The sequence below is a fragment of the Legionella sp. km535 genome, from assembly GCF_003990085.1.
Taxonomy (GTDB): domain Bacteria; phylum Pseudomonadota; class Gammaproteobacteria; order Legionellales; family Legionellaceae; genus Legionella; species Legionella moravica.
The window spans coordinates 1-57,671 of the sequence record NZ_RZGU01000013.1; the positions used below are offsets into that span (position 1 = coordinate 1).

The window sequence follows — 57,671 nt, forward strand, 5'->3', positions numbered from 1 at the left end:
GTTATGCCAGCTTAAGTTCACCACTCATTTACTCTCCAAACTCACTTAGACCAATCTCTTTCACTAATTTTATGGCAATAATCCATTTTCAACTTAAAAGAAACCCTGGGATACGGCCCTTGGGGCCTGCTCCCAGGCTACGCCAGCTGATTTTCAAGCTCATTCTGCCAAAGTTACGAATGCTTTATCTATCGTGTTTCTTGGAAGGCGGGCTTTAAAGAAAAAAGTAACCTTGCAACAACATGAATTTGAGCAGATGCTCGAAATGCTTTATCTAACTTCTTTGCAGGCTCAACTGGAGATCCATCACTATGGTTAAATTTTGTGAGGTTCTCTCAGGAACAAATCGCGGAAAGTAGGCTTGAATATAATGAAATGTCAACAGCCCCTAAAATTATAATAAATAATTATTGATAAACGATAATTATTTATTATAATACAGATCAAATAATCCCGTTTGAGGTGTCATCATGCATAAAATAAAAAGAACCAGTCACATTCTGTCTCTTTTTTTTCAAACACTCGGTTGGGCACTCCCACTTGGAGTAACTTATCTTATCCTGTTTCATTTGGAAACCATGCTGCAATGGGGAGCATGGCACTCTATATTTTCCGGAGATCTGGTTGAGAACCCCTCTCAAATATCATTAACTCATCGCTTCATTATTCTCGCTATAGAACTTGTGCCTATAACCATTACAGTGCTTATCTGCCGCCAACTTGCCAGACTCTTTCGATTATATGAACAAGGCGCTTTATTTGAGAAAGAAAATATTAAACTAATTAAAAATATTAGTATCTTCATGATCCTTGGAGAGTTCATTCAATTAATCTATCAACCGCTGATTACTGCAGCATTAACGTTCAATAATCCAGTAGGCAAACGCCTGATAAGCATCACTCTGGGCTCAACCAATGCAACAACCCTGATTACTGCATTTATTATTTTACTGGCCTCCTGGATTGTCAAAGAAGCAAATCGATTAAAAACAGATGCCCAACTGACCATTTAAGGATAATGCCATGACGATAATCATTAATTTGGATGTGATGATGGCAAAAAGAAAATGTCGGCTAAAAGATCTGGCTGAAGCAATCGATATTACCGAAGCCAATTTATCCATCTTAAAAAATGGCAAAGCCAAAGCAATTCGCTTCACGACCCTTGAAGCAATTTGTCATTATTTACAATGCCAGCCGGGTGATCTCATAGAATTTCAAAATGACGAATAAGACAAATTTACAAATACTCCATCCCAGAACCGCACGCCCCCGCCACAGTATCGCAAATACAGTCTATACTTTAATCAATCGACAAAAAATTAATCCATAAACACATTCCGATATCTTCTGAGGATTATTCCTATGCTTGAAAAAACTGACAACACTTTAGTTCCCAAAAAGCTTCATGCCATTTGGTTGGGAGGGATTTTAAAAGAGGAGGGAAAACAAAATATCGCGAAATGGAAAGCCACAAACCCTGACTACGAAGCCAATGTCTGGATTGACTCATCGACCTATCTTGTTGGAGATTCACCTGAGGCGATACAACAAAAAGAAGAATATGAACAGTTTAAAGAATGGGCTAAAAGCAACCAGATAAACATCATTGACATTAATCTCAATGCAACTGATCCTGACCCAGATATTATAAAAAGGCCTGAGTTATTTACGGGGATGAACAGCGCCAAGTATTATACAGATGAGCTAAAAGATCCTGGCTCCAATTATGCTGCTGCATCAGATATTTTAAGGGCTGAAATACTCTATCATGAGGGGGGCATATATTTTGATGCGGAAGATGTCTTTCCCCGAAATCCCCTAGGTCAACTGAATGCTGAGAAAGGTATACTGGTCCATAGTTATGGTCGTGATCTTCTAAATAATGATCTCATTGCAAGTGTTCCAAAGAGTGAGTTCATTAGTTCATTGCGCGATCTAATCAAAAAAAATTATGAAGAGCTGTATAGTCAGGATAAACGCTATTTAACTGCTCATCGGTTTGCGAATCTATCAAGTTTTCGCACTCAAGATGGCGATAGAAAAACATCCACAATCAGGACCTCAGGCCCTGGTGCACTAAGAAAAATAATCGGTTACATGACCAGAGAAAATTTAATATTTCCCAAAACGTATTGGAAAACACCTGATCGACAAGCTTTATCCTGGTTAAACAATGACTTTAATTCCTATGAACAGGTTGCTCCGTATTTCAGAGTTAATTTAACGGAGTACTTTAACGTATTAATCACACATTATACCTATAACAGCATTTCAGATGCTCAAACCAGACGGCTATTACACCGATTTCAGGATGCAATCAATTCTAAATCGCCATCGAATACTATGATAGAATTACTCAATCATGTAAAACCTTTATTCACCGAGCAAGAAATTGCACTGATCAACAATTCAACCGATAACTTATTTTCTAAATTTGAACATCACGCGAATCAAGCAGAAGAGTTTCTGCTGTACTGCAAATACGCACATGTCAGTCCAAAGGATTTACATGCGTTTATTAAAGCCAGAGGTGATTATTATGATGATACAGATCCCATGTACGACCATCCATTAAATATTATTAAATTTTTCCATGAAGAATTTTCGCAGGGATTTTTTGGAATACTCAATCTACCTCAAACCCCCCTGAGAAATAATTATTCAACATGGACCGACTCATTTACAGAGGAAGAACAGAAACAATTAACGAAACAAGTTGAAAAGGATATGATGCAATTGAGAGGGGAGAAATCATCATTTTCTACGCAACAAAATAAGGAAAAAAGTAGCGATACAATAAAGGATGCCGCAAACACAGCAGCCCAATCCGCATCGTTAAAACATGAAAATCCACTTAAGAATCAACATAAGGAAACTAAAGCACCAACGCCCCCAAATTTAGAAAAAGAGAATGCATCAAACCATGATCAGAAAAAGACGGTATCAAAACACCACATACACCAATCTGAACTTAAAATCAGCCTTATGAATACTTATCCATATGGTAAAAATGATTCAGGAAGATCGCACCTGGTACCAGCGCAATATAATGGGAAATTCAGAAAGTATACTGGCGATGCACTCAAAAGAAAAATACTGGACCATTTTAAAGACAAAATAGAACAGTGCAGCACAATCAAAGAGCTTAATGCTTTAATTAAATCAATAATAGTCACTGAGGAATTTGAAGTACTTAAAACCCCTCAGCGTATGACTTCGGCAATTTTAGGATTAAAAACATCCGCAATTGAAGCTCTTGAAGACATGGTAAATGATGCTGTAACTCAAATTAAAGAAAAAAATAATACCCAGCAGCTCAAGGATGAAGATCTCATCAGTCTTGAAGACGATCTTGAAATAACCGATAAAGAAAATAGAGATACAAATATTCCAAGTCCTTGATTTATGCTTGTTGCTTCAACCAGATGCTCTCATGGAATTTTAAAACGATCCATTACAATCATAAGGAGATAATATTTGTCAGATCTGAATGGATACGCTCTAACAACAAAAAAACCGTCTATAATTTAATCAATAAACAATAAATTTTTCCCCAAACACTGTGCGTTATATTTTGGAGTCATCCTTATGATTGAAAAAACAGACGATACTATAATTCCCAAAAAGCTCCATGCCATTTGGTTAGGAGGGATTTTAAAGGAAGCAGGGAAAAAAAATATCGCCGAGTGGAAAACCAAAAACCCTGACTACGAAGCCAATATCTGGATTGACTCATCAACTTATCTTGTTGGTGATTCACCTGAAGCGATGAAACAAAGAGAAGAATATGAACAATTTAAAGAATGGGCTAACGCCAATCAGATAAACATCATTGATATTAACCCCAATGCCACCGATGCCGACCCTGCCGTTATAAAAAGACCTGAGTTATTTACAGGGATGAACAGCGCCAAGTATTATTTAGATGAACTAAAAGACCCGGGCTCCAATTATGCCGCTGCATCAGATATCTTAAGAACTGAAATACTCTATCATGAGGGTGGTGTGTATTTTGACGCGGAAGATGTCTTTCCCCGAAAACCCCTTGGTCAACTGAATGCGCTACAGGGCATGCTGTGCCGTATATGGGGAGGCAACGATACTGTAAATAACGATGCTATGGCAAGTATCCCCCAAGGCAAACTGATTAATCAATTACGTGACGTCATCCAAAAAAATTATGAGGAACTTTACAGTAAAGACAAACGTTATTTAACTGCTCATCGGTTCGCTAATCTTTTTAGTTTTCGCACGAATAATGCGGACCGAAAAAACTCGACAATCATGACTTCAGGCCCTGGCGCTCTAAGGCAAATAATAGGTTATGAACCCGCATCACAATTGAAACTTCACTTTTCACTTATTGACGCGGATGAACAGGCTTTATCCTGGCTCGATAACAATTTCAACACAATTGAAAAGCTTACCCCGTATTTTAGGCTTAATTTAATTGAGTACTTTAACCTATTAATTGAACATTATGCCAACAACAGCAAATTAGCTGTTGAAACCAAGCAATTATTAACTCAATTTAAAAATACAATCAATTCGCAATCACCACCACCGAATATGATTGAATTGCTTCATCATGTAAAATCTTTATTCAATGAAGACCAAATTGCACAGATCAACAGTTCTACCGATAATTTATTTTCCGAATTTGAAAATCACGCAAACCAGGCTGAAGAGTTCCTGCTTTACTGTAAACATGGGAATGTCGATCCAAAAGATTTATATCGATTTATAAAAGGAAGAAGTTCTTATTATACTCCTCAAGAAACCCTACAGCAAAGTTTTGCGCATCCATACAATATTCTTCATTTTTTTCATGAAGAATTTTCAAAAGGATTTTTTGAAATTATCAAACTACCCCCAGTAGGTAAGATAGAGTACCGTAGACCATGGAGCTGCTCGTTCTCGGCTGAACAACAAAAGCAATTAACGGAGCTCGTTGAAACGGAAATGAAACAATTGAGAGGTGACACACCAACAGTTTCTACGTTAAGCGAGCCCCAAAGCATAAAGAAAACAGATAATGCAGCCATTTCAACTGTCCAATCAGTAGCCTTAGAACAAGAAAAACCACTCAAGGAGCAACAAAAAGCCCCCCCTCAAGAGCCCCATGGACCGCACAGCTTAACTGCATCACCAAAACCAATAAGCCTGGAAAAAGAAAATCAATCAAATAATCAACAGAAAAAAACCACATCAGAATCCAGCATAAAAGACTCTGAATCTAAAATAAGGCTTACAAATACTTATCCTTATGGCAAAAATGGCACAGGAAGATCGCACTTGGTACCAGCGCAATATAATGGGAAATACAAGGAAGATACTGGCGATGTACTTAAAAGAAAAATACTGGAGGATTTCAAACACCAAATAGAACAGTGCAGCACCATCAACGATCTTAATACATTAATTATATCAATAAGAGCAACTAAGGAATTTGAAGTGCTTAAAACCCCGCAACGTATGGTTTCGGCAATTCTAGGATTAAAAACTTCCGCAATTGAGTCTCTTGAAGACATGTTAAGTGATGCAGCAACTCAAATTAAGGAAAAAAATAATACCCAGAAGCTCCAGGATGAAGATCTTATCAGTCTTGAAAGCGATCGTGGAGAAAATGATAAAGAAAATAGTGACACAAATACTCTAAGTCTTTGAGTTTTCCTTGTCGCCTGAACCTGTTGCTGCCTTTGTACTCTCGAAATATAAGGGAATTCAAGGAGTAGTAATAGGTTTCCGGGTTATCCCCGCGGCTGTCCCATTAAAAATATGACGTCTTTCCGAGCGTAGCGAGGAATCTCCTGCAAATTGGCACAATCTGAATTAATGCATTAATTATCATTACCTTTTAAACTTTTTTTACAAGGAATTTAATGATGTCATCAGAAGATGTACCTGGATTTTTATATCATTTCGACACGCTAAACAAATTTAAGGATATGAGCATTAGGCGCCTGCAGAAAAAGGCTGGCTCGGGAGACTCAACTCTTGATATGATTTTAATGGCCGCATTTTAATGGGATCGTGCAACCTTGCAGGAGATTCCTCGCTACGCTCGGAACGACGTCATATTTTTAATGGGACAGCCGTGGGGTTATCTCCGAAAGAAAATTCTTAGTAACCTCATGAATTATTCATGAGTTAGATTCAATCCTATAGTCGGACGATTTCATTTCCTGTACTATGTCGACCTTGTTTTTTAACATGTCCTTCAGGAGATTATATTGAAACGGATCTTTTTTTTAATGATTTTTGTAGCATCCCAAGCCCTAGGCTCTGTATTCAATCATGAAGAGGTTCAGCATTTAAAGAACCATTTTTTTGCCAATATTCACCCCAATGGCGCTATAGTCGCCTCCCCCTCACAACATGAACCTAATTATTATTATGACTGGGTAAGAGACTCTGCCATCGCAATGAGCCTGATTGAATCCTGGTATGAATCAACGAATGCGGCTGAATATAAAAACAGGATTTTCAATTATGTTTCCTGGACGCAAACCATTCAACATCAGCACAATCCCCACCCTGGATACGATATTTTAGGTGAACCCAAATTTTATATTGATGGTTATCCCTTTGATGGACCATGGGGTAGACCACAAAATGATGGTCCCGCATTACGTGCCTCCGTTCTGATCCGTTTTGCTCAAAAGTTGCTGGATCAAAATGAAACGGATTACGTACAAACCAATTTGTATAACAAAAGCCTGGATCCCCAAACTATGGGTGTAATCAAAATGGATTTGGAATACACGGCCCACCATTGGCAAGATGCCAATTTTGACTTATGGGAAGAAGTACTCGGAGATCACTTTTTTACGGCCATGGCTCAAAAGAAAGCAATGATGGATGGAGCGGAACTGGCCCACAGACTCAATGATGAAGAAGCCGCGGTTTTTTATGAAATTCAAGCCAATTTGATTGATAATCGCTTGAAAAAACATCTGGATCATAAAAATAAATTAATTCAGGCAACACTCGCACCTCATGCGGGCCCACAAAAAACATTGGAACTCGATGCCTCAGTTATTTTAGGGATTCTGATTAATCCCCAAAGCAACGGTGTGTTTTCACCCGATCATCACTTTGTTAAAAATACCGTCAAGGCATTACATCAACAATTTAATTTAATGTTTCCCATTAATAAAAATCATTCTGGAGCAATTTTGTTTGGGCGGTATCCTGGGGATACTTACGATGGATACCATACCGACAGCACAGGAAATCCATGGTTTATTCTTACTGCGACTATGGCAGAGTATTACTTTACATTAGCTGATAATTTGGCCATAACCCCCACAAATAAACCATTAATAATTAAATATGTTAAAACAGGGGACGATTATTTAAAACTCATTAAAAAATATGCTCCAGAAATGAAATTAAGTGAACAAATTAATTTAAATACGGGAAAACAACAAGGGGCTGCTTCGCTTACCTGGAGTTATGTTTCAGTGCTTCGGGCGCTTCACTTAAGAGAACGATTGGAACAGAAAATTGATGCGTCAATCTTCATTTAATGATCGTTCCTATTGTTTAATCAGAGCGTCATCCTCAACAGGATGATGCTCTATTCAATAATTAATGCCTTGCTCTTAAACTAAATTGCCTACTTCAAAGCATCAACAACACCTGCTCTGTTTTATTATTAAAATCAAATACTCATAAAGAACCAAAGCTGTATTTAAAATTGAACTATAATTTGGTAATAGGATTATAAATTTTAAACGCGTTGCGTTTAAAAACCCAATAAGAACATGGAGAATGATACATGAGCGTTTTCCAACCCATAAAAACCGGTCATTCATTCGCGAAAGATCCTCGAATCGCTGCACAAGAATTCCATGCTGCTGTGTTTCAGCCCAATATGGAACTCATTATATTTTTTTGTTCCAGCCATTATGACCTTGATGAGCTAGCGAATGCTTTAAACTCACTTTTTCCAAACGAGCAGATTATAGGCTGTACCACAGCAGGTGAAATAGGCCCTGGTGGTTATTCAGAATATACTCTTTCCGGAGTAAGCTTCTCCAGCAATGGCTTTAAAGCAGCGACTGGATGTACCAATAACTTACAAAATATGAATACAGAGAAAAGCCTGGAGTTTGTTAATACATTACTTCAACAACTTGAGGTTAAAGCGCCTCATACGACACCTCAAAATAGTTTTGCTTTTTTGATGATTGATGGCATGTCCCTTCGAGAAGAGCCCGTTGCACGCATGTTTCAAAATGCACTGGGTGAAGTCACTCTTTTTGGAGGATCCGCAGGAGATGATCTTAAGTTTAAACAGACTTGGGTATTTTCCGATCATGCCTTTCATACTGACAGTGCAATTCTTACCTTAATCCACACAACCTATCCTTTTAAAGTATTCAAAGCACAGCATTTTGTGGGTTGTAATGAAAAATTAGTAGTAACTCAAGCAGACCCTTTGCAGCGCGTTGTTTATGAAATTAATGGCTACCCAGCTGCTGAAGAATACGCCCGAAATGTTGGTGCTAAAATGGATAAACTTGATCCCATGCAATTTTCAACTACGCCCGTAGTAATTCGCATTAACGGTGTAGATTATGTTCGTTCTATTCAAAAAGTTAACCCCGATGGTAGCTTAACTTTTTATTGCGCAATTGATAATGGCCTGGTGTTTATGGCTGCTCATGGAGTTGATCTTGTAAACAACATCAAACAAACACTCAACGAAATTCAGCACGATATTGGTAAGCCACAATTAATTTTGGCTTGTGACTGCGTATTACGAAATTTAGAAATGCAACACAAAGGCTTGAAAAAGGAAATTGAACATCTGTTCAAAAATAATAACGTCGTTGGTTTTAGCACCTATGGAGAACAATTCCGAGGTGTTCATATCAATCAGACACTGACAGGACTTGCTATCGGTGAATTCCGGAACAATAAAAATGACTGAGAAGCCCATTACAACTAAAAATGAACAAGAGCTTCGCGATGAAATTGAGCGGCTCAATAAAATTATTAAGGCGTTGATTGATAAAGCGGAGCAAGATATGAATGCTCCTAGAACAGAGTTTGGTGTATTCCAGGATACAATTATATTAGAAGAAAAAATACGAAAACGCACCAAAGAGTTAGAGATGGCACTGCAAACAAATGCCAAGATAACGCGCGCTTTGCAAGAAGCCAAAAAACAGGTCGAAGCAAGCGAACATTATTTACATGACATTACCTCAGCGCTAGGGGAAGGAATAATCGTCATGAATAACGACGCCTTAATTGAGTTTGTCAATGAAGCAGCGTGTACTATGTTAGGTTATACTGAAGCTGAAATGCTAGGTAAAAATTCCCACGATTTATTTCATCACTCTTATCATAATAAAACACCTCATCCAATAGAACTGTGCAGTAACCTGAAGGTCATAAGAACCGAACAACCTTATTTGAGCGATGATGATTATTATTGGCGTAAAGACGGAACCTGTTTTCCCGTTTCAATTATAACAACACCTATTCGATTAAAAGAAAACACCACGGGTGCAGTTGTCGCATTTCATGATATCAGTCAATCGATACAAGAACGCAATCGATTACGTGAAATGCAATCTGCAATTGAGCAAAGCCCCACATCAGTACTGATTTTCGATAAAAACAGAACCATTGTTTATGTTAATCCCCAGGTCACACAAGCCACTGGTTATACCAAAGAAGAACTGTATGGTAAAAAAACAAGTATTTTTCATGGCGATCTAACACCTGAAAACGTCTATACAGAATTATGGCAAACCATCCAATCAGGAACACCCTGGAATGGAGAACTTCTCTATTATCGAAAAGATGGCAGCCCTTTCTGGCAATCATGGAATATTGCCCCCGTATTTGATGAGCATGGCTCCATTCAACATTTTGTGAGTGTCGGGGAAGATATTACTGAGAAAAAGAAATTACACGCTTTGCTTCAAGAAATGTCGTATATGGATGGATTAACAGGTATTGCCAATCGCCGTCGACTCGATGACTTTCTTCATGATGAATGGAATCGTGCATGCCGGAATAAAAAACCTTTAGCCATTATTATGACCGATATCGATTTCTTTAAACGCTATAATGATAGCCTTGGTCACTTGGCAGGCGACGATGCTCTAAAGCGCGTTGCTCAGGCATTAAAAAACACCATACGCCGTTCTACTGATTTGATAGCACGTTATGGTGGTGAAGAATTTGCATTTATTTTACCCGATACAGACATGGAAGGTGCAAAATTGATGGCTGAAGCACTTCAAAACGCTGTTTGTGAATTAAGACTACCGCACCCTGATTCAGACATTTCCGAATATGTCACCATTAGCCTGGGCCTTGTATCCTGCATCCCGGAACAAGGTGCTCCGATGAATCTGTTAGATTTGGCAGATAAAGCCCTTTATCATGCAAAAATCTTAGGGCGTAATCGGGTTGAAGTGATTGATCCAACGGAACTCAAGTAATACCTTTTGTATGCAATTTTCTGAGCAAAACCAGTTAACTCGAAAACAAATCAACCGCTCCTGCTCTTTACATTAATTGGTTAAAGGAACAAATGTATTATTCGATTCAGTAGTGAGATCGTCTGATTGCTCGTTCTCTCGTCCTAAAAATCGTAAAGGCTTACCAGCCATCACATGGTTTTCAATGTGTTCCAAACTGATATTTTTGGTTTCAGGCATATAAAAATAAGTATATATCAGTCCGATGAAACAAATGACCGCATATAAAGCAAAAGTATAATCAATACCCAGCATCTTTTGCAGGATAGGAAAACTGAAAATAACTACCGTATTAAACGTCCAATTGCTCATGGCAGATAATCCCATCCCTGCGCCACGGACATGCAGTGGAAAAATTTCTGCCATTGCAATATGTGGAATAGGGCCTACACTAATTGCAAACGAAAAGATATAAACCGTCAAGCACATAACGGATAAGTAGGGAAGCCAAGCCACCTGGTTGACTGAGCACAGGCATAAGGCAATCAAACTGATGCACGTACCCGCAAAACCAACTAGCAAAAGTTTACGACGGCCTACTTTATCGACACAAAGAATAGCGAGAACAGTCACTAAGAGATTCACCAATCCAATACCCATAGTCGCTAATATTTGACCAGTTGTGCTGTCTATACCTAAATTTTTAAAAATTTCAGGAGCAAAGTAAATGACCACGTTTATGCCGCTAAGTTGCTGCAAACAAAATAAAATCGTTCCTAGCATTAATACCGGTAACAGGGGTTTTTTAAATAACAACAGCCAGTTTCCTTGTTTTGGTTCATTGGCTAAAGTAACTTCAATGTCCATGAGTTCGTGTTCAATATCTCGACTCTGACGCAATTTTTTTAGTGATTTCGCTGCCGCATTGCGTCGTCCTATACTGTACAACCATCTTGGTGATTCAGGCATAAATAAGATGCCTATACTTAACAACAATGCTGGCAGGGCACTTGAAGCAAACATGGCTCGCCAGGCCTGATGTTCAATGAGCAGATAATTCACAGAATAGGAGCATACGATGCCCAGGGTCATCGCTAACTGATAAATCGCTACCACCGCCCCTCGCGCTTCAATCGCGGCGGTTTCAGCCAAATATAAAGGAGTCAGGACTGAAGCCATGCCAATTGCAAGTCCGAGAACTAATCGTGACAGGATCAGAATGGTAATTGAATCGGCAAAGCCGGCTCCTAAAGCACCAAAGAAAAAGAGAAACCCTGCAAAAGACAGTAATGAGCGTCGACCATAGCGCTTAATGCCCTTTGATGCCATAAACATACCGATTAACATGGAGCCAAACAGAGCACCAAAAGGTAAGGCCGAAGCCATTATACCAATGTGTGTGGCGGTCAGATCAAAATGATTTTTTACCAGATCCACTGAACCTGCAATAATGCCTTCATCATAACCAAACAAAAATCCAGCTAAAGACCCAATAATTGCAACAATCCAAGCCATATCCTACTCCTTTAATATACACAGCTAAAACCCGGTTCTTCTCATTAACGTCCATCTACACATGAAACTACCCTGCCAAATTACGAAAAAAAGATAATTCAGTCTCATGGAACGTGATGTAAATCTTTGCCCATCGAAAGACACAGTTCCGTAATTAATGACCATTCATTATTCTTTATTGCCTGCTCAGGAACGATCCACGAACCGCCAACACAAGAAACATTAGGCAAGGCAAGATAATCACGATAATTTTCTTCAGTAATACCCCCGGTGGGACAAAATCGAACATCCGGGAATGGGCCAGATAGGGCACGCAACAACTGAATCCCCCCTACTGCAGCCGCAGGAAACAATTTGAAATGACTGTAACCAAACTCCAAACCAGCCATTAATTCAGAAACACTGGCTATTCCGGGTATCAGAGGAATTCTGGACTTCTGTCCGGCCAATAATAATGAATTGGTTTGTCCCGGGCTGATTGCAAATTGTGCGCCTGCTTGAGCCACCCTATCCAAGTGTTCTGGACTTATAACTGTCCCTGCACCAATTAAGGCATCAGGAAAGGTTTGAGTCAGTAATTGAATAGCATCTAAAGCGACTGGAGTTCTTAAAGTCACCTCCAACACCTTTACCCCTCCGGCAAATAATGCAGAAGCCAAAGGAATAGCCTTATTCAAATCCCTAATTACAATCACCGGAATCACTGGTGACGCAGAAAATACGTATTCCGCGGTAAGACCATCAGGAAACGACATCACATGCTCCTTTTATTGAGTGTCTCAAAGACGTTGCAGCTCCTAATATTCCCGGCTGTTCTGCCTTAATCATATAAGTAGGTATTAGCGCATTAAAATCAGAGAAACGTCCTTTATCTTCAAAACAGGCCCTAAATTGACTTTGCTTTATCAGAGAGGCCAGTCGAGGTACAATTCCGCCAGCAATATAAACACCACCGAACGCACCATAAGTTAACGCCATATCTCCAGCGTAAGCTCCCAAACAGATAAAAAATTGTTCTACTGTCGCCTGAGCGATAGGACACTCCTGAGTCAACGCTAACGAAATAATATCCGCGGCTTTTAAAGGCGCTTTATCCAGCCCACGATATGCGGCTATCGCTTTATACAAATTCTCCAAACCATGCCCAGACAAGATTCGTTCAAGCGATACATGCGGATAGTAATTTTTTAAATAAGTGTATATAAACCATTCCTGTTCCGATTTAGCTCCCCAATCCGCATGGCCACCTTCACCGGCATAAGCGGTATAAGACTGTTCATTGGGAACCAAATAAGCGACACCCAAGCCAGTTCCAGCACCCAGAACTACTCGTACCTTATTAGGATCCGAGTAACCAGTTCCAATCTGGAGCAAATCATGATCCGACAAAGCGGGTAAGCTCATCGCTATGGCTGTAAAATCATTCATCACCCTCAGCTCGGTTAAATTCAATCGGCTTTTTAACTCCTTGATCGAGAATTGCCAATGACAATTGGTCATACAAATCAAATCATCCATCACAGGGCAGGCAATAGCGATTGCTACTCGCTTAAGTTCCTGCAAGGAATGGTGGGTCTGATAAGCAATAAATGCGGAGTCAATACTGCTGAATGAGGCACAAGGATACACTTCAATTTTATCCATCTGCAAATTCACTAAATTCACACGGCTGAATCGCGCAAAAGTGCCGCCAATGTCAGCAACTATGGCATAATCCGTTAAATCATAAACTGTCATAACAATTCTGTTGTCCTTTAAACAAACTGCAGGCACCCTGTTCTGCCCCAGTAAACTGAGCTCTTAAACTTCCAAAAAGCTCACGGCCCATTCCTTGCGTCGGCTCATCAGATGATGCTGCATTAATTCGTGTTGTTAAAACCTCGTCATCGACCAAAAGCTGCAAAACTCCACGTTCACCATCAATTAAAATCATATCCCCTGTTTCTATTTTGGCGATTAATCCTCCATCCATAGCTTCAGGAGTTACATGGATGGCGGCAGGTACTTTACCCGATGCACCGGACATTCGTCCGTCCGTAATCAATGCCACTTGATATCCCCTATCCATAAGAACGCCCATCTTCGGAGTCAATTGATGCAGTTCAGGCATACCGCAGGCTTTGGGACCTTGAAATCGGACCACAACCACACAATCTTTACTTAATAATCCCTGATTAAAAAGCTGTTCAAATTCAGCCTGGCTGGAACATACAACCGCAGGTGCTTTAATGATGCTCTTCCCTTCAGCAAGCCCTGAAGTTTTGAATACGGCTCGTCCTATATTCCCGCTTAAAACCTGTAATCCCCCCTGAGGTTTAAATGGTCTGGAAACTGAAGTCAATACATCCATATTGGTTGAGTTGGATGGCCCGTCAACCCACACCAATCGGTCATTATCCAAAGCTGGTTGTCTCGTATAGTGTTCCAGACCAAAGCCAACAACCGTATTCACGTCCTGGTGAATCAAGCCAGAATCTAGCAAGGTTCGAATAAAATAGGCCATTCCCCCTGCTCTTTGGAAGTGATTGATATCCGCCTGACCATTAGGATAAATACGGGTGATTAACGGAGTAACTTGTGATAACTGTGCAAAATCATCCCAATTAACCGTGTAGCCGGCCATTGAGGCAATAGCAATGAGATGCATGGTGTGATTTGTTGATCCCCCGGAGGCCAATAACCCGACTATCCCATTAACGATACTTTTAGCATCAATCATCTGTCCGATTGGCATGTATTGGTTCGTTAAATCAGTTAAACCCAAAACCTGTACTGCCGCAGCCCTGGTTAACTCATTTCTTAATGGGGTATTGGGATTTACAAAAGAAGAACCCGGGAGTTGCAACCCCATCAACTCAATAATGAGTTGATTTGAATTAGCCGTTCCATAAAAGGTACACGTGCCTGGAGAATGATACGATTCAGCTTCAACTTCCAATAATGCGTTCTTATCCACTTTGCCTTCGGCATATAACTGACGAATTCTGGCTTTCTCCTGATTTGAAATTCCAGATGGCATGGGACCAGCGGGCACAAAGACAAAAGGTAAATGTCCAAAGCTCAAAGCAGCCATAAGTAATCCAGGGACTATTTTATCGCATATTCCCAATAACAACCCACCATCAAACATATTGTGAGATAAGGCAATTGCGGTCGACAGAGCAATGACATCACGGCTTAACAGGCTTAACTCCATACCAGGTTGTCCCTGAGTAATACCATCGCACATCGCAGGTACACCACCAGCAAATTGAGCAACGCCACCTGACGCGGCAATCGCTTCCTTAATCACTTCAGGGAACGAGACATAGGGCTGATGCGCGGACAACATGTCATTGTATGCGGAGATAATAGCAATATTCGCTTTGGCTTCACCTTTTAAGTGGACTTTATCCTGTCTGGAACAAGCTGCAAACCCATGTGCCAGATTACCACAATGCAGAACACTTCTTTGTGGGCCTTTAACCCGGGCCTTGGAAATCTGCTCCAGATACATAGTTCTGCTTTTAGCGCTGCGCTTACTGATATGTTCAGTTACCTGATCTACAACGGGGTGCATAATCATTCCTTATTGGGGTGCATACATGACCTGAATGTTGGCATTCTGATTCTTTATAAAAGCACTGATCGGCATCACTTTGGGATTATCTATCTCTAGTGCCTGACTCAATACAGTACGTTTTTTTTGACCAACCAAATGGATAAAAATCTTTCGGCTATTCAGTAAGCGCCTTTTAGATAATGAAATTCGCGGATAAGGTGCACTTTTGGGGTGCACCAAAAGCAGTGCTTGTGCCTCATCATCCAATCCAGCTTCCAGCTCATCGCTGCATGGAAATAAGGATGCAGTGTGCCCATCCTCACCCATACCGAGAATAACCACATCAAAGGCAGGCAAAGAATCAAAACGTGGTTCAAACGATTCCAAATTCTCTTTAATTGAAATGTGTTCATTATACAAACTGATAAACTGTGCTTGATGCGCTTTATGTTGCAATAAAAAATCATTGACCAAGCGTTCATTTCGGTCGGGATCATGAATACTGACACAGCGCTCATCAGCCAAAGTAATAATAACTTTATCCCAGGACACCTCTTTTTGTGCCAACAATTTAAAAAGCTCTATGGGAGTTTTTCCACCTGAAACAACAAGATAAGCCCGCCCTCTTAAGGTGATGGCTTCATCCAAAAGGGTGCTAATCTGTTCGGCCAAGTCGCTATTTAACCGATTCGCATCGCTAAAATTATAAAGTTGCATTTCGATCATTCCAAATATGCGCCTGGCCATTAAATAACGTTCTTACTTCGTCAGGTCCCCAGGTTCCTGATGCATAGGTATGAAGCGGTACTCCCCCTGCATCCCAGGAGTTCTTTATCGCATCGATCCATTTCCAGGATTGTTCAATTTCCTCACGGCTTACAAATAAATATTGGTTACCTAACATCACTTCCAAAAGCAATCGCTCATAAGCATCAGCAATTCGTGGTGTAGTGATCAATTGATTAAAATTCAGATCCAGTTTACTTTCAGCGAGCACCAAATGCTCACCAAGACCAGGAACCTTGTTCATAATGCGCAACTCAAGACCTTCATCCGGTTGTAACCGTATAATCAATTGATTAGGTGGTAGTTCCTTATTGAATTTATTGAAAATATTGTGCGGTTGCTGTTTAAAATAAATAACAACTTCACTTTGTTTTTTGGCCAGACGTTTGCCAGTAAGTAAATAAAAAGGCACTCCAGACCAACGCCAACTGTCAATATACGCTTTAATTGCGACAAAAGTTTCAGTAACTGAATGTTGATCCGCCCCATGCTCCTCTAAATATCCGGGAATGACTTTATTATCAATTCTATTGCCAGCATATTGAGCTCGAACCGTGTGGTCTCGGACATTACTCTCATTGATGAGACGCAGGGATTTTAATACTTTTAATTTTTCACTGCGAATATCTTCTGAGGAAAGACTCAAGGGAGGTTCCATAGCAACCAGGGATAAAATCTGTACGACATGATTTTGCAGCATATCGCGCACTTGCCCTGATTTATCGTAATATTCCCAGCGCCCTTCAACGCCTATTTCTTCAGCTACCGTGATTTCAACCTTATCGATCACCCGATGATCCCAATTAGACGAAAACATGGAGTTGGCAAAACGAAGCACCAAAAGGTTTAATACGGTTTCCTTACCCAGATAATGATCAATACGATAAATTTGATTTTCTGCGAAAAACTGGGCAACTTCATTGTTAATTTCTTTGGATGATTGAAGATTATGACCAATTGGTTTTTCCAATACGACTCGAGAAGGCTGCTCAGTTAAACCAATGCGAGCCAGTCCATGACAAACCTGAGCATACAGAAAAGGAGGAATGGCAAAATAGGAAACTACCGTTCGTAATGATGGATTGATGTAATCCGTCAATCGCTGATAATCATCCATTACCGTCAAATCCAGGGAACAATAGCTGAGTTTGGAAATAAAACGAGTCCACACGGCCTCGTCTATGGTTTCAGTTAACAGCCGTTGCACTCGGGCTCGAATCAACTCCAAAAATTCTGCTGAAGTTAGATTGTCACGCCCACATCCAATTATTCGAGAATCAACATGAAGCAAACCAGCACCTTCCAGGTGATATAAAGCCGGCACTAATTTACGACAGGAAAGATCACCCAAAACACCAAATAAGATTAAGTCACAAGGGTAATTTGAAACTGCATTTTCGAGCATGTGTTATCCTAAACATTATATTGATTCATTCTACCAAGAAGATGAAACAGGCAGCTCATGCGTCGATAAAACACCCGATCTCATGCTGTAAAACAAACCAGTCCTTACTCAAACAGGACTTAGGGAAAACGCCAAAGTCGAAGCGAAAGATACTTTTAATAAGCGCGATTAATTATCCTGAACACCTGATTAAAAAATTTCTCTTATCGAATAAATTGAGCGCTTTTCTTAAGCCCTGTGAAACTGCCTCGATTTTACATCACTGCAACCAAGCGTCAACCAAAATTAAAAATTTTCAAGAAAGTAGGGGCTGTTGACAATTCATGTTTCGACGTCCCGCGACTTGTTCCTGAGAGATGGTCACTATTTGTGACCATCTCTCAGGACTTGTTCGAGGGATCCAATGAGCTAGCGCAGTTATTCTGAATCCTGGGATCAAAGCCTCAGAAATCCGAAGTGTAGCATTAGCTCCCATCTCAACCGAATTCCCGCGGCTATGACCGCGGGATCCATGATGGTGCCATCGAAATATAAGATCCCGCGGTCATAGCCGCGGGAATTCGGCTGGGATTTATTCAGTTAGAGCAACTGCTTGATGGTGAGACCTAGTTGATCCAATTCAATCTTTATAAGCGCAATATATACTTGTTTTGCGCAAGATCTATCGATACCACGAACAATTGGCGGAAAGTAGGTTTGAAAATGCTGAAATGTCAACAGCCTCGAATGTTCGTTCCACCTTCTCTGATCTCATAAATAATAGCCACATTGCAAAACGCCAATTTTATGCTATATCAAATAAAGATACTTTATTTATTGAGATCCCGACTTGTTTAAGCCACCACCTTTATAAGGTCATAATCAGGAGCAAATAATGCTTAATAAACGATTTTCAGAACGACTTAATAAGGAGCTTGACAGTATAGGTGTCCCCGAATCAACACCTGAACGTATAGAGGTTCTTTCCAAACTGATTAAAATACCCAAATTTAAAGCCGAGGCATTACTCAATGGCATCACAAGCCCTGATGAACCGGTATTACAAACTCTTGCACAGGAGCTTGAGGTCAACGCGGATTGGTTGCTTGGTAAAAGCGATTCAAAATCAGGAGCTCACTAAAATCCTATCCATGGAAACGATGGCTTAAACTAATGGGTTTTGCGTGTTTCTCAATGTATTCAATAATTTTTCCCGCAATGTTGACGGCTGTCGTTTTCTCGATCCCTTCAAGGCCAGGAGATGAATTAATCTCCAATACTAATGGTCCATGATTGGATCGAATCAAATCAACGCCCGCTACTTTCAAACCCATAGTTTTTGCAGCGCTTACTGCAATTGCCCGCTCTTGTGGCGACAATTTCACTTTAACTCCTTTTCCACCCTGGTGCACATTAGCGCGGAATTCGCCTTCTTTTGCCTGGCGCTTCATGGCAGCAACTACTTTTTCTCCAATCACAAAGCAGCGTATATCAGTACCTCGAGATTCTTCAATAAATTCCTGAACCAGAATATTGGCATGCATTTCTTTAAACGCATTAATAATGCTAACTGCAGATTGATGGCTGTCAGCCAGAATTACCCCTTTACCTTGAGTGCCTTCTAGCAATTTGATTACGAGAGGAGCACCACCAACCATATGGATTAAATCTTCCGTATCATCAGGCGATTGAGCAAAACTGGTCAAAGGCATAGGAATACCTTTTCGAGCCAGAAGTTGTAAAGACCGAAATTTATCTCTGGAACGCGAAATAGCTATTGATTCATTAAGGGTGTACATGCCCATAGTTTCCATATGACGAAGCACGGCAGTTCCATAATAAGTCGTTGAAGCGCCAATTCGTGGGATCACTGCATCGAATTGAGGCAGAGAAGAACCGCCTCTATAGTGAACTTTGGGATTTGAAGCGGCAACGTTCATATAACAATACAGGGGATTAATGATTTTAACTTCATGACCAGCCGCTTCCCCTTCCGCTTTCAAGCGCTTGTGCGAATACAAATGTGGGTTAGTGGCTAAAATTGCAATTTTCATGAATCAATAGTTCCTCAATTTTTTTTATAATGGTTCTAATAAAGCCTAGTTTAAAATTTATGAATTCTCATCCCGATGTACCGAAATGAGAACACTAAATTTTATAGGCGATGAATTTAAAATTGGAACTTATCCTGTTCCTGATAGCATCAAGCGATTTTGGTGAATTCAGCTATGAGACTAATAACATATAATCCTTGGCCAACAAGTCTGCATGATGCGGAGTGGTAAAAAATGCGTTTAACTCTCCTTGGGGATTAAATAGCATTACTGCTCCACTGTGCTGAACGTCATAGTTTTTAGGATCGTCACTCTCTTTGTTGATTACTTTTGCATAAGCAATGCCCATTTCTCGAGTCATGAGTTTGATAATGGCTTCATCCCCTCGTGCGCCATAAAATGAACTATTAAAGGATTTAACATATCCGTTCAATTTTTCCAGGCTATCACGCTCAGGATCTATAGAGATCATCACGATCCTGGGTAGATTTTTCACCTTTTTTTCCTCAAGAATACGATACATTTTAGCAAGTTCTGCCATAGTAGTCGGGCAGAGGTAACCACAATTAGTAAACCCAAAAAAGACTAATGTCCATTGCCCCTGTAAGCTGCTGTTTTCAAAGGGCTGTTGATCAGTCCCTGTCAGACTGAATTGATTGACCGTTCTTGGATTTTCAAGATAGGTGCCATGAAATTGAGCCGCATCAATTTTTTTCTTAAAATGAAGATGTTGTGATACAAAAATTCCAGCGAATAAACTGGCCAGGGCCAATAAAATGGTAACAGTTAAAGTAACACCTTTTATTTTTATACTCATTTTAACCCCTTACAGATAGTGATCTATCAATAAAAAAACAAATAATACCATCAAATACACAATAGAGAATCTAAAGGTTTGCATTGCCACAACAGGTTTTTCAGTACTGTATAATTTGTGAGCCCAGAATAAAAACCGCACGCCCAGAAGCATTGCACCTATCAAATAGACAATGCCACTCATTCCTACAACAAAAGGCAATAGACTGACCACCAACAATAAAATTGTATACAAATAAATATTCAGTTTGGTGAATTGTATACCATGAGTTACCGGTAGCATAGGAATTTGAGCATGTTGATATTCTTCATAACGATAAATTGCCAAAGCCCAAAAATGAGGAGGAGTCCAGGTAAAAATGATTAATACCAATAATAAAGCGTGAGGGTCCAATTGATTCGTTACAGCCGTCCATCCTAATAATGGAGGTGCTGCTCCAGCCAATCCGCCGATGACAATATTCTGTGAAGTCGCTCTTTTCAAATATCCAGTATAAACGCCAGCATAACCAATCAAAGTAACAAAAGTAAGCAAAGCTGTTAATTGATTTACAAAAGCACAAAGAACAGATAAACCCAGTACACCGATAACAACAGCAAATCCCAGTGCTTGATATACTGAAACCCGACCATGAGCTACAGGCCTTTTTTTTGTCCTGGCCATGATGGAATCAATATGCCTGTCCACCAAATGATTAATTGCGGCCGCACTACCGGCACACAAACCAACGCCAATTAAAGTAAAACCAATTAATGACAAATCTATCCAGCCAGGAGCGGCCAGATACATGCCAACAACAACCGTTAACAGCATAAGCAAAACCACTCGAGGCTTACACAGCTCAATATAATCACGCCAATCTGCCGTTGGCTGTGTCGCTAGCTCAGCAGTCATAATCCAACCCCTTTCGTGTAAAATGCAACATACTAAACACTGTTGCCAATAATAATGCTGCAACCCCATTATGAGCAACGGCCACAGATATGGGCAGCAAATAAACTACGTTCAAAATACCCAGGCAAAATTGAAGCACCACAAATAACAGAAGTAATAAAGCACCTTTTTTTAAATATCGGGAACTTGACTTACCCAGAATCAACAATGAGAGCAGAACAATGTAACACGCAGTCAAAACAGCCCCAATCCGGTGAATTAATTGAATGCTCACCCGAACCTCATTATCGAGTACTCCACCCTGGTAATTAGCACCGACGGGAGAAAATAAATTAAATCCCTTGGTAAAGTGCAGTTCTGGTAACCACAATCCATTACACTGTGGAAATCCAATGCAGGAAATCCCTGCATAATTTGAACTAACCCAACCACCAAGAGCAATTTGGCAAAAAACAATAAGCACCCCCAATCGGATCCAAAATCGCCACTGAGGCAAATCCTGCCCGTTTAAAGAACTAATTTGCAGGCGAAACCGACATAAGCAGGAAAAAATGAGCATCCCACCCAAAAGATGTCCCATGACGACTACAGGAAGAAGTTTCAGCGTTACCGTCCACATGCCCAACGCGGCTTGAAAAACCACCAGAATCATTAAAGCCAAAGGGATGTGCCATGGTATCACCTTGCCTTGTATTCGCTTACGCAGCACACTGATTCCTATAAAAAGGATCAGCAGAGCAAGAGTTCCTGCGGCATAACGATGAGCCATTTCGGTCCAGGCTTTTCTGGTTTCAATAGGAAGGTGAGGAAACTGGGTTTGTGCTTCCTGCAAGCCTGTCTGAGCAGAAGGCAACACCATCCGCCCATAACAACCAGGCCAGTCAGGACACCCAAGTCCTGCGTCTGTTAACCGTGTATAGGCTCCCAGCATCACTACAAATAAAGCGAAGATAATACTGAAAGTAGCCGCGATTCGTATAGAATTATTCTGCATCAATTTAGGTACTCTTCTGTTCTGTTGTACTAAGGAGAAGTTTCAGATCTTTATAGATGTCATCAGGATTAGCCCCTGTGCGGTAACTTAGAATCAAGAAGTTATCCGGATTGGCGATAAACACCTTGGCGTCAGCAGGCAAAGCAGACAGTTTAGCCATATCTGCAGATGTTAAGGTAGTCACATGAATATCCTGCTCTTTTAAGAGAGGTTTTATTTCATCGGCCAATGCTGATGATTTATCATCCAGAACCAACCACTCATCCACCTGATATAATTTTCGCCCTAAAGCCAAACGGACTCGAGCGAGCATATTGAGTTGTTCGAGGCATTCCTTTTTACATCCATCAGGACTAATAAGAAGGAGCCGCCATTTGGATTTACTTCCAAAATGACTAAAAGAAATCGGGGGGGTCAATAATGTACCTTTATTTACTGTCGATGAACCTAGCCAGTCTGGGTGTTGAAAAAATAGATAAGCAGTTACCCCTGGTGCAGCAAACATAATGGCTAATAAGAACAAAACATAATATTTAGTGACTTGTTTCTTCATTTCTCTTCTTCAGATTCAATGCTACGAATATAATAAAGATAACCAATGCCATGGCAAACCATTGCAGAGCATACGCTAAATGCCGCTGCGGAGGCATGGATACTATCGCCCATTCACGCACAAATCCATATGCGTCTTGCTTGTCGAGGCGAATAATAAACGGATAGACCTTTTTTTGCAAAAGGTGACTCACTAATTTTGCATCCAAAAGCTCAAGAATAATAATTCCTCGCTCTTTTTTCTCGATTCCAGGCCCTAAAACCCATTGGTTTTTGCCTGGAAAATAAGCACTGCCCTGCAGCTTAACCCTACCCTGTGGAATCAAAGTTTCAGGAAAAGTACGCCTGGTACTGTCCCCCACAACCCATCCCCGGTCCACCAGAACAACCGTTCCGTCTGAAAGCTCTAACGGAGAAATAACATCATATCCAAACTGGTGCTGGTGATGCTGATTATCCAATAAAAAGATATTGGGTAAATAAGTACCACTCACCCTGATGCGTTGATATTGTTTGGGTAGCGGTTGCTCTCCACTCCAAACTATGGGTTCTTGTTTTGCCAATGATTCTTCTGCCGCAATCATCGTTGCTTTCTCATCCGCCCGTTGTATTTGCCAAAAGCCGAGACGAATAAAAATAAAGATAAAAAACAGAGTCAGAACAATCATTAGCCAATTTGGGGTGAAACGAAAGCGAAAACAGGTTAAACTAGGCATACTTTATTAATTGCTCAAAAAGTTGGCTAACTTCCGACTGAAGATAGCAATTTCGGGAGTATAACAAATGTTCACCAAAATCTTCATCATCTTTGTCATGATTATTATTGCCGGCTCTCTGGCAAGCGGCTTGTTTTTTCTGATAAGAGATACTGGAAATTCAAAACGTACAGTGAAAGCACTAACAATTAGAATAGGTATCTCATTGACCTTATTTATTTTTTTATTTGTTGCATTCAAATTAGGTCTTATTGCACCACATGGGATTTAAACAATTGAGTTAAATCCCCCATTCGAAAAAATTTATAGTATCGACTATACTTTTATCAGAGTTGATCATAAGGGACGATAGCAATCATGATGATAGTGCTGTTTGTGTTCTTTTTTCTTATTGGGCTGCAAATACTATTCAAACCCACAACAACAATTCCCCTGCAATTTATTTTATGTCTGTTATTAATCTCCATTTGTTTTAATTTTCACAGCCATCTGGTGCCCTTATGAACATACAAAAAAAAATACACCTTTGGGGTAACAGCTTTGGGCTATTGATTATTTGCGTTATATTACTCTTCGCATTTGCGGATCAATTGTTCAAACATTCATTACCCTGTCCTTTATGTTTATTACAAAGAATTTGTTTTGCAGGTATAGGATTGTGCTTAATGATGAATTTGCGTCTGGGCATCAGGATGTCTCATTATGGTTTTATGTTATTGCAAGCGTTATTAGGCCTTGCTATAGCGACGCGCCAAATCTACCTCCATCTGGATCCCGGCACACCCGGTTATGGAGATCCGTTTCTTGGTTTGTATTTTTACACTTGGTCAGCAATTATTTTTCTGTTCATCATTGGCTTCATTGCAATCGCGCTTCTCTTTGAACAAGGTTTTGACGCTCAATTCAAAACATCCAACAAAGGGATGATTGCTTTAATGTATTTATTTCTTATCTTGATTCTTGCCAATGGAATCAGTACATTCATAGAATGTGGTCCGTATGTTTGCCCGGATAACCCAACTGTCTACTATTTTTTCAAGTAATCGTGCACGAGTTAAGGAAGTATTATGCGTTTTTTATTAATCAGTTTCATTATGTGTTGCAGCAAAGTATATGCCGACACCATCAACAATTACATGAGTATTGCGAATAACATACCACAAATGGAAATAAAGGCCGATCCACAAGCACAAGCTTGGGCCAGATCAGCGCGTCATGTTCTTAATATTACATGTGAGAGCATTGCGGAAACCTTAATTCAGGCAAATGAAACAGCAAAAACTCAGGGTAAACCCATTTTTTGTTTACCACCAGGAAAACAACTCAATTCGATCACCATGAATGAGTTAATCCAACAAACCTATAAAGAAATATCAAGCCAGCGCAGTGATAAAGACACGATGACGGTATCTCAAATTGCCTTATTAGGCGTCAGCAAACAATTTCCATGCCAACAAAACCCGGCAGAAAAACAAATGGCTCACGTAGCCACATTATTATCGCACTAAATATAGGGCGTATGTTGGGTCTTCACCCAACATGACCCGAAACGATTATTACCCGTTACTGACTAAACTCTTCAAAGGCTTCTAAAGCTTCAGCAGCATACATCAAAGAGGGGCCACCGCCCATATAAACAGCCATACCTAATGTTTCTAATAACTCGGCTCTGGTAGTTTGTAATTTTATTAAGGTTTGCGCATGAAAACCAATACACCCTGGGCATTGTTTGGCAACAGCAAGAGCCATGGCAATCAACTCCTTTGTTTTTTTATCCAGTACACCATCTTGATTAGCCGCTTGCGACAAAGCAGCAAATCCAGCCATAACTTCAGGCATTTCTTTGCGCATTTTTGCTAATTGAGTACCAATATCCTTGGTGATATGAGAAAATTTATCTGACATTTAAGGCGCTCCTTCTTTGTTTTAGTAATTGTGCGACAATAATGTACCGCAATACCACACCAAGCAAAAGACTATTTAAGCAAAGCCTCTCAAATTCACTACAGAACAATAAATCGTTCACAGCAACAAAGCGATGTCGGCCTAAGCAATACAGACAAGATAGGCTAGAGTTTATAAGAGGGCCTGATTTAATGTTTCTTTGGCTAAAGTCATACGCCGCTCAACTTCACCCAACTCTGCCTGCAAGGTCAGAATTGCCTCTGTCTTTCCGCTTTGCGACAACTGTTGAAGCGATTTTGTCATTGCCTTCTGCTGTTGAGTCAGTGTATTAATATCCTGCTCCAGACTCTCTATCCATTGTTGTCGGGTACTTAACATTTTTACACCAAAAGAGACCCGATTTTCAGGTTTCTTTTTACGACTGCTTATATGGCATAAAGCAACCAGAACATTAATTTTCTGTTTGATTCGTTCGGCCAAAAATATAGCACTGCGATCATTTTTTTGCTGAGATAAGGCTTGAATATCTGCTTTAATTTCTTTAACACATGCGGAGCCGGAAAACTCTAAACCGGTACGAAACAAACCTTTGGGTAGATTATGACTGGAAATAACCGAACTTAATTCACTGACTTTCCACTCCAACTCAGGAAGACGAGAACTTAATTCGGTTAATAGTTCATCAAGAGGATTCATGGCATTATTGTTTGTTAAGCTGTAGCTTCCACATTCACAGTCCTGCTTTGCAACCAGGAACTGACAAATGGTGGTGCACACATCAATATCAAGCCGATGATTAAAGTTAATTCATAACGAGCAGTGCTGCCGACGTCAATACCCTCAGGTGGAATAAAACTCACACCCAAAGTTGTGAGAACGCCAATAATGCCAATTCCCGAGACCAGCAACATCCCCATCATCCCGCCAGGAATTTTAAACGGGCGATGGTGATTAGGCTCACTGATACGCAGCTTGATTGCAGCGAGGAACATAATGAAATACATTAACATATACAGCTGTGCAGCTAACGCAGTTAATAGCCAATAGGAACCATTGACGCTAGGCATGAACAAAAACAAAGCAGACAAGACTGTAACAATCACTGCTTGAGTAATTAACATGACCACTGGTGCTCCTTTGGTATTTGTGCGCTGAAACAACTCAGGCAAATTACCGTCTTCAGCAGCAACCAATAATCCTTTGGTCGGTGCGATGATCCAGTTACTCACCCCGCCAAGACCACCAAGAACGAGCATGACAGCAACAACGGGCATCATCCAATTCATATTATATCTTGAGAAAAATGCTTCAAATGCCTGCATTATTCCTGCAACAAGATTTATGTCTTTGCCAGGCAACACCACGGCTATCGCAAGCGAGCCAAGGATCAGAGTACTTAAAATGATACCTACTGAATAGATTAACGCTTTAGGAAAAGCATGCTGAGGATTATTTACATCATTGGCATGGACCGTAGCGATCTCTATTCCGCAGAACGACATCATAATCGCCGTTAAAGACACCCACATGGATTTATCTGCAAGATGAGGGACAATACTAGGGACATCAAAGTTAATCTGTAAGGGGTTACCCTGAGTTATCCACGCTACGCCAAGGCCAATGATTAGAGACATGGGCAACAACAATCCGGCAAGGGAGCAAAAGCTGCTGAACATGGCAGAGGACTTCATGCCCCGTAAATTAAGCAGAGTAGCGCCCCAAAAACAACTGACTATAACCGCCCAGAGGAAATAAGGATTACTGGTTAAAGCGGGATTAATCAAATAGCCTATTGTTCCTGCAACAAAAGATAATATGGTCGGATACCAGATCACATTTTCTATCCATTGCAACCAAATGGCTAAAAAGCCGGATTTTTTACCAAAGGCTTCCTTGACCCATACATAAATTCCACCTTGCTTTGCCCAACCAGAAGCCAATTCAGCAGAGACCAGCGCTGTGGGAATGAGAAAAAATACAGCACCCAATATAAAGTAAAATATTAACTGGCTTCCAAATAAAGCGGTAGCGGGTAAATTCCGTATACTGTCTACTGAGCCAACGGTAATCATAGTCAAACTAAAAATAGTAAGTGAGTGCTTTTTATTACTCATCGCATTCCTTCATTGCAGCCTATTCAGAATCAAAAAACTTATTATATAAAAATAAGCTTAAGGAAACCTTAATAATCGCGTAAAAAATAAACAAAAATCAATCTGATATTTAGAGGATTAATACACTGTTGTGCAATATGAATCAGATATACAGCGCCTGAATCAATCAGTTTCCCATGTCCTGACACTTGATTTGAAAATCATCATAGCAGTTTTTCTGGTGAAACAGAATGTACCAAACGCGCAAATAATGAATAAAATTCATGGAGAATATGGAACAACCATCCTTTGATGATTCCATCGCCAACCAATTCATGCAAAATTGCTCACTGGTGCAGGACATACAAAAAAAAACAAAATCGCGGCTAAAAACACATTTGATTGCTTCCCTTCTGAGCCATACCCACTCCAGCTACTTTACCAACAGACGTCTTGTCAAAAAATCTCAAGACGGATTGAACACCCGTTCGTTGCATTTTATTGTGAATCACTTCGATGGCCAATTCATGCTCATTTTTAACCGCATGCTCCAAAGCAGTTAATCCATTTTTATCTTTAATGGCCAGAGAGGCCCCTCTATTCAATAATAATTGAAATAATTTTCTATCCTGGGTAGTCGAGTTCAGCTTACAGGCGTACATTAGCGGTGTCTTACCCTCGTTATCCAAAGGATTAATTTTAATCCCTTTAATGCGCAACAAATCCTCAACGATCCCTGGACCTCCATATTTACACGCAATATGAAGCAAGGTTGCCAAATCTTTTTTTCGCTGGCTGTTAACAAGATGAGGTATTCCTGAAAGAATGGCCCTTACTACTTCTCGCCTGCCTAAATACACTGCCTTTAAAATAGGGGAATCATCACTCAAATTTTGACGAGAAAAAACAGACCATCTCGCTCTAAGGCATTGTTTTACAGTTGGTAAATCACCTTGCAGAGCAGCCATGGAAAAAAAATAAAGTCGTTCAGGATAAGGAGTTTTCCTAGGCACTGGAAATACTGGATAGCGGTTTCCCAATTTAGAAATTATGTCTGCTGAAAGGTTCACTGCGATGAAGTCTGTATTGACTGTTAACCTGCGTATTAATGGCCCCGAAGTACTTACTCGATACAGCTCATCAACAAGCCCATGAGAATCAAATTCAAAATAGGGTTTATTCGTATCTTGTATATATAAATCATTAATGTTGATGAATCGCCAAAGATTCCCAGCTCGCTTAAACCCCATGGCATGATCTGAAGTGCTGATAATAACCGCTACATTTTCAGCTAAACCTGATTTAGCCAACAAGGTAAAATATCCCAGTGCTTCTTGCCTGGAACCAAAAGTATGTGTCTTATAAAAAATCTGTTGTACTCCCGAGTGGTGATGTTGAATGCACTTCAGGATGGCAGTAACATCGGATTGCCAAATCAGTTTCCCATAGTGATTTTTGTAAGCAAGCGGTTCCTGAGCTATACACAATTTTTCACACAATTGAGGTAGAGAAAGAGTCTGTAACTCGCTTTCAGAAAGAGGAATTAATCGGTCCTTTTTTTGGTTGATATGCTCTAGAACATCAGGTAAATCAGACTTATGAGCACGAAGAAGATGGAGTTGGCGATAAAACACATCCTCTTTGCCCTCAGCAACTGCCAACGCCCAGTTAAGACTAAAACCATAGCAAACCCCCTCAAATTCCGGGTGTGAGAGCCTGGTTAAAAGAGCGATAATTTCATCATGGGTTAACGAGTCAGGATTATATAAGCTTCTGAAATGACGTGCCGCATAATCGATGGATTTAACAGCCAGGAGATAGAATACCCATCCCCAAATAAGCAAAAGCATATAGAAAAGAACATTCATACCTAATATTTCATACTATCCCGGGTAAAAAAAGTATACGGTTAATTAATCCGTTACGTCGATAGGTTCGATATCCCATTACAATTCGAACGCACCCTTGTGACTTGTTGATAAGCCGCATGTGCTTGATGACGCATCAGAACCGCTCTCTTCCGTGTCAATCGTGTCAGGTGAAAATAATGAGCATCCAGATGCAGCTAATGGAGTAGCTGATTTTTTCTTTAACTTATTATACAGATACAACATTAATAATGTTTCAGTCTTTCCAAAGCTCGCCACAGAACTGCTGAATCGAACAGCATTCAGATTGAGCTTATCGGCAACGGTTTGGGGGGTATGATCTGCGGTAATGTATACGTGTTCCGGTCTATCCATCACCAGATCGGTGTGGATGGCCAATGCGGGATTCAATGATTGAATGTTATCCAAAACCTGGTTTGAATTTGATCGCTGGCCCTCAGAGCGTAAATAGGCAACAACATTGGAGGGGTAGGCGTAAACGACATCAATTCCAATAAATTTCAAGATATTCTTTATTTTAATCATTACGTCTCGATCAACCCACGACTGAGCTAGCACAGTAGTTTTGCCAATAATGCTCTGCAGTTTATCAAAGCCATACTGATCAAATAACTGCTCCAGATATGCGAATTCCCTTGATTGTAAACCTGATTTGCTGCATTGGCTTGACTCTAAAAAACGCGCCAATTGAACAAGAAAATCGTCTGTTGAATCAGTTTTATTAATCAAAAATCGAGCCATTCGCCAAAAATCAACTACATATTGACTGTTATCGATAATAATCAATTTGGGGGTGCCGCTGCTGAGTTGGCATGCAATTTCAACTGAACGCATACCCGATATGGCGACCAATGCAATATGCTCTTCCCTGGAATGATGAGGCAATCCTGTGATCTCAGGATCATTCCCCTTGATCAGGACCTTGAATGGCTTCAAACAATTGGGAGGTAATTGGCTAATAGCAAAAGATTTTCTGGAAAAGAATCCTCTATAGGCTGACTGTATCCTGACTGCAGCCTCGTTTTTAAGTTGAGTCCCATCAGTTTTTGACACGCCCATATTGATCCCGAATAAGTTAAAATGGATAAAATTTAACGAACAATAATTAAGGATTTATTAGATTCTTAATCAAAAAACTAATAGCAACTATATGAAATACTAATAACACTATAATCCAGCATCTTGTCAATACATACTTTAATAATTATTGTCCAATCACTCACTAAAGAATAAGTACCGTCGGAGTCCCTCTCACGGCTGTCCCATTAAAAATGTGACGTCTTTCCGAGCGTAGTGAGGAATCTCCTGCAAATTGACACAATCTGAATTAATGCATTAATTATCATTACCTTATCAGCAGCTTGGCTGCAAATGCTAAACAAATTGCTCAGACTACCCGTAGTCACTGGGCTGTCGAGAACAGTCTACATTCGGTCTTGAACGTTACATTACGTGAAGATGATTCTCGCGTACGCAACGATCATGCTCCTGAATATATGGCGATGGTTCGGCATATTATTTTGAACAGTTTACAAAATACCAAAAAGAAATTTAAGGATATGAGCATTAGGCGCCTGCAGAAAATGGCTGGCTGGGCAGACTCAACTCTTGATATGATTTTAATGGGATCGTGCAACCTTGCAGGAGATTCCTCGCTACGCTCGGAAAGACGTCATTTTTTTAATGGGACAACCGTGGTCCCTCTGCTGATAAGTAGCATTGCTTCACGTCTCTATGCTATAGTTCCTATTTTTTTCCGAGTACTCAATTATTATGTTTGATAACTTAACCGAACGGTTGACCCGCACCTTTAAAAACCTGCGTGGACAGGGTCGATTAACTGAAGACAATATTCAACAAGCCTTGCGCGAAGTCAGACTCTCCCTGATCGAGGCAGATGTGGCTCTGCCGGTTATTAAAGACTTTATTGAACAGGTAAAAGAGAAAGCTCTTGGGCAGGAAGTGTTAACCAGTTTAAATCCTGACCAGGCATTTATTAAAACCGTGCATGATGAATTAATTCATGTCATGGGTGACGAACGCGTTGAGCTGGACTTTAAAACGCAACCCCCTGCAATATTCCTGATGGCCGGTTTACAAGGCTCTGGTAAAACAACAAGCACCGCAAAACTCGCCCGCTATTTAAAAGACACCGAAAATAAAAAAGTCATGCTGGTCAGTGTGGACGTTTACAGACCTGCCGCCATTCAACAGCTGAAGGTTTTGGCAGAACAAATTGGTGTCGCATTTTTTCCTGCAGAAACCAACGAACAACCCATTTCTATAGCTCAAAAAGCTCTTGAAAGTGCTAAAAAGCAATACATGGATGTTTTGATTATCGATACTGCAGGTCGCATGCATATCGATGCAGAAATGATGGATGAAATTAAAGCATTACACCAATCTGTAAAACCCATAGAAACCTTGTTTGTTGTCGACAGTATGACTGGCCAGGACGCAGCCAATACCGCCAAGGCATTCCATGAAGCCCTGCCCTTAACCGGGGTCATCCTTACCAAAACAGATGGTGATGCCCGAGGTGGTGCTGCTTTGTCAGTAAGACAAATTACCGGCCAACCCATTAAATTTATCGGTAGCGGTGAAAAAGTAGAGGCTCTTGAGCCATTTCACCCCGAGCGTATCGCGTCACGAATATTAGGAATGGGCGATATTCTGACTCTGATCGAAGAGGTAGAGCGCAAAGCAGACAAACAGGCCAGCGAAAAACTGGCTAAAAAATTAAAGAAAGGCAAAGGCTTTGATTTAGAAGACTTCAAGCAACAGCTCTTGCAAATGAACAACATGGGTGGCATCGCAGGAATGATGAGCAAGCTGCCTGGTATGGGTCAAATGCCTCAACAGGCGATGAAACAGGTCAATGACAAAGCAATGGCCCAGACAGTTGCCATTATTAATTCAATGACCCCCAAAGAACGTCGACTTCCCAAAATCATTGTCGGGTCACGGAAAAAGCGCATTGCAATGGGCTCTGGAACCCAGATTCAGGATGTCAATCGATTGTTGAAACAATTTGAACAAATGCAAAAGATGATGAAAAAATTTTCCAAACCTGGCGGAATGCAAAAAATGATGCGAGGTTTAGGGGGAATGGCTGGAATGAAAGACATGTTTCCAGATGATTTAAAGTAATTGTTTTTATTACACTATCCACACAGAGAGAGCGATATTCGCTATGAATAACCATAGTTCACTAAGTGGGGATAGTGCGTTAGAAAATAAATTAAAAGAATTACTTCACATGTTGAGTTAATTTTCGTACAATACTCGGCATTTTTATGTAACCACTCTAAAGTAGAGGAAAACAATGGTCGTTATACGTTTATCACGAGGCGGCGCCAAAAAGCGTCCTTTTTATCACATGGTAGTAACTGACAGCCGCAAACGTCGCGATGGTAATTACATTGAGCGTATTGGTTATTTTAACCCCGTTGCGCGAGGACAAGAAGTTCGTCTGCACGTTGAAATGGAAAAATTAGCTCATTGGCAAAGTGTTGGTGCACAATTATCTGACCGAGTCAGTTCATTGGTAAAAGAATTTAACAAAAAATCTGAAACAGCTGCTTAATAACGTGAATAATCAGGCAAACTGGGTAGTATTAGGCCGTTTTGGCCGACCTCATGGTATTAAAGGCTTTGTTACGGTTCACTCCTTCACAGATCCTCGAGATAATATTCTGAGATATACAGACTGGCATGCCTTTTTAAACAATCAGTGGCAACCTGTTAAGCTATTATGTATCGAAGTACATAACAAGGCCATAATAGCTCAAATAGAGGGCTATCCTGATCGTGAGCTTGTTTCTCGACTTACCAATGTAGAAATTGCTGTTCAAAAAGAACAGCTCGCTGAATTAGAACCAGGTGAGTATTACTGGCACCAGCTGATAGGCATGAAAGTGATTAACCAACAAGGAGTGTCCTTTGGGTTAGTTACTGAAGTGATGCCAACAGGCTCTAATGATGTATTGGTAGTTCAAGGTGAAAAAAGGCATTTAATACCTTATTTGCCGGGACAATTTGTAATGGATATCAATGACACCGAACAGGTCATTACTGTCGACTGGGATGCGGATTTTTAAGTGGTTCTGCATCTGGGCGTAATCAGTTTGATTCCAGAAATAATGGATGGATTGAAGTACGGAGTGACCGGTAGGGCAATTGAACAGAACCTGGTACAAATTGCACACTGGAATCCACGTGATTGGTCATCCAGACCCTATAGGCAGATAGATGATAAGCCTTATGGTGGTGGACCAGGAATGGTCATGATGTATGAACCACTCCATGGGGCAATTGTGCATGCACGCAGTCAAATGCCAGAAAACTGCAAAACGGTTTACTTAAGCCCACAAGGTAAAGTAATCCGTCAAGCCGACTTAAACCAGGTGGCAAATGACAGGCAACCCCTGCTGTTTATAGCAGGACGCTATGAAGGAATTGATGAGCGCATCATTAGTCATCATGTAGATGAAGAGTGGTCGCTTGGGGATTTTGTATTAAGTGGCGGTGAATTAGCTGCCATGGTGTTTATTGACGCCATAATTCGTTTGATACCCGGTAGTCTTGGGCATCTTGGTTCAGCAGAGCAGGATTCATTTATGAATGGATTGCTCGACTGTCCTCATTATACCCGGCCTGCATCCATTGATGGTATGGATGTACCTCCTGTTTTATTAGGTGGGAACCATAGGGACATAGAACGATGGCGTAGAAAACAGTCCCTGGGTAAAACCTGGCTTAAACGTCCGGATTTACTAGAACAGATGCAATTGAACGAAACTGACAGGCAGTTGCTTGCAGAGTTTCAGGAAGAGCACGGTTTATTACCGAATTCAAGGTAGCAAACCAGCAGGTTTCAAAGCATCCATGAATCGGTGCTGAATAGTTATAAATGCGAACACGGTGATTCCTGTTGAGGATAAACCAATTTTAGGAGTAGTCCATGACTAATATTATTGACCAATTGAATGCTGAGCAAATGCAAGGCAAGGAAATTCCTGAGTTTAATCCAGGTGACACTGTTCTTGTTCAAGTTAAAGTAATTGAAGGTACTCGTGAACGTTTACAGGCTTTTGAAGGGATTGTTATTGCTAAAAGAAATCGTGGTTTAAATTCCGCGTTTACTGTTCGCAAAATTTCTCATAACGTAGGTGTTGAGCGTGTGTTCCAGACTTACAGCCCAATCGTGGACAGTATCACTGTCAAGCGTCGTGGTGATGTACGTCGTGCAAAACTGTATTACTTACGCAACCTGGCTGGCCGCGCTGCTCGTATTAAAGAAAAATTGTCAGGTAAAAAAGGCGATTAATTCTTGAACTCAATGCTCGTCATGTCTATTTTTCCTACCCCTTGGGGTAGGCTTGAAGTACATCATGATGAGCATTTTGTTTATAGTGCCTCGTTTACTCAAAAATCAGGTGTACCTGCCAATAACAGCCTGGCTCAAACAATAGGCAAAGAACTTGAAGCCTATAATGCTGATCCTCATCATCGGTTTCAATTACAATTAAAACCTAAAGGCAGTCTATATCAACTAAACGTATGGAACGCGCTCCTGGTCATTCCCGTTGGTCGAACGTTGACTTATGGGGAATTGGCACTCAAACTGCAAAGCAGTCCCCGAGCTATTGGACAGGCGTGTAAACGTAACCCTCTGGCGTTGTTTATCCCTTGTCATCGTGTCGTTGGAAAAAATAGCCTTGGCGGATATATGGGGAATCCCGAATCCATTTCATATAAAGAAAGCCTGCTCGCTCATGAGGCTCGTCTATAAAATATTCTTGAACTAACTCTGTTTTGGAGTATTCGATGTCTCATCCGTAATAGCCAGTGAAGTGCTCGGTTGCAGAATACTAAAAAATCTTAATCCATAACTTACGGCCATCTTCCATAAATTAGCGACAAAAGAGTAAGTGGAAATATTGTTGAGATACAGTTCCTCAAATTCGGCAGGATTCATTTCCCACAATCGAGTGACATATAATCCAAGCTCTTCTTTAACCTCCTCGGTATATTCCATTTGTTCATTTAAATATTGTGCCAGGTTTTTCAGCATACTGACTCGAGTCGTTTGTAGCTGATCTCCCTCAATTTGCGTATTCTCCAGGGTAGTAATGTATTCTTCAGCTATATATCTGAATTGAGTGATTGAACTAATTTGTTCAAAGGCACGATTCACAGCCTTGATGTCAGCGGTCTCTATATAATGGAGAAATCGGGCATTTTCTCTCTGTTCCTGCTCAGAAAAGCGTAATCCATCCAAAAGTGCACTTTGATTTTTCATCAATTGGCACACTTGCTTGCCGCTCAATTGTTCTTGTTTTATAAAATTGTTTTGAAGATTCATACTCTGATAAACCATACAACTAATTAACCCAACTGATAAGGAAATAAAAGCATAAGATAATTCCGCTCTAATTGGTCTCGAATCCAAATCATGAACTGCAGCCAAAATGGCCATGTGTCTGACATCTTCCTCACAAAAACCATGATTCAACCATTCAAAAACAATTAAATTCACAGTTTCATCTGCACCAATAGCATCTTTTGAGTCTGCATAATGCTGTGCGATGAATTGAGGCCATTCCAAAAACCGTAGATAATTTCCTTTACGAAGAGCCTGGAGATATTCAATACTGGATGAGAGCATAGCTATCGACCTTAGATCATATCTCCATCAATCCGGAAAGTTCATCCACTTGAATCCGGTAAAGAAACTCCAGATGCAGGACCCTTTCTGGCTTCAGGAGCTCTCAATTCGTTCAAAATGACGTATCCCGGTTTTATTGAGAAGTTACGATTTTTGAGTTAACTGTATTGAATATATATCATTAAATTCAATAAAAATCTTGTGAAACATAATTTCACTTCCTCAACCTCTTGTCTTCGAGAATTAACCTATACTTAAAATAAAATACGATGCCAGTGGAGATAAAAAATGAATAATAAATGGTTTATCCTCATCATGTTGCTGGTAGTACCAACCAGTGTAGCACTAGCCAACTGTGACTTAACGAAATTTCGCTGGGATTGTGATCTGCCTGTACAGGTTAAGCCAAAACCAGGAGCAAGCTCGTTAGTGTATTGCGGTAATTCCTACGGTTACATTACAAAGCAACAATACGATATCCTGGCCCGGTATCAACGCGCCAGTGTCAACATGGTTTTAGACATCAATGGAGAATACATTGATAGCCCTTGTGAAGGGGCTGAGCGCTAATCCTCAGTTTAGGGGAATATCAATACCTTACTTGTTCCTCTTTGCGAACTCAGTTGCTCTAAAGATCTTCGCTTGGGTGTTTCAAGAATAATCCACTAAAATCGAGCCAAAGTTATTTGGGTATAATTCCTTTTCTTCGATATAATGGCAGTATCTCATACTATCCAAGCCATTGATGATCATTGAAATTGACGGCATTTCTATCGAAATATTAAAAAAGCCAATTAAAAACTTGAATCTTAGAATTTATCCTCCAGATGGCTTGGTTAAAGTAAGCGCCCCATTAAGGTTCAGTGATCGGTTAATCAGACAACATCTTCAAGAAAAAAGTGAATGGATTCGTATGCAGCGTGATCGAATTCGTCAACGATCTTCGTATATGGAAGAAAACCTGCAGACCGGGTCAACCATTCCCTTTCAGGGAAAAAATTATCTATTAATCATTGAAGAACATCATGGCCCTAAGACTATCCAAGTTAATGGAGAGCTGATTTATCTATATACCCAACCGCAACCAACGCTAACTCAAATCAAGTTAATGCTTGATAGTTGGTACAGAAAAGAAATGGAGGCCATCGTACCTGGGTTAATAAAACATTGGGAAGCGATTATTCAAGTACAATCAAACGAATGGGGTATAAAAAAAATGAAAACTCGCTGGGGATCATGCAATACCCGGGCACGTAGAATTTGGTTGAATCTCAATTTAATGAAAAAGCCTTTGGTGTGCCTTGAGTATGTGCTGGTGCACGAACTGGTTCATCTTCTCGAAGCCAGCCATAACAAACGATTTTATGCCCTGATGACTCAATTTATGCCCCAGTGGCGTGAATATCAATACCTTCTGGAAGGTAAGGCATCTAGAAAATAAACCTGTTCGTACGCTCAGACTCTGTACGTGACAAAAACTTGCAAGAATTGTATCTTGGCGTACAATTCGCATCACAGACTGCTCACAAGGTTAACACTTGCTTGATCCTGAAATAATAAGTCATAACATCTGTACCCAGGGATATCACCTTATTGATCAATTCATTGCTCCAGAACACTTTCGAGCGTTAATTCTTTATTGCCAAAACCTGCATCAACAAGGTGAATTTCGCAATGCTCGAATCGGGCATAAATTGCAAGCTCATAATAATCAAGCCATCAGAACGGATGAAATATGTTGGTTGGAGGAACAAACAACAGAACCGTCTGTTCAAGCCTATTTGAAACAAACCAATGAGCTGGCATGTTTACTAAATCGCACCTTATTTCTCGGACTGGCTGAATTTGAAACCCATTTTGCAGTCTACCAGCCCGGTACATACTATAAAAAACACGTTGACCAGTTTGCTACGCAAAAAACTCGGAAAATCTCTTGTGTGTATTATTTAAATGAGCACTGGCAGGAGGATTTTGGCGGAGAGTTAATACTTTATTCCAAAGAAGATCAGTTCCTTCAAAAAATAATGCCAAGGGGCAATCGTTTCATTTGTTTCAACAGTGAATTACCCCATGAGGTCTGTCTTACCCACCGAACTCGCTACAGCCTTACCGGATGGATGAAGACAGCTCCAACACCTATGCCTTTCGTTGCCCATATGAATCCTGTTCTAATTCAGGAAACCTAACGATACTCAGGCCAATCAGTATAGCCTTTAGCTCCATTGCCATACCATGTCTCTCTTGGGGCTACCACCAATTCAGCGCCAATTTTCAAGCGCTCAACCAAGTCCGGGTTTCCAATAAAAGGCCGACCAAAGCAAATGAGATCAGCCAAATGTTCTGCACGGGCCTTTAAAGCCAACTCCATATCATATCCGTTATTGGCAATATAAATCCCCTTATAAAGAGATCTTAATTTAGCAAAACTGAAATTATCAGGAATGGTACGCGGTCCAATCGTTTCCCCCTCAACACAATGTATATAGGCCACGCTGAAATGATTTAATTGCTTCACTACATAAGAAAATGTTTCCATTGGTGTGCTGTCATCAATATCATTCGCATGACTGACCGGGGACAGTCGGATCCCAACACGTTCTGATGGCCATACAGCAGTCAATGCTTCCACTACCTCCAATAATAAACGTGCTCTGTTTTCAATGCTGCCGCCATAACTATCGGTGCGTTTATTTGTTTTATCGCTTAAAAATTGCTCCAATAAATATCCATTAGCAGCGTGTATTTCTATTCCATCAAAACCGGCTTTTTGGGCACACCGGGCGGCATGAACGTATTGGTCAACTATTCCTGGTAATTCGTTGAGCTCTAATGCTCGAGGGGTAACAAAATCTTTAAAACCTGTTTCAGTATAGGCCTTACCAACCGGTTGTATCGCAGACGGAGCCACAGGCAACTGATTATCGGGTTGTAAATCAGGATGAGAAATTCGCCCCACATGCCATAACTGGGCAAAGAGAACGCCCCCTTTTTGATGAACCGCTTCAGTGACTAACTTCCAACCGGCCGTTTGTTGCTCTGTATATATACCCGGAGTAAAGGCATACCCCTTCCCCTGTTGGGAAATTTGTGTTGCTTCAGAAATAATTAGACCCGCTGAAGCCCTCTGGGCATAATACTCAGCATTCATGAGGCCTTGAACGTCGCCCTTTCCCGCGCGACTGCGGGTCAAAGGAGCCATCACAATCCGATTTGCCAGAGTGAGGGAGCCTAATTGCATGGGTAAAAATAAATCAGTATCGCGCTTGTCCATTGAGTTCACTAAAATCTCCATTATCAGGTATACACCCTGTACGAAAATACCGCCTTATCGATGCAAACACTGTGTTATATCGCTTAAATTTACAAAAGCCTGCATGAAACAAATGTGTGCACAATAAAAAAATAGTCTTATCTTTGCCCTGTTTTTTAATCAATATACCATCGAACAAACCCTCGTAGCAGTCATTTTGTTACTTTTTTCCCACCAAAGCGATTTATTTCGCTCAAGGTGAAAATTTTAATTCAAACTTATTGAGTTTTAAGATCAATTGATATTAAATGAATCACATCAGATTCCAAGGATTAGGAGTTCAGGATGCCATTGAGTAAGGAATTTTTGCAATCATTTAATAAATTTGTAACCCACTATAAAAAAACGGGTGCATCTTCAATGCTTGGCTCGCTGGGATGGCAAAAGGAACAAAACCATAGTGGTATATGTGGCTATTTTGAAGAGATTTTAATGCTTGTCACTTCGAACCAAGAAGCAATTCATGACGCCAGTGTCATTGAATACATTACCATTCCGATAAACCTCTCTGCAAAAACGAATCCTTATTTGCTGACCTGTTGGAACGATTGTTTAATTGAATATAACTCTGCCGTAAAAGTTTATACTCCAATCAGCGCAATGAAAGGAGACACCCCCTTACACATTAAGATTGCACCGGAAGGAATCGCCTCAGAACGATTGATAAGCGATCTCAGCATGGCATTGGATTCAAGACAAAAAGCTCAGGAATATTCCAGAATAGCCCATGTTTCTGAACTTGAATTAGTCAAGAAACAATATGAAGAGTTAAAAATCAAATACGACCACATTGCTGCCGAGAATCGACGCTTAAAAGAACAAGTTCGCAATGACCAGTTATTTCTATCTCTCCAACCTCAAATTTCTTCAGCCCAAAGCCAATTAGCCTCATTTGCTGATTTACTCAATACACTTCGTGAAATTGTAGGAGGAAGACCAAGTAGTTCTCATGCAATGACAGTTGCACCAGATTCAATAAGTCCGAAAGAACCACCGATAGAAGAGTCAGAAATTAAAGGGCGTTTTAGCCCTCCGTCTCAAATTCCGACAGATATCAGCGCACCTCCCTCAGCGGAGTCAGTTCAGGACACACCATCCACGCCTCTTGTTGCAGAAGAGCACAATTCAGTATCTACCCCGTTGGTACCGCCTAAAGCGCCCCCCAAAGCACCACCACCGCCCCCATCAGCATCGAATAAACCAGCAGAACCAGGCAAAGTGTTTAACGGCGAGGGATTTTTTAAAGAATTAAAAGATGAATTGGCCAAAAGAAATGGGCAAAGCAGCAAAGCATCCAGTTCGACCCCGCCCTCAGTGTATTTGGAAAAAAAAAGCACATAAACACCCCATTAATGGAGGCTTTATTGGAATCATTCGATAGCCGAAGACGACAACTGAATGAATCGGATTCAGATTCTGATTCTGATTCCGATTCATGGGCAGAGACTTTCAAATAGCTCAAGGAACAAAAAACCTGCTCACATTACTCGTTCACAAAATGAAATAAAAGACAGCTGTGGAATCATTATAATCATGTATAATGAACATTTTATTTCATCGAACTCATTATGCTTGCCTTAGACATCAAACAACTATCCAAAACCTATACCAATGGTGTTCAAGCGGTAAAAGGCATTGATTTATCCGTCAATACCGGTGATTTTTTCGCACTCTTGGGAGCGAATGGCGCAGGCAAATCGACAACCATTGGCATGATTACAACTTTAGTCAATAAAACATCGGGAACCATCAAGATTCACGGCTATGATTTGGATGCAGATCCAGAGCAAGCAAAATCATGTCTGGGCCTGGTCCCCCAGGAAGTCAATCTCAATATATTCGAAAACCCAATCCAGATTTTATTAAGCCAGGCAGGCTATTATGGAATTACGCGTCAAGAAGCCTTACCCAGAGCAGAGTCATTATTGGAACAACTGGGACTCTGGGATAAAAGAAAATCCATAGTTCGCCAACTGTCTGGTGGTATGAAACGACGTTTGATGATAGCACGGGCATTAATTCACCAACCTAAGGTACTCATACTTGATGAACCCACAGCCGGCGTGGATATCGAAATCAGAAGAAGTATGTGGGAGTTCTTAACTCGTACCAATGAAGAAGGAACAACAATAATTCTCACCACCCACTATCTGGAGGAGGCTGAGCAATTATGTAAAAACATTGCCATCATAGACAAAGGCGTCATTATAAAAAATTCGTCGATGAAGGCATTATTACAAACCCTGCGCCATCAGACCTTTATTTTTAATACTGAAACACCGATCAGTGCTTTGCCAGATATCCCCTCATTTAAGACAACAGTAATTGATGCGAATACCTTCGAATTACGCGTTGATAATAATATTAACTTGAATGAAGTATTTAATGTGCTTACCCAACATGGTATAACAGTCCATAGTTTGCGCAATAAAACAAACCGCTTGGAAGAGCTTTTTATGGATCTCATTAAAAATGGCCATTAGACAACAACTTATTGCCCTCTATACTCTGTTACGACGTGAACTGGTGCGTATGTTTCGCATTGCCAGCCAGGTTTTTTTACCTCCAGTAATTACTACTACTCTTTATTTTCTCATATTCGGTAGTTTGATAGGACCTCGAATTGGTACGATACAGGGAATAAGCTATCCCATGTTTATTGCCCCCGGACTGATTATGATGTCCGTAATTGTCAATGCATACGGAAACGTTTCTTCTTCGTTATTTAGTGTGCGATTTCAAAAAAGCATTGAAGAAATGCTAATCAGCCCCATGCATAACAGCCTGTTATTATTAGGCTATGTTTTAGGTGGGGTGTTCAGAGGACTCATCGTTGCCATTCTGGTTTTTCTTATTGCCAGCTTTTTCCTGACTATAGAAATGAATCACTTGCCTATGACTCTGTTTGTTGTTTTGTTAGTATCTGCAGTGTTTTCACTAGCCGGTTTCACCAACGCGATGGTAGCTCGAAATTTTGATGATATTATGCTGGTACCCACCTTTATTCTGACCCCTCTCACCTATTTGGGCGGTGTATTTTACAGCATCGATATGCTACCTCCATTCTGGCAACATATTTCCTATCTCAACCCCATTTTATATATGGTCAATGCTCTGCGACATGCCATGATTGGCCAGGAAGAAGTGAGTATGAGTCTGGCCATGATCATCATTATCGGCATGCTTGTAGTATTAACGATAACCAATATGATCCTGCTGAAAAAAGGCGTCGGCTTACGTGAGTAAGTTGAATCATGATGTACCATTCAATAACGAAATTGATGTTTCGTTATTTCCGTTTAAAACCCAAAGCTTCCAAACGTTGTTCTACCGAGGGATGAGTTGAAAAAGCACTGCTTAAAGATTTGACGGGATCGATATGGGAGGGATCAAAAAGATAGGATGCCTGCCGTACCTGCTCATGCGGTGTCTCACCATAGGCTTTGGCATAGCGTTCAGCATTACTCTCATGATCCTGGCTTATTTTAAGCAACGCTCGAGCCATAGGCTCATTATCACGCATCAATTCAACACAACCCGCATCTGCCATATATTCTCGAGTACGACTTAAAAACAAAGTCAATAAAACCGTGATGATGGGCAAAACATAACGTAATACAATGATAATCGTTAATAATCGATTATCTTCTCTCCGGTCGCGTCTATAAATTACGGAATAAAATAAAACATCAATCACAATCAATAAAATATTACTGAGTACAGCAACCATCAAGGTTAATTTAATATCATGATGCCGAATATGACTTAACTCATGAGCCATAACTGCCTGAAGTTCTGCCCGGTCCAGTTTTTCCATTAACCCTCGAGTAATGGCGACCATGGCAGATTTCTCGCTGTAGCCACTAGCAAAAGCATTCATATAATCGGCTTCTATGACAAAAACCTTGGGCATATACTGTAATCCGGACGCTACTTTCATTTCTTCAACCACATTATAAAGTTGCTTTTCCTGGACGGTTTGTGCGCTTTCAGGAGTAATCTCCCTATACTCAGTTCCCAGAAGCATAATTCGATCATAAAAGGCATAGGTAATCATCAGGGAAATCGCGGCAAAAACCACCATAAGCAAGGTGGCCAAGGGAACAAATTTAAACGAGATCAAAGCCAGGAAACTTTGTTCTAAACTGATACGAGGATACATGGATTGCAAAATAAAGGTATCCGCAATCAAGCCAACAATGATATAAACTAAAAAAAAGAGCGCGATAACTCTCCGAGTCTTGCGCTCGTTTTGTTTTAACTGTGCCCGCCAATCTCCAGCCGTAGCATGGTAATCCGCTATACTCATAGTCTACTCTCAGAGTTTGACCGTATAATCTTCTTTCGCTTGAATCTGTTCTTCAGGAAGACCCCAATATATAAACTGCTTATCCAGAGAAGCAGAAAATACAGACACTACAATCGATTCAAAAAAGGATTTTTTCTTGGCGTTATAACGCTCAATGCTGTCGTTGTAGGCCTGTTTGGAGTAAGCCAGTTTATTCTCGGTATTGACGATTTCTTCCTGTAATTGCAAGACGTTTTGGCTGGCTTTCAAGTCAGGATATTGTTCAAATACTAAATTGATACCCGCAGCAATTTTGGAAATACCATTTTCTGCATCCATACGAGCTTGCTCATTGCCCGCAGCTTTCGCTTCTTGAGCCTGGTTACGTAAAGCCACAACATCTTTTAAAGTGGTTTTCTCATAATCCATATATTTTTTTACCGTTTCAATCAACGATTCAAAGACTTTAAAACGTCTATCCAGTTGAATATCAATTTGTTTTTTATTGTTATTGATCGCCTCGATAAGGCCTATCAACGTGTTATAGATGCTTATCGCCCAAATAAATATAAGAGCGGCTATGACTAATAATACTATAAAAAAAGTACCCATTTTTTTTACCCTGTAGATGATTTCCTACATTTAGTTATAGCCTGAAAATGAGAAAAATGACAATAGCACTCTGTAAACTAATACGCATTACCAATACAGAGCTGGTAGAGAATGATTCATTTAAATCATTCCCATCCCTGCGAGCATCTGTTGACATTTCACTAACCGTCAACGTGCCGCGACTTGTCCCTGATAGATCCTCATAAAAATTAGGGCGTGTTTGCAATTCATCTACGTAGACTACGTGCCGCGACTTGTTCGCGGTATCCATGATGATGGCATACAAGTCTTAGATCCCGCGGTCTTCGCCGCGGGAATTCGGCTTAGATTTATTTAACGGCAGCTTCCTGACGCCGAGACAGCCAGCGTAGCCTGGGAGCAGGCCCAAAGGGCCGTATCCCAGGTTTTATTGTTATGCCAGCTTAAGTTCACCACTCATTGACTCTCCAAACTCACTTAGACCAATCTCTTTCACTAATTTTATGGCAATAATCCATTTTCAACTTAAAAGAAACCCTGGGATACGGCCCTTGGGGCCTGCTCCCAGGCTACGCCAGCTTGATAAAATGAGTCTCGTTCCGCTTGAAGTGAACCATTTCCTAAAAGCCGGTCAATTTTTTGGATGTTACTAGACTCTTTATTCGAATTGATGAGCGCGCGTCCTAATCCAGTTAAACAGAGAGTGTTACTTCCTATTGTCGATTCGCAAGCTTCTGTTAGGTTACTTAGTCTTTTTTTATGAACGTGGGGTAGTTCTTCTTCGAAGGTTTTATATAATAATTCAGTCAAGTGCATGATGGTGAGCCTTATAATTTCGTCAAAACTATTAGATCACAATTCTTCATGCACTCCAAAAAAAATTATCATTTTTTTTCAAAAAGTTATGGTCACTTTTTGTGACCATCTCTCAGGACTTGTTCGCGGTATCCATGATGATGGCATTAAATTATTAGATCCCGCGGTCTTCGCCGCGGGAATTCGGCTTAGATTTATTTAACGGCAGCTACCTGATGCCGAGACAGAGTTGATTGTAATAAGGATTATTTACCTAAAGGACTATTAACTTTACCTTAATTCTGTTTTGCCAGAATGGGTTTCAAAAATTGCCCGGTATAAGACCCCTTGCATTGAGCCACCATTTCAGGGGTTCCTGTAGCAATAATTCGCCCGCCTTTGCTCCCTCCTTCTGGCCCCAAATCAATAATCCAGTCGGCTGTTTTAATTACATCAAGGTTATGCTCAATAATTACAATGGTATTACCCTGCTCTCGCAATCGAGATAATACACTTAATAATTGTTTGGTATCATGAAAATGCAATCCGGTTGTTGGTTCATCCAGAATATACAAAGTATTGCCAGTGTCTCGTTTTGATAATTCACGCGCTAACTTAATCCGTTGCGCCTCACCGCCAGAAAGAGTTGTGGCGCTTTGCCCTAGCTTAATATAGGACAGTCCAACATCCATTAAGGTTTGACATTTTCGAGCCAAAACAGGAATTGCCGAAAAGAAGTGACAGGCATCTTCAACCGTCATGTCCAAAATCTCATGAATGTTTTTGCCTTTATACTGAATTTCAAGCGTTTCTCTGTTATACCGCTTTCCATGACACACATCACATGAAACATAAATATCGGGCAAGAAATGCATTTCAACTTTAATGAGACCATCGCCCTGACAGGCCTCACAACGCCCGCCCCTCACATTAAAACTGAATCGACCGGGTTGATAACCACGAGCACGAGATTCAGGCGTTCCGGAAAACAAATCCCTGATATGCGTAAAAATACCCGTATAAGTAGCAGGATTGGAACGAGGCGTACGGCCAATTGGACTTTGATCAATATCGATCACTTTGTCACATAAATTCAGACCGGATAACTCTCTGATTCCACCAGGAGAAAAGATACTGGCGCGATTTAAGGTATTGGCTGCAATGGGGTATAAGGTATCATTGATTAAGCTGGATTTACCCGAACCAGAAACCCCTGTAATGCAAGTAAGCAAGCCTAAAGGAATACTCACATCAACGTTCTGCAAATTATTACAGGTCACTCCTTTTAAATGCAGCATACGTTCAGGATTTACAGGCAAACGAGTCGTGGGGATTTCGATGGATTGCTTTCCAGATAAATATTGGCCAGTTAATGAAGAGGGATTCCTCATTACCTCATCCGGAGTACCACTAGCCACCACCTCGCCGCCATGTACTCCTGCTCCAGGACCAATATCCAAAACGAAATCAGCACTGCGAATGGCATCCTCATCATGCTCAACAACAATCACCGTATTCCCCTGATTGCGTAAATGCATTAAGGTCTGTAACAAGCGATCATTATCTCGTTGATGCAATCCTATAGACGGCTCATCCAAAATATACATGACACCGACAAGACCCGAACCAATTTGACTTGCCAAACGAATACGCTGAGCTTCTCCTCCTGACAAGGTCTCTGCACTCCGCGTTAAAGAGAGGTAATCCAAACCAACATTAACCAGAAACCCTAGACGTTCAACGATTTCTTTATTAATTTTTGCTGCGATTTCACCTCGATACCCAGGCAGACTTAACTCTTTAAAAAATTCATATGCCTTTTCAATTGAATAGGCACACAGTTCCGGCAGATTTTTATTATCAATAAAAACATTACGGGCTTCTTCACGTAAACGCGCGCCCTGGCAAGTCTGGCAAGGACGGGAAGATAAATATTTAGCCAGTTCTTCCCGTATCATTCCAGAATCCGATTCACGATAACGACGTTGCATATTGGGAATTATCCCTTCAAAACTATGCCGTTTCACCATATAACCGCCATTGGGTCTATGATAATTAAATTCGATTACCTCATGACCACTGCCGTATAAAACGACCTTCCGCATGGCCTCAGGCAAATCACAAAATGCGGTATTAATATCAAAACCATAATGCTTGGCAAGGGATTCAAGCATGCTGAAATAATATGAGGTTTTCTTATCCCAACCTCTAATCGCGCCTTCAGCCAGACTGGCCGTTTCATCATGAATGACTCGAGCCGGATCAAAAAACTGATCGACCCCCAAACCATCACATGAACCACAAGCACCTGCAGGGTTATTAAAGGAAAATAATCGTGGTTCCAATTCACTCAAACTGTAGCCGCATTCAGAACAGGCAAACTTTGAAGAAAACAGGAGTTCATCAAACTCATTGTCCATAGATGCTACTATGGCTATCCCGTCTGCCAGATTCAAAGCATTTTCAAAGGATTCACTCAAACGTTGAGCGATGTCAGGCCTGACTTTAAAACGGTCGACCACGATTTCGATCGTATGCTTGGTACGCAAACCCAGTTTCGGCGGTGAATCCAACTCACAAAGCGCCCCATCAATTCGGGCGCGTACATATCCTTGAGCTTGCAATTGTTGCAATAATTGTACGTGTTCGCCTTTTCGATCACGAACAACGGGAGCCAAAATCATGACTTTACTGTCAGCAGGCAAAGCCAACACCTGATCGACCATTTGACTGATCGTCTGAGCATGCAAACTGGTTTTATGAGTTGGGCAGCGAGGCTCTCCTACCCTGGCAAAAAGCAGACGTAAATAGTCATAAATTTCCGTAATGGTACCGACGGTAGAGCGAGGATTATGAGAGGTAGCCTTTTGCTCAATGGATATTGCCGGAGACAATCCCTCAATGGAATCTACATCCGGCTTTTCCATCATGGAAAGAAATTGTCGGGCATAAGCGGATAAAGATTCAACATAACGCCGTTGCCCCTCAGCATACAAGGTATCAAAGGCCAGGGATGATTTTCCTGAGCCAGACAACCCCGTAATTACGATTAACTGATCACGAGGAAGATCCAGATCCAAATTCTTAAGGTTGTGAGTTCTTGCGCCACGAATGGAAATAGTATGCATATAAAACAATAAACCGAGTTAAAAAGAGTCAGAGTATATCTCTGCTATAATAATATAACAAATCGTCCTTTTTACTGAGCCAGAAGGATTTTCGTTTATGAAATCGTTCCCGCTGTGTTCCGCGTTATTATTGTTCTTATGCCTTGCACCACCCGTGATTCATGCCGAAGAAAATGACCTTTTGTCACAATGGGTAACCCAAACACTGATCAATACTTTATCGGTCAGTTACGACAAACCACTCTCAGCATACGAGGACGTTAAAGACAATTATTCCATTAATGCATGGGAAGGCATCACCGGATTTCTTGGCGGCGGAGGCAATCTGGATAAAATCCGTTCAGAAAAATTAACCCTGCATCCGGCACTGGAAGGCTGGCCTGTCACTCTGGCATCAGGAAAGACCTCAGGAATGAACTATTGGATTGTAAACCAGGTGGTATTTATCCCTGAATTTAATGTTCGACTTAACTTCAAACTCACCATATTGGAGCGAACGGGAGCTTCAGAGGATCCTTATATCATTCAGAGTTTAAAGATAAATGTTCTGCCTAATATATAAATATGCAGCTACAATAGATTAGACTATACCAACTAAAAACGATACTCCTCATCTAATATCTGTTTGAATATAAGGCTAAGAGAGAGCACTATGCAAAAACGTATTTATTTTTTAATTACAGCCATATTGATTTTGACATTAAATCAATTGAATGCAAACAACCTAAAAGAAATTGAACAGGAACTCAGTGATTCAGTAATCACCGCAAAAATAACCGCTCAATTTGCTGAGAATAAAAATCTGAACCCGTTAAAAATTTCAATCGCTACTGATCATGGTGTGGTAAAACTAAGCGGTTATGTAGGGGACCGGCAGGCATTTGTTGATGCATTGCGCATTACAAAAAACACAAAAGGAGTTAAATCCGTCCGAATCAAAGATTTATACATTAAAAAAGTCAACACGGTCTTTACGGATGCTTTTATCACCGCACGCGTTGAAACGGCCGTATTAAAAGCCAAAGTGTTGGATGATGAGTCCATTCCTCTTATCGGAATCAATGCAACAACGACCAATGGTGTAGTAACCCTGTCTGGAGATGTAAAAAGTGCTCAATCAATTGCTTCGATTATCAATAGAGTAAATGCCATTCGAGGGGTTAAAAAAATAATCACGCAGTTACAGATTAAGGATAATGCATGAGTATCTTCACCCGTTTTAAATTTTTTCTCTGGTATTTTGGACACTTCAAAGTGGCCATGATAGGTTATTTAAAACCTCGCCTCATTAAGCTGACAGACAGCGATATTGTAATCTGCTTGCCTTTGAAAAGACGCAGCCGCAATCATTTAAATTCAATGTATTTTGGTGCTTTGGCTGTAGGCGCCGATCTGGCTGGCGGATTGCATGGTTTTTACCATGCGGAACGTGCGGCCTGTAAAACCTCTCTTGTATTTAAATCATTTAAAGCCCAATTTTTAAAAAGACCGGAGTCCGATGTCTATTTCGTTTGTTCCGAAGGAGAATCTGTCAAAAAAATGATTGAAGATTCCAAGGCCTCTGGTGAACGAATCAATAAGCCATTGATAATCAAAGCGTATACAAATTATCTCACCGAACCAGAGGAAGTGGCGGATTTTATTCTTGAACTCTCCATCAAAGTAATCCGCTAGGTTGGCTTGATACTCTATCCGTTCAATTATCTCAAAACGCCATCGTAGCGACGCGTTCCCTTTGGTGAGAGCAGTTGACAAAACACCAATAGAAGTCTAATTTTTAATCATAAAGAGCCTTTGTTGAACGTGATCGGGGTTGACTCAAATGATTGAATTAATTATCCAAACGCAACCTGATGATGAAAGCTGTGGCCCTACATGCCTTCATGCGGTCTATCAATACTACGGATTAGAATATGATTTAGAGGAAATAATCCAGACTATAGATCGATCCATATCTGGCGGAACACTATCTGCAATGCTCGGTAAACATGCTTTGCTGCAAGGATTTAATGCCAATATTTACATCTACAACCTGAATATCTTCGATCCAAGCTGGTTTCATAATGGTTCAGTAGATAATAAATTTCTTATCGATAAGCTTGATGCCCAGATGAACTATAAAAACGATCCCTACATCACTCATGCATCGGAGGCCTTTATTGAGTATTTAAAATTAGGCGGTAAAGTCTCAGCACATCCGCTCAATGTTACTCTTCTGAAAAAATATTTTACGCGGAATATACCCATAATAACCGGATTAAGCGCTACTAACCTGTATTGGAGCGCAAGAGAATATTTTACTCCTGAGGGAAAGTCCGTTTACGATGATGTGCGAGGCTCACCCTGCGGACATTTTGTTGTCCTGTGCGGATACGACGCCCAAAAACGACACGTTGTTATCGCCGACCCTCATGCTGAAAATCCACTGTTTCATAATAACTACTATAAAGTGAGTATTAATCGATTAATCAACTCCATTTTGCTGGGGGTCATCACTTATGATGGAAATCTCCTGATTATCGAGCCTAAAAATCAAGGCATTTAGTGACTCATCCATCCCCAGTATTGAAATGGATTCCGACTCATAAAACGCCGTCATCTCCTTTACTTCAAGGCTACCCAAACACCCCAGGATCGAGGCAACAGGAATTGTTAATGAAGTAATGGGGGTATTTCACCAGACCTGCACTTTGCTCTACAAAACAAACCAGTTTTGGATGAGGTTATGTTCGATCATTTTTGACTTGTATCACGCCAATAGATTGCTATACTCAAAGTCTACAGCGTCACAATAATTATTATAAAGTAAGTATGTTGCTTGATTAACTCTATAATGCTTGGTGTACTAACTTATGGTGCCAGGATGCCCATAAATCAATCCAAAGAGAGATAAATGCAAACAGTTATTGTTACAGATGATCTTGCAAGTTGGTCTTTTTTAAGCAAGCTTGCCCCAACAGTACATGCCTTGGACTATTTGAGTGGGGACGAGTACCATCAAAATAAATCCTACCGAGTGATTAATCTCTGTCGAGATTATAACTATCAAACAATAGGTTATTATGTGTCACTTTTGGCACAGGCACGTGATCATAAAGCATTACCTTCGGTCCATAGCATACAAGATGTCCATAATGTCAGTTTATCCAAATTAATATCCCAGGATACACATGAAGAAATTCAGCACAGTTTGCATGACATTAAAGGCAATGAATTTATCCTTAGTCTGTATTTTGGTCAAAATATGGCGAAACGCTATTCTACCCTGGCCAAACAATTGCATGGATTGTTTCCTTTACCGCTCATTCGATTTACTCTTGAAAAGAAAAAACAATGGCGAATAAAAACATTAACCCCTTTATCTCTTAAAGATGTGCCTGAGCATCATCTGGAATTTATGCGCCAATCCGCAGAAAGCTATTTATCCAAAAAAAGAGTGCATCAATGGCGTAAAAAACAACGTTTTCATGATCTCGCTATTCTGATAGACCCTACTGAGCAGAATGCACCATCCAATAAAAAAGCCCTGGAGTTGTTTATTTCTGCCGGTGAAGAATTAGGACTCAACGTTGATTTAATTGATAAAAATGAAAGCAAGTCAATCGCTGAATACGACGCTTTATTTATTAGGGCAACGACATCAGTAAACCATTATACCTATCGCTTGTCACGTCGAGCGGCCCAGGAAAATCTGGTTGTAATAGACGATCCACAATCCATCATCAAATGTTCCAATAAAGTATATCTTGCGGAATTACTAAGCAGCCATCAAATCAGAACACCCGAAACTCTGTTCATCAGTAAATACGATCAAGTTCTCCCAAAAATTGAATTCCCATGCGTTTTAAAAAAACCGGACAGTGCCTTTTCGCATGGCGTGGTGAAAATTGATGATGAAAAAAGTTTGATCAAATCGTTAAGCCAATTCTTCAAGACATCTGATTTGGTGGTAGTCCAACCCTTTATTCCTACTGAATTCGATTGGAGGATAGGAGTATTGGATAATAAAGCTTTATTTGCCTGCAGATATTTCATGGCCAAGGGACATTGGCAAATCTATGATTGGCATGGTGCACAAGAGCAAAAAGAAGGGGATCATGAAACCCTGCCCATCCATGCTGTTCCCGAAGCCATCCTGAAAATCGCCCTGAAAAGCACGCGTTTGATTGGTGATGGCTTATATGGTGTTGATATTAAAAGTCATGGCGACAAACATTATGTAATCGAAGTCAATGACAACCCTAATGTAGATAACGGCCTCGAAGATCAAATTTTAGGTGAAAATTTATATCACCAGATCATGAACGTGTTTCTTCAACGCATCCGCAGGAAGCATGGCTATGTCTGATTTCTCTATTTTTTCAGTATTGGGTATAGAAATTGAATACATGCTGGTGGATAAGGACACCCTGAATATCCAACCCAAAAGCGACCTGATATTAAGTACTCTGGCAGGTCATCAGGCTGATGAGGTTGAATTAGGTGATATTGCCATCAGCAATGAACTGGTAATGCATGTTCTTGAATTAAAAAATAATGGCCCCAAACCGCCTGATACGCCAGTAACAGAGCACTTCCAAAAGACCATACTGGAATTACAGCCGCTACTCGATCAACACAATTTATTATTATTACCTACTGGAGCACATCCCTGGATGAATCCGCACACAGAGACTGTACGCTGGCCTTATGGTAATAATGAAATATACAGACAATTTGATGCTATATTTGATTGCAAAGGTCATGGCTGGTCCAATTTACAGAGCATGCATGTCAACCTGCCCTACGCAAATCAGGAAGAATTTTATCAGCTGCATAATCTCATTCGTTTGATTCTGCCGCTATTACCAGCCGTTGCTGCAAGTACACCTGTTCTTGATGGAAAAGCCACAGGATTACTGGATTCGAGACTGTATTTTTACAGCCGAAATCAACAAAGGATTCCATCAATCAGCGGTGATGTCATTCCCGAATTTATAAGTTCAGAAGAAGAATATCAGCAAAAAATTCTTAACCCGATGTATCAAGACATAAGACCTTATGATCCCGAAGGTATTTTGCAGTATCAATGGCTCAATTCAAGAGCCGCTATTCCCAAATTTAATTGCAAAGCAATCGAAATTCGTATTCTGGACAGTCAGGAATGTGTAGAGGCTGATATAGCCATCGCTCACGCAATAAACGCTGTTTTAAAGAACTGGCAAGCTTCATCACGTTATTATCTGGAAAATCCCTGCGACACCCCAAGATTAAAACACATTTTTGATCGTGCCATAGAAACAGGATTGAATACTCAGGTAGAAGACATGGAGCTGTTAAAACAATGGCAACTCCCTGCACGATCCATGACACTCAATGAAGTATGGTCTATGCTTATAGAACAGGTTAGCTCTGAATTGACTGAGAAACAACAATCCGCGCTGGAATTGATTTTGAGTCAAGGCAATTTAAGTCAGCGCATCCTGAAGGCAGTAGGCAAGAACAACAATAGAGACTCATTAAAAAGAGTGTACGCACAACTTGCTTATAGTTTGCTCGCTAATCAACAATTTAGACCCTAATGAACACTATTGCGATAGTAATTAGTTGTGAACATGCTGTAGATACCGTCCCCAAGGAATACACCGCGTTATTTGCGCCATTCAAAGAATTATTAAAAACACATCGAGGAATTGATTTTGGTGCTTTAGAGATAGCTCTGCATTTAAAGGATACTCTACCCTGCGATTTTATTCAGGCTCATACAACTCGATTATTGATTGATTGCAACAGAACTCTGAATCGCCCATCTTGTTTTTCTGAAGTCACCCAAAACCTGCCTGATGAAGAAATAATGAACATCATAAAGCTCTATTATCAACCTTTTCGGGAAGAAGTGACTAATATTATTCAAAAACACATCAATCAAAAGCTCCAGGTATGGCACTTTTCAATCCATAGCTTTACCCCTGTAATGAATGGCCAAATTCGCTCAACCGATATAGGATTACTCTATAATCCTCAACGGCCTTCAGAAAAAAGTCTTTGTGAACGATTACAAAATGAAATACACCAACTAAATCCAGGCATTAGAGTACGCCGAAATTATCCCTATAAGGGCATCAGTGATGGATTTACTACATTCTTACGCAAAAAATTCAACGATGCAGAATACGTTGGGATTGAAATTGAATCAAATCAAGCATTAACGCAAAACGACCAATCGATAGACACTCTTAAAAAATTATTATCAGATAGCTTATTAAAACTAATATGTTAATATTAACTTAATAATGATCAACTATAATAAAAGCAATTAACGTATTTGGTATTTTGATGATTTCAGAAAAAATTCAGTTGATTTCAGAAAAAATAAAACTGTTGGAGTCACTTAAAGAACATCAGTTTTCCAAATCAATTGCTGCAATTCATACCCGAATTCTTGATACCTTACTAAGTCAAAATTTTAATCCTCGTATAGCTCCCTATCTAAGTAAAATTAATAAAGAAGGAGAGCCTTATACCAATTATGATCTCAATCCTGATAATATTTCTCAAATCAAGAAACTGATCAACGCACTATATTATGCCCGATTGGCCTTAGAAGATATTGAGCAAATTGATTTAAAAGGCAGAACCTATTCCAGTTTAAAGCTACTTTATCAAAATACCATCCATAAAGCGTATCAGGCATGTTATCTATTAACTCACCTGGATGTTGATGTAAGAGAAATGTTCAGTGAAGAATTACAGCTGCTTCTTCCATTGGCTGGAAAATTAATGGCCTTTGCAGACAGCCACTCTGAAGACACAAAAAAACTGGCTGAATCCCTGAGAGAATATCCACTCAGTTATAAAATTGGAGAAATTTCCGGCACCGCAGTAGATCAAATGCAACCTAACAGTGCTGACCTGGACTATAAATTCCTGACCCAATTTGGTGCTGTTTTACCCAGTTATATTGATCAATTCACCCAATACATCAAGGAATATTCATCTGAAATCATTGAAAAAGAACCCTCACTGAATAATGAAAAACTGGAAGAGCTACAAACCACTGCATTAAAGCTATTAAATGATTTGGAAAATTTAAAGGGAAATAGCCTGTTTTTATCATTTAAAGTTTTAAATTACATACACATCATGCGGAACATTCTTGCATTGTCCAAAAGCACTATTGAGCAAATGGGGCATTTTAGCCAATCGTCTCAGGATGTCATCCGCAGTAATCTCGCTCAATTGAAGTATGTCCTATTGCCTTCCCTGTTTGGTTTTGTCGATAAGATTGAAAATAATACCATGTTAAAACCTGGCACTTTATCAAATCCCTTAATGGAAAAGATAAAACCACTTTATGCCTTGCTCATTCATTACGCCTCAAAGCCAGTTGATTTTCAGGTAAAAGGTGAGGAATTACTCAGTATAGAGGACTCTCGTTTTCTGGCTTTAAGGCTGGAAAAATCCTATGGCCGTATTGATGCGGCTAATAAAGCGTTATTTAAAATCCAAAAAGCTGAAGACGCATTAAGCAGCTTCTATGAAATTCTTGAAAACCCACTCTATAAAAACAGTGCATTAAATCAACTGCCTCCGGAAATAAAAAATCAACTGATTACGCATTATAAACTGATTAAACCGTATATGATGCAAAAAGATTTTGACTTAAATAGCAAAATCATTGACAGTCTTAAAGGCCCCGAAAGCTACTTCTCCATGGCGGGTAGACCATTGCGCTGGCTACGAAAACAATTACCCGCAGATCACGTAAGCTTCATAATCGAACATAAAAATACATTACAAGATTTAATATCAAAAAAACGAGCGACCCAGATATTTCACATCAATCTGAATATGGATTTGATTAATTCGGTCAATAAACAAACCAATCTGGTATTGTTTCCATACAATAATCAAACCAACGTATTTTCTGTAGATGAATCCGAAGCAGTGAAGCAGAGTGATACCTGCGCTCTTCTCAGGCTAACCAATCAATACACTCTCAAATCAATACCAAAAATCCAATTTGAACCCCAAACTCTCTATCTTGAGGAAACCCTAAAAGGCTTAAAATACGATGTACTTAATCCTCAAGGCAAACGCGTATCTGCCATTATTCCCTGGGATAAGATTAGTGAGTTTCCTCATAATGTCAGTGAGATACTGGCAGCAAAGGACAGATTCTTACCCACTCTGTTGGAATTAACTGCTGACGCAGGGCACACGAAGCCGACCGATAAACTCAACTTGTGCGCCATGGAGAAACACGACCCTCAAACTCTCTATATTGAAACGACTGATAAAGGATTGAAATATGAGGTTATCAATCCTGAAGGTCAACTTGAAACAGCAATCATATCCTGGAAAAAATTGAACAATGTTCCTCATGATGTTTCATTAATCCTTGCCTCAAAAGAACAATATTTACCCAGGTTGCAAGAGGTAACTTCTGCAGCAGGGCATACCTTAAATTCTACTGAATTGAAATTTGACGAAATTAAAACATTGCTAAAAGGCAGAAGTGCCGTCATTTTGTTTAATAATAAAGAATTGATTTACGCTGACCCAGTCAATCAAACCGTCAGTGAGTTAAAACCCAGCGAAACAAACAAAACCAGTTTTAATCAACTAAAAGCTGTATGCACCCAGGCTTACCAAGTTGCAGGTGAGAAAGAGCTTGAATTAGTTACCGATGTAACCGGTCGCCGTCATCTTGGTTTTAAAGAAGTCAGAAGACAACAGGTTCTTAGTACCCCGAATAACTTAAGTGCGGATCAAGCTCTTGATCTGCATCAATGGTATAGAAACAAACGAGATAAATTCAAGATTGCCCAAAATGCCTATAATGAATTTATCGCTTTGTTAAAAAAACAAGTAGCAGTACCTGGAATGACAGGCAGTGGAGCTCTTTATATCAGCAACATGGATAAAACGGTTAAGGCACGCTGCCGTAATTTATATAACCTGTTTCAGCCTTATTTCATTAATGGGGTACCCTCTGAATTAAAAGCTGCAGCACTGGAATTTGATAAATATCTGGTGCATTCATTTTCAGGTGATACAGAACAAAGCCCTGCTCCAGCAACTGATTTGTTCCACCAACTCGATGAACATTTTCAAATATATTTTACTGATATTGATTCATCGTGGAGAACAAAAAGCAATGCTTATTTAAAGTTGGCTCAGAAGAAATTTGCTGCTGAGAATGAAGAGTCCTCATTGACGCACGACGCCACTATTGGAAACAGAGGTCATCATTTAATAAAACATACAAATTATTCAAAATACGCACATAATTTCAGAACAGAACTCTATAAAGTCA

General features: G+C 40.3%; 56 protein-coding genes (1 of these 56 running past the window's edge). 33 read left to right on the plus strand and 23 right to left on the minus strand.

The features are described 5' to 3' along the window. Positions 1 to 470: 470 nt before the first annotated feature. The 8 genes from ELY21_RS08750 (at position 471) to ELY21_RS08780 (ending at position 10,472) form a co-directional block, all read left to right on the plus strand. Positions 471 to 1,013 carry a DUF2975 domain-containing protein gene (locus ELY21_RS08750; RefSeq protein WP_127108777.1) on the plus strand — a complete coding sequence of 181 codons (543 nt, stop codon included), beginning with the start codon at positions 471 to 473 and terminating at the stop codon, positions 1,011 to 1,013. Between the two features lie 10 nt (positions 1,014 to 1,023). Next, positions 1,024 to 1,233, plus strand: coding sequence for a helix-turn-helix transcriptional regulator (locus ELY21_RS08755; RefSeq protein WP_127108779.1), 210 nt, complete (start codon positions 1,024 to 1,026; stop codon positions 1,231 to 1,233). 132 nt (positions 1,234 to 1,365) lie between these two features. Next, complete coding sequence (locus tag ELY21_RS08760) at positions 1,366 to 3,405, plus strand: TcdA/TcdB catalytic glycosyltransferase domain-containing protein (RefSeq protein ID WP_127108781.1); 2,040 nt, start codon at positions 1,366 to 1,368, stop codon at positions 3,403 to 3,405. A gap of 186 nt (positions 3,406 to 3,591) precedes the next feature. Next, complete coding sequence (locus ELY21_RS08765; RefSeq protein ID WP_127108783.1) at positions 3,592 to 5,670, plus strand: TcdA/TcdB catalytic glycosyltransferase domain-containing protein; 2,079 nt, start codon at positions 3,592 to 3,594, stop codon at positions 5,668 to 5,670. A 215-nt stretch (positions 5,671 to 5,885) separates the two neighbouring features. Then, positions 5,886 to 6,029: a hypothetical protein gene (locus ELY21_RS15600; protein WP_158618535.1), complete on the plus strand. Its 144-nt coding sequence runs from the start codon at positions 5,886 to 5,888 to the stop codon at positions 6,027 to 6,029. Between the two features lie 228 nt (positions 6,030 to 6,257). After that, a complete protein-coding gene (locus tag ELY21_RS08770) occupies positions 6,258 to 7,535 on the plus strand; it encodes a glycoside hydrolase family 15 protein (protein WP_127108911.1) in 1,278 nt (425 codons plus the stop codon). A gap of 251 nt (positions 7,536 to 7,786) precedes the next feature. Further along, positions 7,787 to 8,944, plus strand: coding sequence for a nitric oxide-sensing protein NosP (nosP, locus tag ELY21_RS08775; protein ID WP_127108785.1), 1,158 nt, complete (start codon positions 7,787 to 7,789; stop codon positions 8,942 to 8,944). Beyond that, a complete protein-coding gene (locus ELY21_RS08780; RefSeq protein ID WP_127108787.1) occupies positions 8,937 to 10,472 on the plus strand; it encodes a diguanylate cyclase in 1,536 nt (511 codons plus the stop codon). The genes nosP and ELY21_RS08780 overlap by 8 nt, the downstream gene beginning before the upstream one ends. A 72-nt stretch (positions 10,473 to 10,544) precedes the next feature. On the opposite strand, the gene ELY21_RS08785 is transcribed toward ELY21_RS08780, so the two are convergent. The 6 genes from ELY21_RS08785 to zwf form a co-directional block, all read right to left on the minus strand. Continuing rightward, positions 10,545 to 11,966 carry a sugar porter family MFS transporter gene (locus ELY21_RS08785; RefSeq protein ID WP_127108789.1) on the minus strand — a complete coding sequence of 474 codons (1,422 nt, stop codon included), beginning with the start codon at positions 11,964 to 11,966 and terminating at the stop codon, positions 10,545 to 10,547. A 104-nt stretch (positions 11,967 to 12,070) separates the two neighbouring features. Continuing rightward, positions 12,071 to 12,721 carry a bifunctional 4-hydroxy-2-oxoglutarate aldolase/2-dehydro-3-deoxy-phosphogluconate aldolase gene (locus tag ELY21_RS08790; protein WP_127108791.1) on the minus strand — a complete coding sequence of 217 codons (651 nt, stop codon included), beginning with the start codon at positions 12,719 to 12,721 and terminating at the stop codon, positions 12,071 to 12,073. After that, the gene (gene glk / locus ELY21_RS08795; protein ID WP_127108793.1) at positions 12,708 to 13,703 is read right to left on the minus strand and encodes a glucokinase; all 996 of its coding nucleotides are present in this window, start codon (positions 13,701 to 13,703) and stop codon (positions 12,708 to 12,710) included. The genes ELY21_RS08790 and glk overlap by 14 nt, the downstream gene beginning before the upstream one ends. Next, complete coding sequence (gene edd / locus ELY21_RS08800; protein ID WP_127108795.1) at positions 13,690 to 15,525, minus strand: phosphogluconate dehydratase; 1,836 nt, start codon at positions 15,523 to 15,525, stop codon at positions 13,690 to 13,692. Before edd ends, glk begins: the two co-directional genes overlap by 14 nt. 9 nt (positions 15,526 to 15,534) lie before the next feature. Next, positions 15,535 to 16,224, minus strand: coding sequence for a 6-phosphogluconolactonase (gene pgl / locus ELY21_RS08805; protein WP_127108797.1), 690 nt, complete (start codon positions 16,222 to 16,224; stop codon positions 15,535 to 15,537). Further along, positions 16,211 to 17,698, minus strand: coding sequence for a glucose-6-phosphate dehydrogenase (gene zwf / locus ELY21_RS08810; protein WP_127108799.1), 1,488 nt, complete (start codon positions 17,696 to 17,698; stop codon positions 16,211 to 16,213). The genes pgl and zwf overlap by 14 nt, the downstream gene beginning before the upstream one ends. Positions 17,699 to 18,572: 874 nt before the next feature. Here zwf and ELY21_RS08815 point away from each other — a divergent pair. Then, a complete protein-coding gene (locus ELY21_RS08815) occupies positions 18,573 to 18,818 on the plus strand; it encodes a hypothetical protein (protein ID WP_127108801.1) in 246 nt (81 codons plus the stop codon). A 4-nt stretch (positions 18,819 to 18,822) separates the two neighbouring features. Here the strand turns inward: ELY21_RS08815 and rimK are convergent, their stop codons facing one another. The 6 genes from rimK to ELY21_RS08845 form a co-directional block, all read right to left on the minus strand. Then, positions 18,823 to 19,731 carry a 30S ribosomal protein S6--L-glutamate ligase gene (gene rimK / locus ELY21_RS08820; RefSeq protein WP_028383626.1) on the minus strand — a complete coding sequence of 303 codons (909 nt, stop codon included), beginning with the start codon at positions 19,729 to 19,731 and terminating at the stop codon, positions 18,823 to 18,825. A gap of 172 nt (positions 19,732 to 19,903) precedes the next feature. Then, the gene (locus tag ELY21_RS08825) at positions 19,904 to 20,548 is read right to left on the minus strand and encodes an SCO family protein (protein ID WP_127108803.1); all 645 of its coding nucleotides are present in this window, start codon (positions 20,546 to 20,548) and stop codon (positions 19,904 to 19,906) included. 9 nt (positions 20,549 to 20,557) lie between these two features. Continuing rightward, positions 20,558 to 21,442: a heme o synthase gene (cyoE, locus tag ELY21_RS08830; RefSeq protein WP_127108805.1), complete on the minus strand. Its 885-nt coding sequence runs from the start codon at positions 21,440 to 21,442 to the stop codon at positions 20,558 to 20,560. Continuing rightward, entirely contained in the window at positions 21,432 to 22,436 is a 1,005-nt protein-coding gene (locus ELY21_RS08835; RefSeq protein ID WP_127108807.1) for a heme A synthase, read from the minus strand. The genes cyoE and ELY21_RS08835 overlap by 11 nt, the downstream gene beginning before the upstream one ends. Before the next feature lie 4 nt (positions 22,437 to 22,440). Continuing rightward, complete coding sequence (locus ELY21_RS08840) at positions 22,441 to 22,989, minus strand: hypothetical protein (RefSeq protein WP_028383622.1); 549 nt, start codon at positions 22,987 to 22,989, stop codon at positions 22,441 to 22,443. Beyond that, positions 22,970 to 23,704 carry an SURF1 family protein gene (locus ELY21_RS08845; RefSeq protein ID WP_127108809.1) on the minus strand — a complete coding sequence of 245 codons (735 nt, stop codon included), beginning with the start codon at positions 23,702 to 23,704 and terminating at the stop codon, positions 22,970 to 22,972. The genes ELY21_RS08840 and ELY21_RS08845 overlap by 20 nt, the downstream gene beginning before the upstream one ends. A gap of 67 nt (positions 23,705 to 23,771) precedes the next feature. Here ELY21_RS08845 and ELY21_RS08850 point away from each other — a divergent pair, with 67 nt between their 5' ends. The 3 genes from ELY21_RS08850 to ELY21_RS08860 all read left to right on the plus strand — a co-directional run bounded on the left by ELY21_RS08850 (position 23,772) and on the right by ELY21_RS08860 (position 25,212). Next, positions 23,772 to 23,975: a twin transmembrane helix small protein gene (locus ELY21_RS08850; protein ID WP_127108811.1), complete on the plus strand. Its 204-nt coding sequence runs from the start codon at positions 23,772 to 23,774 to the stop codon at positions 23,973 to 23,975. Positions 23,976 to 24,204: 229 nt separating this feature from the next. After that, complete coding sequence (locus ELY21_RS08855; RefSeq protein WP_127108813.1) at positions 24,205 to 24,747, plus strand: disulfide bond formation protein B; 543 nt, start codon at positions 24,205 to 24,207, stop codon at positions 24,745 to 24,747. Between the two features lie 24 nt (positions 24,748 to 24,771). Beyond that, positions 24,772 to 25,212 (plus strand): phosphatase, encoded by a 441-nt coding sequence (locus ELY21_RS08860; RefSeq protein ID WP_199741681.1) that lies wholly within the window; start codon positions 24,772 to 24,774, stop codon positions 25,210 to 25,212. A gap of 55 nt (positions 25,213 to 25,267) precedes the next feature. On the opposite strand, the gene ELY21_RS08865 is transcribed toward ELY21_RS08860, so the two are convergent. From ELY21_RS08865 to ELY21_RS08885, 5 genes are all read right to left on the minus strand, one after another. After that, positions 25,268 to 25,609: a carboxymuconolactone decarboxylase family protein gene (locus ELY21_RS08865; protein ID WP_127108815.1), complete on the minus strand. Its 342-nt coding sequence runs from the start codon at positions 25,607 to 25,609 to the stop codon at positions 25,268 to 25,270. A 171-nt stretch (positions 25,610 to 25,780) separates the two neighbouring features. Continuing rightward, positions 25,781 to 26,305 (minus strand): primosomal replication protein PriC, encoded by a 525-nt coding sequence (priC, locus tag ELY21_RS08870; protein ID WP_127108817.1) that lies wholly within the window; start codon positions 26,303 to 26,305, stop codon positions 25,781 to 25,783. Positions 26,306 to 26,319: 14 nt separating this feature from the next. Continuing rightward, the gene (locus ELY21_RS08875; RefSeq protein ID WP_127108819.1) at positions 26,320 to 27,723 is read right to left on the minus strand and encodes an APC family permease; all 1,404 of its coding nucleotides are present in this window, start codon (positions 27,721 to 27,723) and stop codon (positions 26,320 to 26,322) included. Between the two features lie 365 nt (positions 27,724 to 28,088). Continuing rightward, positions 28,089 to 29,570: a Dot/Icm T4SS effector AnkG/AnkZ/LegA7 gene (ankG, locus tag ELY21_RS08880; protein WP_233588694.1), complete on the minus strand. Its 1,482-nt coding sequence runs from the start codon at positions 29,568 to 29,570 to the stop codon at positions 28,089 to 28,091. Positions 29,571 to 29,648: 78 nt separating this feature from the next. Further along, positions 29,649 to 30,650 carry an IQ calmodulin-binding motif-containing protein gene (locus tag ELY21_RS08885; protein ID WP_127108821.1) on the minus strand — a complete coding sequence of 334 codons (1,002 nt, stop codon included), beginning with the start codon at positions 30,648 to 30,650 and terminating at the stop codon, positions 29,649 to 29,651. 275 nt (positions 30,651 to 30,925) lie between these two features. Here ELY21_RS08885 and ELY21_RS08890 point away from each other — a divergent pair, with 275 nt between their 5' ends. From ELY21_RS08890 to ELY21_RS08920, 7 genes are all read left to right on the plus strand, one after another. Next, entirely contained in the window at positions 30,926 to 31,372 is a 447-nt protein-coding gene (locus tag ELY21_RS08890) for an ISAs1 family transposase (protein WP_127108823.1), read from the plus strand. Next, positions 31,365 to 32,741, plus strand: coding sequence for a signal recognition particle protein (gene ffh / locus ELY21_RS08895; RefSeq protein WP_028383613.1), 1,377 nt, complete (start codon positions 31,365 to 31,367; stop codon positions 32,739 to 32,741). Before ELY21_RS08890 ends, ffh begins: the two co-directional genes overlap by 8 nt. A gap of 175 nt (positions 32,742 to 32,916) precedes the next feature. Continuing rightward, positions 32,917 to 33,177 carry a 30S ribosomal protein S16 gene (gene rpsP / locus ELY21_RS08900; protein ID WP_028383612.1) on the plus strand — a complete coding sequence of 87 codons (261 nt, stop codon included), beginning with the start codon at positions 32,917 to 32,919 and terminating at the stop codon, positions 33,175 to 33,177. 4 nt (positions 33,178 to 33,181) lie between these two features. Then, positions 33,182 to 33,691 carry a ribosome maturation factor RimM gene (gene rimM / locus ELY21_RS08905; RefSeq protein ID WP_127108825.1) on the plus strand — a complete coding sequence of 170 codons (510 nt, stop codon included), beginning with the start codon at positions 33,182 to 33,184 and terminating at the stop codon, positions 33,689 to 33,691. Next, positions 33,692 to 34,453: a tRNA (guanosine(37)-N1)-methyltransferase TrmD gene (trmD, locus tag ELY21_RS08910; RefSeq protein WP_199741682.1), complete on the plus strand. Its 762-nt coding sequence runs from the start codon at positions 33,692 to 33,694 to the stop codon at positions 34,451 to 34,453. It begins immediately after the preceding gene. 101 nt (positions 34,454 to 34,554) lie between these two features. After that, a complete protein-coding gene (gene rplS, locus ELY21_RS08915) occupies positions 34,555 to 34,920 on the plus strand; it encodes a 50S ribosomal protein L19 (protein ID WP_058472353.1) in 366 nt (121 codons plus the stop codon). Between the two features lie 12 nt (positions 34,921 to 34,932). Further along, positions 34,933 to 35,385: a methylated-DNA--[protein]-cysteine S-methyltransferase gene (locus tag ELY21_RS08920; RefSeq protein WP_028383608.1), complete on the plus strand. Its 453-nt coding sequence runs from the start codon at positions 34,933 to 34,935 to the stop codon at positions 35,383 to 35,385. Positions 35,386 to 35,397: 12 nt separating this feature from the next. On the opposite strand, the gene ELY21_RS08925 is transcribed toward ELY21_RS08920, so the two are convergent. Further along, a complete protein-coding gene (locus ELY21_RS08925; RefSeq protein ID WP_127108827.1) occupies positions 35,398 to 36,261 on the minus strand; it encodes a helical bundle domain-containing protein in 864 nt (287 codons plus the stop codon). 288 nt (positions 36,262 to 36,549) lie between these two features. On the opposite strand from ELY21_RS08925, the gene ELY21_RS08930 reads away from it, so the two are divergent. The 3 genes from ELY21_RS08930 (at position 36,550) to ELY21_RS08940 (ending at position 38,447) form a co-directional block, all read left to right on the plus strand. Beyond that, a complete protein-coding gene (locus ELY21_RS08930; protein WP_028383606.1) occupies positions 36,550 to 36,831 on the plus strand; it encodes a hypothetical protein in 282 nt (93 codons plus the stop codon). 175 nt (positions 36,832 to 37,006) lie between these two features. Then, the gene (locus tag ELY21_RS08935; protein ID WP_127108829.1) at positions 37,007 to 37,702 is read left to right on the plus strand and encodes a M48 family metallopeptidase; all 696 of its coding nucleotides are present in this window, start codon (positions 37,007 to 37,009) and stop codon (positions 37,700 to 37,702) included. A gap of 97 nt (positions 37,703 to 37,799) precedes the next feature. Beyond that, complete coding sequence (locus tag ELY21_RS08940; RefSeq protein ID WP_127108831.1) at positions 37,800 to 38,447, plus strand: 2OG-Fe(II) oxygenase; 648 nt, start codon at positions 37,800 to 37,802, stop codon at positions 38,445 to 38,447. Here the strand turns inward: ELY21_RS08940 and ELY21_RS08945 are convergent. Next, positions 38,444 to 39,532, minus strand: a complete 1,089-nt coding sequence (locus tag ELY21_RS08945) for an alkene reductase (protein ID WP_127108919.1) — start codon at positions 39,530 to 39,532, stop codon at positions 38,444 to 38,446. The genes ELY21_RS08940 and ELY21_RS08945 overlap by 4 nt on opposite strands. Positions 39,533 to 39,856: 324 nt before the next feature. Here ELY21_RS08945 and ELY21_RS08950 point away from each other — a divergent pair, with 324 nt between their 5' ends. From ELY21_RS08950 to ELY21_RS08960, 3 genes are all read left to right on the plus strand, one after another. Then, on the plus strand, positions 39,857 to 40,912 hold the full coding sequence (locus ELY21_RS08950) for a hypothetical protein (protein ID WP_127108833.1): 1,056 nt from the start codon (positions 39,857 to 39,859) through the stop codon (positions 40,910 to 40,912). Between the two features lie 227 nt (positions 40,913 to 41,139). Further along, positions 41,140 to 42,054 (plus strand): ABC transporter ATP-binding protein, encoded by a 915-nt coding sequence (locus tag ELY21_RS08955; RefSeq protein WP_127108836.1) that lies wholly within the window; start codon positions 41,140 to 41,142, stop codon positions 42,052 to 42,054. Next, positions 42,044 to 42,817, plus strand: a complete 774-nt coding sequence (locus ELY21_RS08960) for an ABC transporter permease (protein WP_127108838.1) — start codon at positions 42,044 to 42,046, stop codon at positions 42,815 to 42,817. The genes ELY21_RS08955 and ELY21_RS08960 overlap by 11 nt, the downstream gene beginning before the upstream one ends. A 43-nt stretch (positions 42,818 to 42,860) precedes the next feature. Here ELY21_RS08960 and htpX read toward each other — a convergent pair whose 3' ends face one another. The 4 genes from htpX to uvrA all read right to left on the minus strand — a co-directional run bounded on the left by htpX (position 42,861) and on the right by uvrA (position 48,373). Continuing rightward, positions 42,861 to 43,880, minus strand: a complete 1,020-nt coding sequence (gene htpX / locus ELY21_RS08965; RefSeq protein WP_127108840.1) for a zinc metalloprotease HtpX — start codon at positions 43,878 to 43,880, stop codon at positions 42,861 to 42,863. Positions 43,881 to 43,889: 9 nt separating this feature from the next. Further along, positions 43,890 to 44,471, minus strand: coding sequence for a LemA family protein (locus ELY21_RS08970; protein ID WP_028385484.1), 582 nt, complete (start codon positions 44,469 to 44,471; stop codon positions 43,890 to 43,892). 504 nt (positions 44,472 to 44,975) lie between these two features. Further along, positions 44,976 to 45,266: a hypothetical protein gene (locus ELY21_RS08975; protein ID WP_127108842.1), complete on the minus strand. Its 291-nt coding sequence runs from the start codon at positions 45,264 to 45,266 to the stop codon at positions 44,976 to 44,978. 275 nt (positions 45,267 to 45,541) lie between these two features. Continuing rightward, positions 45,542 to 48,373 carry an excinuclease ABC subunit UvrA gene (gene uvrA / locus ELY21_RS08985; protein ID WP_127108846.1) on the minus strand — a complete coding sequence of 944 codons (2,832 nt, stop codon included), beginning with the start codon at positions 48,371 to 48,373 and terminating at the stop codon, positions 45,542 to 45,544. A gap of 97 nt (positions 48,374 to 48,470) precedes the next feature. Between uvrA and ELY21_RS08990 the strand changes: the two genes are divergently transcribed. The 8 genes from ELY21_RS08990 to ELY21_RS15725 all read left to right on the plus strand — a co-directional run. Continuing rightward, the gene (locus ELY21_RS08990; protein WP_127108848.1) at positions 48,471 to 48,935 is read left to right on the plus strand and encodes a DotI/IcmL/TraM family protein; all 465 of its coding nucleotides are present in this window, start codon (positions 48,471 to 48,473) and stop codon (positions 48,933 to 48,935) included. A gap of 90 nt (positions 48,936 to 49,025) precedes the next feature. Beyond that, a complete protein-coding gene (locus ELY21_RS08995) occupies positions 49,026 to 49,577 on the plus strand; it encodes a BON domain-containing protein (RefSeq protein WP_127108850.1) in 552 nt (183 codons plus the stop codon). Then, entirely contained in the window at positions 49,574 to 50,047 is a 474-nt protein-coding gene (locus ELY21_RS09000) for a hypothetical protein (protein ID WP_127108852.1), read from the plus strand. Before ELY21_RS08995 ends, ELY21_RS09000 begins: the two co-directional genes overlap by 4 nt. Before the next feature lie 148 nt (positions 50,048 to 50,195). Continuing rightward, on the plus strand, positions 50,196 to 50,918 hold the full coding sequence (locus ELY21_RS09005) for a C39 family peptidase (protein ID WP_127108854.1): 723 nt from the start codon (positions 50,196 to 50,198) through the stop codon (positions 50,916 to 50,918). Positions 50,919 to 51,266: 348 nt separating this feature from the next. Beyond that, positions 51,267 to 52,721, plus strand: coding sequence for a RimK family protein (locus tag ELY21_RS09010; protein WP_127108856.1), 1,455 nt, complete (start codon positions 51,267 to 51,269; stop codon positions 52,719 to 52,721). Then, a complete protein-coding gene (locus ELY21_RS09015; RefSeq protein ID WP_127108858.1) occupies positions 52,714 to 53,934 on the plus strand; it encodes a glutamate-cysteine ligase family protein in 1,221 nt (406 codons plus the stop codon). Before ELY21_RS09010 ends, ELY21_RS09015 begins: the two co-directional genes overlap by 8 nt. Then, positions 53,934 to 54,632, plus strand: coding sequence for an N-formylglutamate amidohydrolase (locus ELY21_RS09020; protein WP_127108860.1), 699 nt, complete (start codon positions 53,934 to 53,936; stop codon positions 54,630 to 54,632). The genes ELY21_RS09015 and ELY21_RS09020 overlap by 1 nt, the downstream gene beginning before the upstream one ends. A gap of 77 nt (positions 54,633 to 54,709) precedes the next feature. After that, on the plus strand, positions 54,710 to 57,671 hold the 5' portion of the coding sequence (locus ELY21_RS15725; RefSeq protein WP_233588695.1) for a protein SdhA. 2,087 nt of this gene lie beyond the right edge of the window; 2,962 of the gene's 5,049 nt are visible here — the first part of the coding sequence; it begins with the start codon at positions 54,710 to 54,712; its stop codon lies off the right edge, out of view.

Coding starts and splice junctions, on each gene's coding strand:
- ELY21_RS08950 (WP_127108833.1), top strand. CDS start 39,857: ATGCCATTGAGTAAGGAATTTTTGCAATCATTTAATAAATTTGTAACC.
- ELY21_RS08920 (WP_028383608.1), top strand. CDS start 34,933: ATGCTCGTCATGTCTATTTTTCCTACCCCTTGGGGTAGGCTTGAAGTA.
- ELY21_RS08960 (WP_127108838.1), top strand. CDS start 42,044: ATGGCCATTAGACAACAACTTATTGCCCTCTATACTCTGTTACGACGT.
- rpsP (WP_028383612.1), top strand. CDS start 32,917: ATGGTCGTTATACGTTTATCACGAGGCGGCGCCAAAAAGCGTCCTTTT.
- ELY21_RS09015 (WP_127108858.1), top strand. CDS start 52,714: ATGTCTGATTTCTCTATTTTTTCAGTATTGGGTATAGAAATTGAATAC.
- ELY21_RS09005 (WP_127108854.1), top strand. CDS start 50,196: ATGATTGAATTAATTATCCAAACGCAACCTGATGATGAAAGCTGTGGC.
- ELY21_RS08850 (WP_127108811.1), top strand. CDS start 23,772: ATGTTCACCAAAATCTTCATCATCTTTGTCATGATTATTATTGCCGGC.
- ELY21_RS08755 (WP_127108779.1), top strand. CDS start 1,024: ATGACGATAATCATTAATTTGGATGTGATGATGGCAAAAAGAAAATGT.
- ELY21_RS08785 (WP_127108789.1), bottom strand. CDS start 11,966: ATGGCTTGGATTGTTGCAATTATTGGGTCTTTAGCTGGATTTTTGTTT.
- ELY21_RS08845 (WP_127108809.1), bottom strand. CDS start 23,704: ATGCCTAGTTTAACCTGTTTTCGCTTTCGTTTCACCCCAAATTGGCTA.
- ELY21_RS09020 (WP_127108860.1), top strand. CDS start 53,934: ATGAACACTATTGCGATAGTAATTAGTTGTGAACATGCTGTAGATACC.
- ankG (WP_233588694.1), bottom strand. CDS start 29,570: ATGAATGTTCTTTTCTATATGCTTTTGCTTATTTGGGGATGGGTATTC.
- glk (WP_127108793.1), bottom strand. CDS start 13,703: ATGACAGTTTATGATTTAACGGATTATGCCATAGTTGCTGACATTGGC.
- priC (WP_127108817.1), bottom strand. CDS start 26,305: ATGAATCCTCTTGATGAACTATTAACCGAATTAAGTTCTCGTCTTCCT.
- rplS (WP_058472353.1), top strand. CDS start 34,555: ATGACTAATATTATTGACCAATTGAATGCTGAGCAAATGCAAGGCAAG.
- ELY21_RS08945 (WP_127108919.1), bottom strand. CDS start 39,532: ATGGACAAGCGCGATACTGATTTATTTTTACCCATGCAATTAGGCTCC.
- zwf (WP_127108799.1), bottom strand. CDS start 17,698: ATGCTCGAAAATGCAGTTTCAAATTACCCTTGTGACTTAATCTTATTT.
- ELY21_RS08875 (WP_127108819.1), bottom strand. CDS start 27,723: ATGAGTAATAAAAAGCACTCACTTACTATTTTTAGTTTGACTATGATT.
- ELY21_RS08815 (WP_127108801.1), top strand. CDS start 18,573: ATGCTTAATAAACGATTTTCAGAACGACTTAATAAGGAGCTTGACAGT.
- ELY21_RS08885 (WP_127108821.1), bottom strand. CDS start 30,650: ATGGGCGTGTCAAAAACTGATGGGACTCAACTTAAAAACGAGGCTGCA.
- rimK (WP_028383626.1), bottom strand. CDS start 19,731: ATGAAAATTGCAATTTTAGCCACTAACCCACATTTGTATTCGCACAAG.
- ELY21_RS08970 (WP_028385484.1), bottom strand. CDS start 44,471: ATGGGTACTTTTTTTATAGTATTATTAGTCATAGCCGCTCTTATATTT.
- ELY21_RS08825 (WP_127108803.1), bottom strand. CDS start 20,548: ATGAGTATAAAAATAAAAGGTGTTACTTTAACTGTTACCATTTTATTG.
- ELY21_RS08925 (WP_127108827.1), bottom strand. CDS start 36,261: ATGCTCTCATCCAGTATTGAATATCTCCAGGCTCTTCGTAAAGGAAAT.
- ELY21_RS08975 (WP_127108842.1), bottom strand. CDS start 45,266: ATGCACTTGACTGAATTATTATATAAAACCTTCGAAGAAGAACTACCC.
- ELY21_RS08865 (WP_127108815.1), bottom strand. CDS start 25,609: ATGTCAGATAAATTTTCTCATATCACCAAGGATATTGGTACTCAATTA.
- ELY21_RS09010 (WP_127108856.1), top strand. CDS start 51,267: ATGCAAACAGTTATTGTTACAGATGATCTTGCAAGTTGGTCTTTTTTA.
- ELY21_RS08860 (WP_199741681.1), top strand. CDS start 24,772: ATGCGTTTTTTATTAATCAGTTTCATTATGTGTTGCAGCAAAGTATAT.
- ELY21_RS08760 (WP_127108781.1), top strand. CDS start 1,366: ATGCTTGAAAAAACTGACAACACTTTAGTTCCCAAAAAGCTTCATGCC.
- ELY21_RS08750 (WP_127108777.1), top strand. CDS start 471: ATGCATAAAATAAAAAGAACCAGTCACATTCTGTCTCTTTTTTTTCAA.
- ffh (WP_028383613.1), top strand. CDS start 31,365: ATGTTTGATAACTTAACCGAACGGTTGACCCGCACCTTTAAAAACCTG.
- ELY21_RS08770 (WP_127108911.1), top strand. CDS start 6,258: ATGATTTTTGTAGCATCCCAAGCCCTAGGCTCTGTATTCAATCATGAA.
- pgl (WP_127108797.1), bottom strand. CDS start 16,224: ATGCAACTTTATAATTTTAGCGATGCGAATCGGTTAAATAGCGACTTG.
- ELY21_RS08765 (WP_127108783.1), top strand. CDS start 3,592: ATGATTGAAAAAACAGACGATACTATAATTCCCAAAAAGCTCCATGCC.
- edd (WP_127108795.1), bottom strand. CDS start 15,525: ATGCACCCCGTTGTAGATCAGGTAACTGAACATATCAGTAAGCGCAGC.
- nosP (WP_127108785.1), top strand. CDS start 7,787: ATGAGCGTTTTCCAACCCATAAAAACCGGTCATTCATTCGCGAAAGAT.
- ELY21_RS08855 (WP_127108813.1), top strand. CDS start 24,205: ATGAACATACAAAAAAAAATACACCTTTGGGGTAACAGCTTTGGGCTA.
- htpX (WP_127108840.1), bottom strand. CDS start 43,880: ATGAGTATAGCGGATTACCATGCTACGGCTGGAGATTGGCGGGCACAG.
- ELY21_RS08835 (WP_127108807.1), bottom strand. CDS start 22,436: ATGCAGAATAATTCTATACGAATCGCGGCTACTTTCAGTATTATCTTC.
- ELY21_RS08840 (WP_028383622.1), bottom strand. CDS start 22,989: ATGAAGAAACAAGTCACTAAATATTATGTTTTGTTCTTATTAGCCATT.
- ELY21_RS09000 (WP_127108852.1), top strand. CDS start 49,574: ATGAGTATCTTCACCCGTTTTAAATTTTTTCTCTGGTATTTTGGACAC.
- ELY21_RS08995 (WP_127108850.1), top strand. CDS start 49,026: ATGCAAAAACGTATTTATTTTTTAATTACAGCCATATTGATTTTGACA.
- cyoE (WP_127108805.1), bottom strand. CDS start 21,442: ATGACTGCTGAGCTAGCGACACAGCCAACGGCAGATTGGCGTGATTAT.
- ELY21_RS08955 (WP_127108836.1), top strand. CDS start 41,140: ATGCTTGCCTTAGACATCAAACAACTATCCAAAACCTATACCAATGGT.
- ELY21_RS08790 (WP_127108791.1), bottom strand. CDS start 12,721: ATGTCGTTTCCTGATGGTCTTACCGCGGAATACGTATTTTCTGCGTCA.
- ELY21_RS15600 (WP_158618535.1), top strand. CDS start 5,886: ATGATGTCATCAGAAGATGTACCTGGATTTTTATATCATTTCGACACG.
- ELY21_RS08935 (WP_127108829.1), top strand. CDS start 37,007: ATGATCATTGAAATTGACGGCATTTCTATCGAAATATTAAAAAAGCCA.
- uvrA (WP_127108846.1), bottom strand. CDS start 48,373: ATGCATACTATTTCCATTCGTGGCGCAAGAACTCACAACCTTAAGAAT.
- ELY21_RS08930 (WP_028383606.1), top strand. CDS start 36,550: ATGAATAATAAATGGTTTATCCTCATCATGTTGCTGGTAGTACCAACC.
- ELY21_RS08990 (WP_127108848.1), top strand. CDS start 48,471: ATGAAATCGTTCCCGCTGTGTTCCGCGTTATTATTGTTCTTATGCCTT.
- ELY21_RS08780 (WP_127108787.1), top strand. CDS start 8,937: ATGACTGAGAAGCCCATTACAACTAAAAATGAACAAGAGCTTCGCGAT.